The sequence below is a fragment of the Pseudomonas sp. S44 genome, assembly GCF_016624805.1.
Lineage (GTDB): Bacteria > Pseudomonadota > Gammaproteobacteria > Pseudomonadales > Pseudomonadaceae > Aquipseudomonas > Aquipseudomonas machongensis.
Genome location: NZ_JACVTY010000005.1, coordinates 56683 through 111695, shown reverse-complemented (window position 1 = coordinate 111695; position 55013 = coordinate 56683). Strand labels below are relative to the sequence as shown.

Here is a 55013-nt window from a genome sequence, read left to right as displayed (position 1 = left end):
ATGCGCTGGCGCTGATCGACGAAAGCTCGATCAAGCTGCCCTATGAGCAGGTCAATCCCTTCGCCTTCGAACCGGCCATCGCCCCGCATGTGGCCGCTCGCGAAGCCGGCGTGGCACTGAGCGTGCCGACACTGCGTGACGCCATGCAGCAAGTACTGGCGCACGGCGCCGACTTCACCCTGATCGAGGGGGCGGGTGGCTGGCGGGTGCCGTTGTCCGATCATGCCAACCTGTCCGACCTGGCGGTTGCCTTGAAGCTTCCGGTGATCCTGGTGGTGGGGGTGCGCCTGGGTTGCATCAACCATGCGCTGCTCAGTGCCGAGGCCATCGCCCGCGATGGCCTGCAACTGGCGGGCTGGGTGGCCAATATCGTCGATCCACGCACTGCGCGGCTTGAAGAAAACCTGGCAAGCCTCGCCGAGCGCCTGCCGGCGCCATGCCTTGGACGGGTGCCGTGGCTGAAGTCTGCCGGAGCCGAGGCGGTTGCCGGGTATCTGGACCTGGATTTGCTTGACTGACCGCTTGGTGAACATCCGGTTACGAAAAATGCCCTGATTCTATTAGCTGGCACTGGGCTATTAAGGATTTAAACGGGTAATTTTCCTTGCGGGCTGTTTTAATTGAGCCCTCTTCCCTCACCCAGTCTTGTGGAGTCCTGATATGGAAATCACCGGCAGCTCTGCTTTCTACGCAGGCCTCGGCGCCATCCAGAACGGGCAGAACCGCGTCGACCAGGCCGCCAGCCAGATCGCCAGCAACGGCGTCGAGCGTGCAGGCGCCAGCCAGTCCACCAGCTATCAGGCCGAGCGCCTGCGTGGTGTAGACCGCAGCCAGCAGCAAGATCTGGCCACCAGCACCGTGCAGCTTGCCCTGGGCAAGCACGAAGTCGAACTGGGCGTGAAAGTCGCCAAGGCCTCCGACGAAATGCTCGGTCGGTTCATCGACACCTACGCCTGACTGCATAACCGTCGGCCAAGTCCCTGTGGGAGCGGGTTTACCCGCGAATCAACCAAGCCACGCAAGTGTGCCTGGTTTGTTCGCGGGTAAACCCGCTCCCACAGGCGCATGGGGCCGATGAATCAAGCGCTGGCAGAAACGCCATCGTTCGCGACCGAATTGGCACTATCGTCCCTTCTTGACATTGCCCTGAGCTAAACGTAAGTTTCAAACAACTGTTTGACCGAAAGCCGCCAAGAGCTGGTCGGTACCCGCGGTCTCCCCAACGAACTCAGCCCAGAGGTTCATCGCCATGCCTGAATACAAAGCCCCCTTGCGTGATATTCGCTTCGTCCGTGACGAGCTGCTCGGCTATGAAGCGCACTATCAGAGCCTGCCGGGTTGCCAGGATGCTACACCGGACATGGTCGATGCGATCCTCGAGGAAGGTGCCAAGTTCTGTGAGCAGGTGCTGGCCCCGCTGAACCGTGTCGGCGACCTGGAAGGCTGCACCTGGAGCGAGTCGGGCGTGAAGACCCCGACCGGCTTCAAGGAAGCCTACAAGCAGTTCGTCGAAGGCGGCTGGCCGAGCCTGGCCCATGACGTCGAGCACGGCGGCCAAGGCCTGCCAGAGTCGCTGGGCCTGACCCTGAGCGAGATGGTCGGCGAGTCGAACTGGTCCTGGGGCATGTACCCAGGCCTGTCCCACGGCGCGATGAACACCATCTCCGAGCACGGTACCCCCGAGCAACAGGAAACCTACCTGACCAAGCTGGTGTCCGGCGAATGGACCGGCACCATGTGCCTGACCGAGCCGCACTGCGGCACCGACCTGGGCATGCTGCGCACCAAGGCCGAGCCGCAGGCCGATGGCAGCTACAAGGTATCCGGCACCAAGATCTTCATCTCGGCCGGCGAGCACGACATGGCCGACAACATCGTCCACATCGTGCTGGCGCGCCTGCCCGATGCTCCGGCCGGCACCAAGGGCATCTCGCTGTTCATCGTGCCCAAGTTCCTGCCGAACGCCGAAGGCGGTGTAGGCGAGCGCAACGGCGTGAGCTGCGGTTCCCTCGAGCACAAGATGGGCATCCACGGTAACGCCACCTGCGTGATGAACTTCGACGCGGCCACCGGCTACCTGATCGGCCCGGCCAACAAGGGCCTGAACTGCATGTTCACCTTCATGAACACCGCGCGCCTGGGGACAGCACTGCAAGGCCTGGCTCACGCCGAAGTGGCTTTCCAGGGTGGCCTGAAATATGCCCGCGATCGTCTGCAGATGCGCTCCCTGACCGGCCCGAAAGCACCGGACAAGGCCGCTGACCCGATCATCGTCCACCCGGACGTTCGCCGCATGCTGCTGACCATGAAAGCCTTCGCCGAAGGCAATCGCGCAATGGTCTACTTCACTGCCAAGCAGGTGGACATCGTCAAGTACAGCCAGGACGAGGAGGAGCGCAAGAAGGCCGATGCACTGCTGGCTTTCCTGACCCCGATCGCCAAGGCATTCATGACCGAAGTCGGTTTCGAGGCCGCCAACCATGGCGTGCAGATCTACGGTGGCCACGGTTTCATTGCCGAGTGGGGCATGGAGCAGAACGTGCGCGACAGCCGCATCTCGATGCTGTACGAAGGCACCACCGGCATCCAGGCTCTCGACCTGTTGGGCCGCAAGGTGCTGATGACCCAGGGCGAGGCGCTCAAGGGCTTCACCAAGATCGTCCACAAGTTCTGCCAAGGTCAGGAAGGCAACGAAGCCACCAAGGAATTCGTCGAGCCGCTCGCTGCGCTGAACAAGGAGTGGGGCGAGCTGACCATGAAGATCGGCATGGCCGCCATGAAAGACCGTGAGGAAGTCGGTGCCGCGTCCGTGGACTACCTGATGTACTCCGGCTACGCGTGCCTGGCCTACTTCTGGGCCGACATCGCCCGCCTGGCTGCCGAGAAGCTGGCGGCCGGCACCGCTGAAGAGGCGTTCTACACTGCCAAGCTGCAGACCGCGCGCTTCTACTTCCAGCGCATCCTGCCGCGTACTCGCACGCACGTGGCGGCCATCCTGTCGGGTGCCAACAACCTGATGGCGATGAAAGAAGAAGACTTCGGTCTGTCGATCTGACCCCCGACGCTGTACGGAAAAACGCCTGCCATTATCGGCAGGCGTTTTTTTTTTGCCTGCTCTCGTTGCATCCGGTAACGAGAAAACCTCAAGACTCGCCCCCCACCTGCCGTTAAACCCTTCGTTGTATTCATCTATTCATGTGCGCTGCCGATGAAGTAAGGGCACAATGCCATTATTGATCTGCCGGGTCGGAGATTACCCTTGTTTCGTCTATCCGCTGTTCGCGCCAGCCACTTTCTGCCTTCGATCCTGCTGCTGGTGTCGGGGCTTGCGGCGGCGTATGTCAGGGACCTGAGCGTGTTCTTCACGTCCCTGTTCAACGTATTACCTACCCTGGTGCTGCTGCTCGGCGGTGCCTACTGTGCGGTGTACCGCCGCCAGCGTGAACTGTTCCTGATGGTCACGGTGTACATCGCCTACTTCCTGCTCGATACCCAGACCGATTACTACCGCGATCATGGCAAGGTCCGCGAAGACGCTGCAGTGGTGTTCCACCTCGTGTGCCTGCTGCTGCCAGCACTGTTCGGGCTGTTCGGCGCCTGGCAGGAACGCACCCACCTGGCCCAGGACATGCTTGCCCGCTTCGCCGTGCTGTTCGCGGTTGGCAGCGTGACCCTGGCGCTGGAGCAGAGTTACCCACAGACGTTGCTGACGTGGCTGGCAGAGATCCGCTGGCCGTCGCTGCATGGGCAGTGGATGAGCCTGATCCAGTTGGCCTACCCGTTGTTCCTGGGCGTATTCATCCTGCTGGTGGTGCAGTACCTGCGCGAGCCCCGGCCGTTGCACGCCGCGCAGATCACCGGCCTGGTGGGGATCTTCTGGATGCTGCCGCAGACGTTCATCCTGCCCTTCACCCTGAACATCATGTGCAGCCAGGTGATGCTGATGATCGCCGCAGCCGTCTCCCACGAGGCGTACCAGATGGCGTTTCGCGACGAACTGACCGGCCTTCCTGGCCGCCGCGCGCTGAACGAACGCATGCAGCGCCTGGGCCGCAGTTATGTGATCGCCATGACCGACGTGGATCACTTCAAGAAATTCAACGATACCCATGGCCACGATGTCGGCGACCAAGTGTTGCGCCTGGTCGCCAGCCGCCTGTCGAAGGTGACCGGGGGCGGGCGCGCCTATCGCTATGGCGGTGAGGAGTTCGCCCTGGTATTCGCCGGGCAGACCGCCGAAGAATGCCTGCCGCACCTGGAAGCGGTGCGCGAGATGATCGCTAACTATGCCATCCAGCTGCGCGATCAGAACAGCCGCCCACAGGATGATTCCACCGGGCGCCAGCGCCGTGCAGGTTCGGCGGGCAACACGGTGTCGGTGACTATCAGCATCGGCGTCGCCGAGCGCCTACCTGAGCACCGCAACCCGGAAGAAGTGCTCAAATCCGCTGACCAGGCGCTCTACAGCGCCAAGGCTGCGGGTCGTAACTGCGTCATGCAGCAGGGGCAAACTGCACGGCGCGGGGCAGTTCGCATGGCGTGACTATAGTTGACTATATGGTCGCGTGATGACCCTATGTCTCGTAAAAGTTGTTCGGTTACACTGCTTCCAACCCAGTGTGCGGCCCATGGCGGCCGCCCCCGACTCTGCTAGCGAGAGGTTGTCATGGCCGACTATAAAGCGCCCCTGCGCGATATGCGCTTCGTACTCAATGAAGTCTTCAAGGTTGCCGATCTCTGGTCCCAGTTGCCGGGGCTGGCTGAGGTTGTCGACGCCGAAACTGCCCTGGCCGTGCTGGAAGAGGCAGGCAAGGTCACCAGCAAGAGCATTGCGCCCCTGAGCCGCGCCGCTGATGAAGAAGGCTGCCACTGGGACAATGGCGCGGTCCGCACCCCGGCCGGGTTCATCGAGGCTTACCAGACCTACGCCGAAGGCGGCTGGGTCGGTGTCGGCGGGGATCCGCTGTTTGGTGGCATGGGCATGCCCAAGGCCATCTCGGCCCAGGTCGAGGAAATGGTCAACGCTTCGAGCCTGTCGTTCGGGCTGTATCCGATGCTCACCGCAGGTGCCTGCCTGTCGATCAACGCCCACGCCAGCGAAGCGTTGAAGGAAAAGTATCTGCCGAACATGTACGCCGGCGTCTGGGCCGGCTCCATGTGCCTGACCGAGCCCCATGCCGGCACCGACCTGGGCATCATCCGCACCAAGGCCGAGCCGCAGGCCGACGGCAGCTACAAGGTCAGCGGCACCAAGATCTTCATCACCGGTGGCGAGCACGACCTGACCGAAAACATCATCCACCTCGTGCTGGCCAAGCTGCCGGACGCGCCGGCTGGTCCGAAAGGCATCTCGCTGTTCCTGGTGCCCAAGTTCCTGGTCAACGACGATGGCAGCCTGGGTGCGCGCAACCCGGCCACCTGTGGCTCGATCGAACACAAGATGGGCATCCAGGCTTCGGCCACCTGCGTGATGAACTTCGACGAGGCAGTCGGCTATATCGTTGGTGAGCCGAACAAAGGCCTGGCGGCGATGTTCACCATGATGAACTACGAGCGTCTGGGTGTCGGTATCCAAGGCCTGGCATCGGCCGAGCGCTCCTACCAGAATGCCGTCGAATACGCCCGCGACCGCTTGCAGAGCCGTGCACCGACGGGCCCGCAAGCCAAGGACAAGGTCGCCGACCCGATCATCGTCCACCCCGACGTGCGCCGCATGCTGCTCACCATGAAAGCGCTGATCGAAGGCGGTCGGGCGTTTTCCACCTATGTCGCGATGCAACTGGACAGCGCCAAGTTCAGCGAAGACGCCGCTACCCGCAAACGCAGCGAGGAACTGGTGGCCTTGCTGACGCCTGTGGCCAAGGCCTTCCTCACCGACCTCGGCCTGGAGTGCACCGTACATGGCCAGCAGGTGTTCGGTGGACACGGCTACATCCGCGAATGGGGCCAGGAGCAGTTGGTGCGCGATGTGCGCATTACGCAGATCTATGAGGGCACCAACGGCATCCAGGCCCTGGACCTGATGGGGCGCAAAGTGGTGGCCAGCGGCGGCGCGTACTACCGTCTGTTCGCTGACGAGATCCGTCAGTTCCTCGGCGCTGCCGACGACGAGTTCACGCGGCCGCTGGGCGCTGCGCTGGATCAGCTCGACGGCTTGACCGAGTGGGTGCTGGAGCAGGCGAAAGGCAACCCCAACGAAATTGGTGCCGCCTCGGTCGAGTACCTGCATGCGTTCGGTTACGTGGCCTATGGCTACATGTGGGCACTGATGGCTCGTGCTGCGCAGGTTGGCGAGGGCGACGAGGCCTTCTATGGTGCGAAGCTTGGGACGGCGCGCTTCTACTTCGCCCGCCTGCTGCCAAGGCTGGATTCGTTGGTGGCATCGGTGAAGGCGGGCAGCGAGTCGTTGTACCTGCTGGATGCCGCGCAATTCTGATCGAGGGGCCGGGGTTTTCGAGTGCAAACAGGACGTTCTGAAAACCTCGGCCTTGTAAGCTTTTTCCTACATTACGCGGTGACTTTTCTCCTCTTTCCTAAGATTGGATCCACGGTTAATCTTTCTTACATGGACGGAGCGCAGGAAGCGCAAAGGACAGAACAGGGACACGTAGGATTTCCCGCCAGGATGGTGGGACGATAAGGATGTCAGGGAAACAGTCTGGAGAGCCCCGCCTCGGCGGGGTTTTCTTTGTCTGGCGTTTTTATGCGCCGCGCCCATCCAGTGTCTGCACGCCAGCCTGGCGGGCATCGCTCTCCTCCTCAAGCAGGGTGCGCAGCAACTCCACCGATGCCTGCTGGCGCTGGGCATCGCGAAACACCAGGCCCACCTTGAGCGGGACCCGCGGCTCGCTCAGGGGTTTCCACAGCAGTGCCTGATCGTCTTCGGCCGCTTCCTTGGCCCGCCCCGGAAGGATGGTCGCCAGGGCGGTATTGGCCAGGCTGTCGAGAATCCCCCCCATGTTGTTCATCTCTGCCTGCACCTGCGGCCTGCGCCCGAGGTTGGCCAGTTGGGCCTTCCAGATCTGCCGGATCTGAAATTCCTCCCCCAGCATCAGCAGCGGCAGTTCGGCGGCTTGTCTGATCGAGACCTTCTTGAAGTCTTTCAACTGATGCGTATTGGGGATGACAAGCTGCAGTTCATCTTCGTACAACAACAGCCCGTGCAGCCCTGGCTGACGTGGCGGCAGGTAGCTGATGCCGATATCCAGGCTGCCATTGAGTAGCCGCCGCTCGATTTCCAGCCCTGACAGTTCGTAGATCTGCACGACCAGGTGTGGCTGGGCCTTGCGCAGTTTCTCCAGCAGCCGCGGCACCAGGCTCGGGCGTACGGTCTGCAGCACACCGATGGCCAAGGTACGCAAGGACTGGCCCTTGAACCCCTGCATGGCTTCCTGGGCGCGCTGCAGCCCGTCGAGCAGGGGCAATGCATGGTTGTAGAGGGTGTGCGCGGCGAGGGTTGGCAGCAGGCGTTTGTTGCTGCGCTCGAACAGGTTCAGGTCAAGGCTGTGCTCAAGCTGGCGGATCTGTTGCGACAGTGCCGGTTGCGACAGTGACAGACGCTCTGCAGCCCGCCCCACATGGCCTTCTTCATAGACCGCGACGAAATAACGCAGTTGGCGAAAATCCATAAGAAATACTTATCGAAAAAGCTGAAAAAACGAAATGGCCGCGAAGCGCCGGTACGCCTAGTCTATCGCCGTATTCCGGAGGGCTGAAGCGATCCGCCCGGTTCATTGTTGCCCCGGATGAGAAACACTTTTGATAGGCAAGGCAAAATATCCGACCTCAGGCGAAGACCGGGGCGCCTTGCCGTCCCCGTGATTGCCCTGGAGTCATCATGAACCTGTTCAAGCTGCGTCGTTCGGCTGCGGCCGTTGCCGGGCCCGTGCAGAGCCCGACGCATGAGGCGCAGCCCTCGCAGATGTCCCGCGAGTGGCTGATGCCTGGCCGCGAGCGCGCACCTCAGGTGTTCGTGCGGGGCCAGGGTTCGTGGTTGTGGGATGACCAGGGGCATGCGTACCTGGACTTCACCCAGGGCTGCGCGGTCAACAGCCTCGGGCACAGCCCTGAAGTGCTGGCCAGGGCCCTCGGCAGCCAGGCCCAGGCCCTGATCAATCCGGGCGCGGGCTTTCACAGCTCGGCGCTGCTGGCGTTGGCCGGGCGCTTGTGCCAAAGCACCGGCAGCGACCAGGCGTACCTGCTCAATAGTGGCGCCGAGGCTTGCGAGGGCGCAATCAAGCTTGCGCGCAAATGGGGCCAGCTGCATCGCGGCGGCGCCTATCACATCATCACGGCCAGCCAGGCCTGCCATGGCCGCAGCCTTGGCGCGCTGTCGGCGTCCGACCCGCTGCCGTGCAACCGCTGTGAACCGGGATTGCCAGGCTTCAGCAAGGTGCCGTTCAACGACCTGGCCGCGCTGCATGCCGAGGTCGACTCGCGCACCGTGGCGATCATGCTCGAGCCGATCCAGGGCGAAGCCGGCGTGATTCCGGCAACACGTGAATACCTGCAGGGGGTCGAAAAGCTCTGCCGCGAGCTGGGCATCCTGTTGATTCTCGACGAAGTACAGACCGGTATCGGCCGTTGTGGCGCGCTGCTGGCCGAACAGATCTATGGCGTGCGTGCTGACATCCTCACCTTGGGCAAGGGCCTGGGCGGTGGGGTGCCGCTGGCGGCCCTGCTGGCCCGCGGTACGGCCTGCTGCGCCGCGCCGGGCGAGCTGGAGGGCAGCCACCACGGCAACGCCCTGATGAGCGCGGCGGGCCTGGCGGTGCTGGATACCGTGCTGGCGCCGGGTTTTCTCGAGAAGGTGCAGGACAGCGGCCGGCACCTGCGCGAGGGTCTTAGCCGTCTGGCGGGGCGCTACGGGCAGGGCGAGGTGCGGGGCCAGGGGTTGTTATGGGCGTTGCAGTTGCGTGAAGCGCTGGCCCAGGAACTGGTCGAGGCAGCTCTGCACGAAGGCCTGCTGCTCAATGCCCCGCAAGCGGATGTGGTGCGCTTCTCGCCGGCGCTGACCGTTAGCCGGGGCAATATCGACGAAATGCTGCAGCGGTTATCCCGTGCCTTCGCCCGCTTGCATTCCCACCAACAGGTTCGCCGCGAAGCGACGGCCTGACCACCGAATTTCAACGAACCGTCTCGCGTTCCTGCGCATCGCCCTTGGCCAGCTGTATTTGGCCCGGGGCGTTTTTTTTCAGGCGTGATATCAGTGTGGAACCTCCAGCGAAGCGCACTAGTCTGTGTTGAGAACCATCCCAGGAGAGCTTCACATGGACTTCATTCGTATCATCATCGCTATTCTTCTGCCGCCTTTGGGCGTGTTCCTGCAAGTTGGCTTCGGCGGCGCGTTCTGGTTGAACATCCTGCTGACCCTGTTGGGCTACATTCCGGGGATCGTGCACGCGGTGTACATCATCGCCAAGCGCTAGCGCATGACGGGGCCGGGCGCGGCCCCCTCAACCCGCCAGCACCCGGCAATAAAACCGCCATTCCTCTTCCAGCGCATGGGCAAGGTTCTGTGCCTTGCGAAAACCATGACGCTCCTCAGGGTAGAAGTGCCCAACCGCTTCGATGCCATTGGCTTTCAGCGCCTCCAGCATGCTGCGGGTCTGTTCCGGCACTACCACCGCATCCAGCTCACCCTGGAAGAAGATCACCGGCGCCTTGATCCGCTCAGCATGCAGTAGCGGTGTGCGTTCCCGGTAGCGCTCGGCATCTTGCTGCGGGTCGCCGATCAGCCAGTCCAGGTAATCGCCTTCGAACTTGTGAGTCGCCTTGCCCAGCGCGATGGGGTCGCTGACGCCATAGAGGCTGGCGCCCGCGCGGAATACGTCGTGGAAGGCCAGGGCGCACAGGGTGGTGTAGCCGCCGGCACTGCCGCCGCGAATGAACGCCTTGTCCGGGTCTATCAAGCCTTGCCCGGCGAGGAAGGCAACGGCGGCGCAGGCGTCCTGCACGTCGATTTCGCCCCAGCGCAGGTGCAATGCCTGGCGATAGGCGCGGCCATAGCCGCTGCTGCCGCGATAGTTGAGGTCGGCGACGGCGAAACCACGCTGGGTCCAGTACTGGATGCGTGCGTCGAGTACCGGGTAGCAGGCCGAGGTCGGGCCTCCGTGGATGAACACCACCAGCGGGGGTGTGTGCTGGCTGTCCATGGCTGGGTAGAAGAATCCATGGGCCAGGGCGTCGCCACTCGGGTAGCGGATGGGCTGTGGATAACTGATGCGCTCGGCTGGCAGTACCTCGCCGCCACCTGCCAGGATCCGGCTGCGCTGGCCGTCGCGTGCGATGGCGAGGATTGCCGGTGGGCGCGTGGGTGAGGCAGCGATGGCATAGAGGTGCTGTGCGTCCATCGCCAGGCTGCGAAACCGCGTGTAGTCCTCGGCGAACACTTGCAGGTCTTGGTCTTCGCTGCGAATCGCCAGCTTGCCGAAGCCGTTGTCGAACCAGGTCGCGAGATAGCCTTGCGGGCCCAGGGGCAGCCAGGTGCAGGCGCCCAGTTGCCATGGCGCAGCAGCGTGGTCGGCAGCTTCGGCAGGGATAGCCTGCCAGCCCCCGTCGAACTCGCCCCAGGGCTGCCAGAAGCCGTTGCGGTCGGATAGGCAATACAGCCTGCCGTCAGTGTCGAAGCGAGGCTGTTGCAGGGACTCGTCCTGGCCGGCCACGCAGTGCGTCGGCCCCCAGTGTCCGTTGGTTTGCCGCGCACAGCTCATCAGGCGGGTAAGGGTCCAGGGCTGCGCCGGGCGATCCCATTCGATCCACGCCAGGCGCTGACCGTCGGGGCTCAGAACAGGGGAGGCGTAGAAGTCGGCACCTTCGGCCAGTACCTGGCGCATGCCTGCGGCCAGCGTCACCAAGCGGTGCTCGACGCATTCGCCATGCCGCTCCTCGACCGCCAGCACCTGGCCGTCATGCCATTGCAGGTCGCCATAGCGGCATTCTGAGGCTGCGGTCAGTGCTTGGGGGGGCGAGCCGTCCAGCGCCTGGCTGTAGACCTGCTGGTCCTTCTCGTTGACGAAGACCACCGCCTGCGGGGCCAGGCAGAAACTGCCGCCGCCGTATTCATAGACCCGGCTGCGCGCGCTGAAACCGTCCGGTGTCAGGCAGTGGGCCTGCTGCTGGTGCCAGTGCCAGATGCGGCAGGCGCCATCGGCGGGGCGGAATTCGTTCCAGAACAGCCCCTGCTCGCCGACCTTGAGTTCGGCGAAGTCGGTGCCGGCGGCCACCGCCTGGGCGGCGCTGAACTCAGCCGCGGGCGATGACACGGGAGTTGCGCTCATTGCGGAAGGTCATCTGTTCGATGTTCATCTGAGCGGTCTGCGCCTCCTCGCGGGCCTTGAGAATGATGCCGTGATCCGGCGACTTGGCGCACACCGGATCGGCCTTGCTGGCATCGCCAGTGAGCATGAAGGCCTGACAGCGGCAACCGCCAAAGTCCTTTTCCTTTTCGTCGCACGAACGGCAGGGTTCGGGCATCCAGTCGTAACCGCGAAAGCGGTTGAAGCCGAACGAGTCGTACCAGATATGCCGCAGGTCGTGGTCGCGCACGTTGGGAAACTGCACCGGCAACTGACGCGCGCCATGACAGGGCAGGGCGGTGCCGTCGGGGGTGATGGTCAGGAACAGGCTGCCCCAGCCGTTCATGCAGGCCTTGGGGCGTTCTTCATAGTAGTCGGGGGTGACGAAGATCAGTTTGCACGGGTTGCCGTCGGCTTTCAGCCGTTCACGGTACTGGTTGGTGATGCGCTCGGCGCGTTCGAGCTGCTCTTTGGTCGGCAGCAAGCCCAGGCGATTGAGGTGCGCCCAGCCGTAGAACTGACAGGTGGCAAGTTCGACGAAGTCGGCTTCGAGGGCGATGCACAGCTCGATGATGCGGTCGATCCGGTCGATGTTGTGCCGGTGGGTGACGAAGTTCAGCACCATCGGATAACCGTGGGCTTTCACCGCACGCGCCATTTCCAGCTTCTGCGCGAAGGCTTTCTTCGAGCCGGCCAGCAGGTTGTTCACCTGTTCGTCGCTGGCCTGGAAGCTGATCTGGATATGGTCCAGACCGGCCTGCTTGAACGCGGCGATCTTCTGCTCGGTGAGGCCGATGCCGGAGGTGATCAGGTTGGTGTAGTAGCCCAGGCGCCGGGCCTCACCGATCAGCTCGGCGAGGTCCTGGCGCACCAGTGGCTCGCCGCCGGAAAAACCGATCTGCGCCGCACCCATTTCACGGGCCTGTGCCATCACCTCGAACCACTGTTCGGTACTCAGCTCCTTGCCCTGGGCGGCGAAGTCCAACGGGTTGGAGCAGTACGGGCACTGCAGCGGGCAGCGGTAGGTCAGCTCGGCCAGCAGCCACAACGGCAGGCCGACCGGCACCTCAGGCGAGGGTGATCCAGTGTTCGGCACGGGCCACCTCCATGAACTGCTCGATGTCCTCGGCCACTTCCGGGATACCGGGGAATTGCTGTTCGAGCTCAGCGATGATCGCCGCGACATCGCGCTGGCCATCGACCAGCCCACCTATCAGGCCAGCACTGTCGTTGAGCTTGATCATGCCTTCGGGGTACAGCAGCACGTGGCCCTTTTGCGCGGGTTCGTACTGGAAGCGGTAGCCGGTGCGCCAGTTCGGCACCAGTGTGCGGTCGAGACTCATAGTGCGATCCCCTTGTGCCAGACCCGTTCGCTTGTGACGCTGTGATAGGGCGGGCGGTTCAGTTCATAGGCCATGCTCATGGCGTCGAGCATGCTCCAGAGGATATCCAGCTTGAACTGCAGGATTTCCAGCATACGCTCCTGCCCTTCGCGCGTGGTGTAGTGCTGCAGGGTGATCGCCAGGCCGTGCTCTACATCGCGTCGGGCCTGGCCCAGGCGGGTGCGGAAGTACTCGTAGCCGGCCGGATCGATCCAGGGATAGTGCTGCGGCCAGCTGTCCAGGCGCGACTGGTGGATCTGCGGGGCGAACAGCTCGGTCAGCGAGCTGCTGGCCGCTTCTTGCCAGGAGGCGCGGCGGGCGAAGTTGACATAGGCGTCGACGGCGAAGCGCACGCCGGGCAGCACCAGCTCCTGCGAACGCAGTTGCTCCGGGTCCAGGCCCACCGCCTGGCCGAGGCGCAGCCAGGCCTCGATGCCGCCGTCCTCGCCGGGGGCGCCGTCGTGGTCGAGCAGGCGCTGGATCCACTCGCGGCGTACTTCGCGGTCCGGGCAATTGGCCAGGATCGCGGCATCCTTCATGGGGATGTTCACCTGGTAGTAGAAGCGGTTGGCCACCCAGCCCTGGATCTGCTCGCGCGTGGCGCGGCCCTGGTACATCGCCACGTGGTAGGGGTGATGGATGTGGTAGTAGGCGCCCTTGGCGCGCAGGGCCTGCTCGAACTCGGCAGGGGACATCGGCAGTGCGTCGCTCATCAGGCCTCCTTACAACTCGATGCTCATGCCATCGTAGGCGACTTCCACGCCCCGGCGCTGGACTTCGGCGCGCTCCGGGGAGTCTTCGTCGAGGATCGGGTTGGTGTTGTTGATGTGGATAAGCACCTTGCGCTGGCGTGGGAAGGCATCGAGCACCTCCAGCATGCCACCGGGGCCGTTCTGGGCCAGGTGGCCCATTTCGCGGCCGGTGCGGGTGCCGACGCCGCGGCGCTGCATTTCATCGTCTTCCCACAGGGTGCCGTCGACCAGCAGGCAGTCGGCGCCGTGCATCATCTGCAGCAGCTTGTCGTCGACCTGACCCAGCCCCGGCGCGTAGAACAGCTTGCCGCCAGTGCGCAGGTCCTCGACCAGCAGGCCAAGGTTGTCGCCTGGGTGCGGGTCGAAACGGTGCGGCGAGTAGGGTGGCGCCGCGCTGCGCAATGGGAAGGGCGTGAATTGCAGATCAGGGCAGGCGGGGATGACGAAGCTGCCTTGCAGCTCGATGCGATTCCACTGCAGGCCACCGTTCCAGTGGCTGAGCATGGTGAACAGCGGGAAGCCGGTGCTCAGGTCCTGGTGGACCATGTCGGTGCACCAGACCTGGTGCGGGCAGCCTTCGCGCAGGCTGAGCAGGCCAGTGGTGTGGTCGATCTGGCTGTCGAGCAGGACGATCGCGTCGATACCGGTGTCGCGCAGGGCACGTGCCGGCTGCATCGGTGCAAAGGCCTGGAGCTGGGCGCGGATGTCGGGCGAAGCGTTGCACAGGATCCAGTGCTCACCGTCGTCGGACAGGGCAATGGACGACTGGGTGCGTGCCGTTGCGCGCAGGCTGCCATCGCGAAAGCCCTTGCAGTTGACGCAGTTGCAGTTCCACTGGGGGAAACCGCCACCGGCGGCGGAACCGAGAATCTGGATGTACATGGCTACTGTCTTGCCCCTGGTCCATGAAACGAAAACGCCCCGGCGGGCCGAGGCGTTGCACTGCAGCGCTGCTTAGCGGCTGGCGAAGTACATTGTGACTTCGAAGCCGATGCGCAGGTCGGTGTAAGCGGGTTTGGTCCAGGTGGTCATGGTCGAACTCCTTCCGGATGGTGTGGGTGGATGTCAGCTATCTACTTTGGTGCCGCCTGAGTCAGGAGGTTCCATTGGCTGAGATTGCGCTATCTTACAAGAAAAATTTGTACCGAAAGGTTAATTCTTCGAAAAGCGCCCTTGCAGTACAGGTAACAATCCTCGCCTCAGACAGAGGGAATTTGCTCAAAGCGCGCATCCGGTGCTTCGCTGGTGGCCAGGCATAGCCAGCCGTGCTCGGCGTCCAGAAGGCGTTTCACCAGATCGTCCAGTATTGGCTGGTCTGTCCTGAGAATAGACCTGCGCAGATGGGAAAGGTCTGTCGGCTCTGTAGCCAGATATGTCTGCCAGGCCCATTCGGCGACTTCCGCATTGGCCATCGCCGGCTCCTCGAACTGCGCGGCCAGGGCCCGTACGGCGGCGGGGTCGAACGTGACGCCGTCGGCCAACAGGCTGAGCAGGTGTTCGAGAATCTGGCCGGGCGTTGCCTGTGGCGATTGCACACCGAACAGCAGGCCGCCTTGGCCTTCTATCTGACGAAAGGCGCTGAACACGGCATAGCCCAGTTGCAGTTCGACCCGCAGGCGCTGGTAAACCGGCCCTTGCAGCGCTTGCGCCAGTACCCGACCTGCGCCTTCATCGTGTGCGGGAACCGGGCAGAACAGCAGCAGCGCATGCTCGCTGCCGCCCGTGGGGTGATGCAGCCAGCGTCGGGCCGGCAACGACCGGGAGGCCGGCGGTGGCGCCTCCGGCAACCCCGGTGCATGTGCCAATACCGCGCCGAGGGCCGCTTGCGCTGCGCCATCGAAGCCGATGGCGAGGCCGTGTCGAGGCGCGCTGGCCCAGATCTGCCCAAGCATTGTCAGGTCCAGCAGGCAGGCTGGCTGTGGCTGTATGGTTGCCTCGCGCAGGTGATCTGGCAGTGCCTTGAGCAGTGCCCTGATCGGGATGTGCGCTGGCTCGGCGGGCGCAGGTGTGTTCAGCAAGTGGGGTGCAGGGTGGCGCAGGTGTTCCAAGGCCAGTTCGAGGGTGCGGATTACCGCGCCAGACGTGCCCGCACAGCGCAGTTGCCAGTGTTCGCCAATGAGAGAGAAGTCCAGCTGCAGCGAGGCGCGGCGGGCGCGTTCGAGCAGTGGTTGCAGCGCTTGTGACAGCACTGCGTGAAAGCGCTCGCGCAGGGGCGAGGCGATACGCCAGCGTAGATACAGCGTTGCGAGGCCTCGCTCGACCGGCAGGATGTCGCTGACGGTCAGATCATCCGGCAGCGCTGCGTATCCAACCGGGAGGTCGGCGATCAGCAGGGGCTCATCGTGCGGTTGCTGCCATTGGCCTTGCTCACCGCTCGGCAGATCATCGAGCAATGCCTTGAAGGCTTTCAGTGCCTGGGCATCCAGCGCTTCGAACGGCCGCTGGGCACTGTCCCGACGGGCGAGTTCAAGTGCGCTGGCTGCTTGCTTGCGACTGAGTTGAAGGCGCTCGAACTCGTTGTTGAGCGCTGCGGCGTCCAGGCGCCGCAACGCGCCGAACCAGCCGTGCAGCAGTGCGCGAACCTCGGCTGGCGGGGCGTCCGGCTGCAGTTGCAGGCGGATGTGCCAAAGCAACTGGCCGGCAAAGGCATACAGCGAATCGCTGTGAACCTCCTGGAGCCAGCCGCGTTGGCGCAGGGCATCGAGCCAGCCGCCTGGGCGGCTGTCGCTCAGGCAGGCCTGCAGCAGGTCCAGGGCCTGCTCGGCACCTGGCGGAAGGTGCTCGTGGGCGAACAGCAAATCAAGGCCGCCTCTGGAGGCTTCGAGCTCGATCAAGGGAATATCGAGCAAGGGTGCGGGAGGCGTTTGCGCTTGCATTTCGCCCGCCCTGAACAGGCTGCCAAACTGCCGGCCCAGAGCTTCGAGCTGCATCAGCGATTGCGGCCCGCACAGGCTCAGATGGATCTGCCCACCGCGATAGAAGCGAGCATGGAAGTCGCCCAGCGCGCGCTGGAAAGCCGGGTCCTGCAACGCCAGGCTGTACCGGTTGCCTGCGTGGAACCCGCTCAAGGGATGATGTGGCGATACGCATTGCAACAGCCTGAACTGGCGTTGCGCCTCGGCATTGCGCGACCAGGCGATGAACTCCGCATGGATCACTTCACGCTCGCGGTGCTGGCGTGCCAGGCTCAGGTCCGGTTCGGCGAGCATCTGGCACAGGCGCTCCAGCGCTGAGCCCAGGGCCGAGACGGGCACTTCGAAGAAAAAATCGGTGGTGCGTTCGCGGGTACTGGCATTGACCTGGCCGCCGAACGCCTGGACATGCCGCATCAGGCCGTCTTCCAGCGGGAAGCGCGCGGTGCCGAGGAACAGCAGGTGCTCGAGAAAGTGCGCTAGGCCCGGCCACCTCGCCGGAGCGTCATGACTGCCGGCATGTACCCTCAAGGCGGCGGCGGCGCGCTTGAGGCGCGGGGCGTGGCGCAGGGTCAGGCGCAGGCCGTTGGGCAGGGTGAGTGTGTTGATAGCGTCGGTCATGGAGCGATGCTAGCGCATTTACGGCGGCCGGGCCGGTGCCATCTGCCACGGTGCCGATTTCGTCGGTGAACCCGAGCCTTTGCCGTCGGCTTCAATCCTGACCGCGGTGAAGATCCCGCCGCAGGTCCGCAAGATACGGAAACGCCTCACGCCCCTTCACCACCCGTTCGTGCTCAAGGTCGGCCAGCAATTGGCATTCCTCGCGTCCGGCCATGGCCAGCAGGCTGCCGTCCGGGCCGATGATGCTGCTCTGCCCGCAATACTGGATATCAGCCTCAGCCCCGCAGTAGTTGGCGTATACCAGATAGCACTGGTTCTCCTGCGCCCGCGAGCGCACGGTCACCTGGCAGACGAAGTCGTAGGGCGTCATGTTCGCGGTCGGCACCAGGATCAGCTCGGCACCCTCAAGCGCCAGGCGCCGGGCGTTCTCGGGAAATTCGATGTCGTAGCAGATCAGCAGCCCCAGCTTCCAGCCATCGAGCTCGACCACCGGAAAGTGGTTGGCGCCCGGGCTGAACATCGAGCGGTCCAGCTCGCCGTACAGGTGGGTCTTGCGGTAGTTGCACAGGCTGCGGCCGTGGGCGTCGATCAGTTGCACGCTGTTGTGAATCGAGCCGTCCTCCGCCCGCTCCGGGTAGCCATAGACGATGGCGATGCGCTGCGCCTGGGCAATCTCCACCACCGCCATGGCCGACGGTCCGTCTTCGGGTTCGGCCAGGCGCTGCACCGCTTCGGCGCCGATGTTGTAGCCGCTGAGGTACATCTCCGGGCACACCAGCAGTTGCGCGCCCCGCGCTGCGGCCAGTTGTGCCTGGTGCTGCAGGCGTTCTAGATTGCCGGGCACGTCCAGTGGCCTGGGCGCTCCCTGGAACAGGGCGATGCGCATGAGCGCCTCCTCGTCTCAGTCAGGCAGGGCGATAGGGCCGATCTCGTGGAACACGTCGCCCGGCCCGGGATTGTCAGCATGGGTCTTGCCGCCGAAGTGGTTCATGATACCCCACACCGCATTCAGCGACGTCTGCACCGCGCCTTCGACCCAGGCCGGGGTCCAGGACACGTCGTCGCCAGCGATGAAGATGCCGCGCTGCTCGGGGGGCAGGTCCTGTTGCATGAAGTGCGCGTACATGCGCTGGTTGTAGCGGTAGTGACCTGGCAGCGCGCCTTTGAAGGCGCCGAGGAAGTAGGGGTCGGCCTCCCAGGAGATGGTGATCGGGTCGCCGATGATGTGCCCGGCGATGTCGGTTTTCGGGTAGATCTTCTTCAGCGCATCCAGGGCAAGCTGCACGCGTTTCTCGGTCGGATGCGGCAGCATCTTCAGCGCATCGCTCATCCATGCGTACGACAGGCAGATCACTCCCGGCTTGTCGTCGCCGTTGTCGAACAGGTAGGTGCCGCGGGTCAGGCGATCGGTGAGCGTCATGCTCAGCAGGTCGCGGCCGGTCTGCGGATCCTTGTCCTTCCAGAACGGGCGATCGACCATGACGAAGGTCTTCGACGACTGCATGTAGCGGGTGCGGTCCAGGGCCATCCACATCTTCTGCGAGAACAGCGACTCTTCGCAGTCGATCTGGGTGGTCAGCAGCCAGCTCTGGCAGGTGGTGAGCACGGCGGCGTAGTGGCGGGTGTCGCCATAGTTGTCGGTAACCGCCAGGCGGCCATCGCTGGCACGGGCGATGCGCTTGACCCCGGCCCGCGGCGCGCCGCCGTGCAGCGAGCGAAGACTGGTGCCGGCCGGCCAGTGCGCAGTGCTGTCCGGCACATGCCGCCAGATGCCCTGCGGCACTTGCTCCACACCTCCGACCACCAGGTGCTGGTGATCGTCGCAGTTGGTCATGACCACGCGGAAGATTTCCAGCATCGAGTTGGGGAAGTCCGAATCCCAGCCGCCGGTGCCGAAACCGACCTGGCCGAACACTTCCCGGTGTTGGAAGCTCAGCTTGGCGAAGGCTTTGGAGGTGGCGACGAAATCGTAGAAGGTGCGGTCGTCCCACAGCGGCACCAGGGTATCCCACAGGGCCTTCAGGCGCGGTACGTCGCGCTCGCGGATGGCCTGCTGAATCTCGCCGAAGCGTGCGCCGTCCTCCAGCGCATCGGCCCAGGCTTCGGCCACCTCGTGGAACAGGGCCGGCAGGTCGGCGGCTTTCTCGGCGTAGTAGGTCTGGCCTTCGAGGTCGATCACCGTGCTGCCCGACGCCGGGGTCAGCGGGTTGGGGAAGGGTTTCGTTTCCAGGCCGAGCTTGTCGACATAGTGGTAGAACGCGGTGGACGATACCGGGAAGCGCATGCCGCCCAGCTCGGCGACGATACCGTCGGTGCCGTTGAAGGCCTGCGAGCGCAGGCGCCCGCCGAGCTTCGAGGCTTCGTAGACGACCGGCTTGAGGCCCAGCTTCATCAGCTCGTAGGCCGCCACCAGCCCGGCGATGCCGGCACCGACGATCGCCACTTCTTCGCCATGCCTTTCAGCGGGAATGCTGCCAAGGCCTGCGGGATGCTCGAGCCAGTCATCGAAGGCGAAGGGAAAATCAGGGCCGAAGATGGTGACCGGCGGCTTGCCGTCGACGGGGTGGCGGTTTTTCTTGTTCATCTGATGACCTTGCCAGAGCGGCTGCGCTGAGGGCGGAGCCTGAGTATAGGAAATGCGTGGCGGTCATTTTATGAAGCGTGGCGTTCGTAATTAAGAGCAATAGTGGCGTCGATATGCAGGCTGATATGTCGATATGACGATCAGGGTTCGCATTATGACAAACGCCTATCCAGGCTGCCCGCGATCCACCTTGCTGCTCAGGATGATCGAGGTGGTGGTCTTTTCCACTCCTTCCAGGCTGCCAATCTGGTCGAGCAACTGGTCCAGCTGTTCCGGTGAGTCACTGAGCAGCCAGGCAACGTAGTCGAACTCGCCACTCACCGCGCACAGCTGCTGTACCTGCCCCATCGCCGACAGGCGGCGCACCACTTCGCGCCCTGATCGTGGTTGCACCGTGATGCCGACATAGGCCTGCAGACCACCCCCGACCAGGCGCTGGCCCAGGCGCACGCCGTAGCCGGTGATCACCTTGTGCTTTTCCAGGCGCGCCAGGCGCGACGTGACGGTGGTGCGGGCGATGCCCAGCTGGCGTGCGAGGGTAGCGACGCTTTCGCGGGCGTTGATCTGCAGCAGGGCAATGAGCTGACGATCGATTTCGTCGAGGGCGATGGCGCGGGAGTCCGGCATGACAAATCTCTGCAATGGGTGCGCTAGCCTAGCCAGACCTGGGCTCGGGCGGCAAGATGAGCCGTTCGCACGATGATGGCAAAATGATTAAATCGATTTCACTTCTGTCCTTGAGCGGGTGCGTATTATGATGCGGCACTTGGTATTTGATAATCATTCTCGCTAAAGAATTGACGCCAGAAATCCCCTCTGCCTAGCTGTAGGTGCCACGTGTCCAGCCTGTTCAAGTTCGACGTCGATGCGGCGTTCTGTGTTTCCTTGCGCGATCGGCAGGACAGCCGCGAGCGCTTCATGCGGGAAGTGGGCAGCAGGATTGGCAATCCACTGGTCTTCCACCTCAGGGACAAGGACATCAACCCGATTCGGGGCCACTACGAGTCCCATCGCGCCTTGGCGCTGATGGCCCTGGAGCACGGCTGGCAGCGCATCCTGATTTTCGAGGACGATGCCAAGCCCTACGACTGGCGTGCCACGTCGATCAACTGGATCAACCGCTTCATCGCCACCCGGCCGTTCGAGAGCCTGCACCTGGGCTATACGATGGGCCGCACCTGGCTGACCTGGTTTCCATTCATCGCCCGTGGGCGGGTCAGTGCACCGCATGCGTACATTCTTTCCCAGGAAGGCTGTCGAGTGCTGGTTGCCGCGCCCTACGACGGTAGAACGCTGGACAGCCTGTTCAAGCGACGGATCAAGCAGCACTGCGCCTACCCGATGCTGTTCCGCCGCATCAGCACTGCCGCCTCCCAGGATGCGCGTGTCGCCCGGCATGAGGATGCGCAGTGGCAGCAGAACTGGGGGCGCCACCTGCGCTCGCCGCTGAAGTATTTCTGGAAAACCTTGTTACGCTGGGGCTTTTGATAACGCAGGGGAAACCGGCATTGACCTTCGAACATCTGCTGGAGTGCTGGCGACTGGAAGTCTCCAACAAAAAGAAGCCGGGACGGTTGGTCAGTTTGCTAAGTAACGTCCTGCGTCGGTCGCGCAGGGATAACAAGCTGCGCTTCCTGTTTTCCTACCGTCTGGCTCAGTACCTGGACGGCAAAGGGGGGCTTGCCCGCCGGCATGCCCGCGGCATGCAGCAGCGACTCAATCTGAAGTATGCGCTGGACATCGACATCGGCGCGCAGATTGCGCCTGGGTTGCGCATCGCCCATCTGCCAGGCGTTGTCATCACTCGGCATGTACGGATCGGGCGCAATTTCTTCATTCGCCAGAACTGCACGATCGGTATCAAGACCTTGGGGCTGGAGCACTACGCGCTGGAGATCGGCGACAACGTCAGCCTGGGCGCCAACAGTTGCATCATCGCCGACCGTCTGCGCATCGGTGACAACGTGGTGATCGGTGCGATGTCACTGGTCACCCGCGACATTCCCGCCGACACGACGTTCTACAACCCAAGGCAGGCGACGCTGCTGCAGCGCTGACGGTTGCCGTGAGGTTCAGCCGACCGAAGCTGCAGGCGAACGATTGCTGCGACTGCCCGACAAAAGCACCATGACTGCCGCCAGCAGCAACACACAGGCATAGGCATTGGTGGTAACGACCAGCCCGACATGCTGGGTGGCGATGCCGGCGGCAACTGCCGGCAGGCTGAAGGCCAGGTAACTCAGCACATAGAACCCGGCCATCAGCCCGCCGCGTTCGTGAGCGAGGGCCAGCGGCACGACCGAGCGCAAGGCGCCGAGAAATCCGCCACCAAAGCCCAGGCCGGCGACTGCGGTGCCGAGGAAGAACAGCCAGGCCAGGCCGCAGTCCACGCCGATCAGGGTCAGCAGCAGGCCGGTGACCAATGCCAGGCTGCCGCGGCGCAGGATCACCTGGGCCTCGCTGTTGCGCAGGGCGAAGATGCCCAGCGCGCCGCAACTGGTGAGGAGAAAGACCAGGGTACCGCCGACCAACGGTGCCTGCAGCCCTGTGACCTGGCGCGCGAGCGTCGGCCCCAGCGACAGGTAGAAGCCCCCCAATGCCCAGAGACTCGCATTCAGCGGTGCGATCCGCCAGAAGGCCCGCCGGGCCTGCGGCGGAATCCGCACCCGTGGCCGCAGCGAGGCCCATGCACCGGGCTGACGGCTGATGCTTTCCGGCAGGCGCGCCAGCACCAACGCGAACAACGCAAAGATCCCCAACAGAACCAGGAACACCCGGTGCAGCGGTTCGCCGGAAAACTGCATCAACGCACTACTGCCCAAAGCGCCAAGGGCCAGGCCCAGCATCGGTGTCACGCTGTTGAGCAGCGGCCCGCGCTCACGGTCGAAATCCAGCAACGCCGCGCCCAGCACGCTGGTAGCAAGCCCTGTGGCGCAGCCCTGCAGCAAGCGGGCGACGATCAACGCCTCGACCGATTCTGCACGCAGGAATACCGCCATGGCCAACACCTCCAGTGCCAAGGCGGCTGCTATCACTGGGCGCCGGCCGATGTGATCGGACAGCGAGCCGCACACCAGCAACGTCAGCAGCAAACCGCCCGCGTAGATGCTGAAGACCACACTCAGCAAGGCCGGCGAGAAGCCCCAGGTTTCGCGGTAGAGGGCGTAGAGAGGTGTCGGCGCGCTGGCCGCAGCCGAGAAGGCGATCAGTATCGCCCCCAATAACCACAGGGAGGCAGCGCGAGACAGACCGTTGCGGCGTTCGCGCATGCTTTTGGGTAAGGTATCGCTCATGGTTGCTCTCGCAAAGGCTAAGAGTTAGCTTTTGCAGACGATGAACCTGTTTCGAGATAAAAGCAAACTCTTTGCGTTAAGGTGCATATGGCGATCAATCAGGGCGTGCGTCCAGGCGGGCGTAGTGCGAGGGTCCAGGCCTCGGTCCACAATGCGGTCAATCAGCTGCTGGAGGAGCGCGAGCGTGGCGAACTGACCGTGCCGCTGATCGCTGCCCGCGCCGGAGTAACGCCTTCGACCATCTATCGACGCTGGGGCGACCTCAACGAACTGCTGGGTGACGTTGCGCTGCAGCGCATCCGTCCGGACAGCGGCCCGACCGACACCGGCAGCCTGGCTGGAGATTTGCTCGCCTGGGGCATCCAGTACATGGAAGAGACGTCATCGGTACCCGGCCGCGCCGCGGTGCTCGACTTGCTGGCGGCTGGTGGCGGCTGCTCCGGACGCTGCCTGGAGATTGCCACGGCACAGTTTGGCGCGATTCTCGAACGCGCAGTGGCACGCGGTGAGCCGGTTCCGAGCAATGATCGCGTGGTCGATAGACTGATGGCCCCGCTGGTGTACCGGATTTTGTTTTCCGGTGAGCCGCTGGAAGCGGCGTATGTAGAGGCGTTGGTGGAGGTGACGCTGGAGGGGATTACCGGCTGAGGGTTGCTTGCCGCCAGATGCAAAAAAGCCGCGCTGATGCGCGGCTTTGTCGTATCTGGTGGGCCCACACGGACTCGAACCGTGGACCAAAGGATTATGAGCCCGAAAAAATCCCCCGTGCCGGCTGATTAAATCTTCGATTCACCTGATTTTATTGAATATTTACCGACATTGGGGAAGGGTATTCGAATTCGGTGTGGACACATTGTGGACACATTCAACTGTACCGAGCTGCACAGATCTTCAATTCTTTGCACGCTGTGCAATGCCCTGGTACGCCAGGCGGCCCGTGCAGCGCCTGCCCTGGGCTGGGATTGCACCAGCCTTGGCCGTTGCACTATTTCGCGAGGCAAAGCGCGTCGGCGGGAGGGGGATAAGTGGTTTTTAGATGCCAATTTTTTATCAACACTGATTTTAGGGGTTTGACGTGCAGTTTGGGATGGCGCAGATAGTGCCAGACGATACTATGATGGCGATTGCCCACCAGTAGGTCTCTCTTCTGTAGCTAGCCCGGTCCCAATGAATAGTAGGAGAAGTAGAATTCATGGATATAGTAGATTTCGATCAGTGCCTGTTTTATTTAGGAATGACCAGTAAGTCTAAGAGTAGTTTAGAAGTGCTGCTGCCTTACGGCGCTGGCTTAGTTGGCGTGGTAGTCGGCTTCGTGATTAATGTGGTCCGAGATAAGTTAAAGGATAAATCCTCTAGAAATAGTAAGATGGTCTGTATTGATGAAGATGTTCATAGGCTCCGACATCTCATGCAGATTTCTATGCTAGAGCTGCTCGAGATTCTTAATGCTATCGATATGAAAAAAAAGCCACCAGGGGCAAATATACCTTCAAGTTTCAAAGCTCCTTTGCTTGAGGATTTCTTTGTTGATGTGGCGATAAAATATGATGTCCAAGTTCGCTACCACCTTAAAGAGCTAATCACGCATACCGCTAAGTTGGATCAAGGTGTTAGTGCTTTATTTGATATGCAGCCAGGCTTTGATATGTCCCTCAAGGTTTTGGGTCTGATGGATGCTCTTGCATATGGGGTGAGAAATTGCGATGGCTTTTACGGTGAGTCTGCACGGGCTGACGTTGTAGCGATATTGAAGTCGCTCAATGTGCATGAAGACAAAATAACTCTCTACCAGCACATGGTTTTGAATGCTGAAAATCATAACTCGCTAGAGCTATGACTCGATGTCGAACAATTTGAGGGGCGATTGATGAAGTATGAAAAGACCTTAAAGAAGCTATGCAGGCTGCCAAAGCTTGACCCATCAATCATTGTTGATTCGTTTGCGAGAAATGAAGGGGTGCCTGTATCGGTTGTAGCGATTTCCATCGAAAAGCCAGCTTTTGAAATTTATTGTGGAAATAATATTTTTTTGCTTTTGGAAAGACCTGTCAGTTTTCATAACAAGCGGTCTGGAAGACTGACAAACACTCAAATGGTTCTGCTGGAATATGCATCTCCAGTCCCGCTGTATCTCGGGCAAGGTCAACTTTCAAGTACTTTGTATGAAGCGCATAGGTCTCCTAAGCCACATCAGGCCGTAGATCAGTGGCTTGAAGATATAGTTGAAATTGAGCTATTGATTACGTACTTTTTACGGTATTTTTCTAATAGTGAAGCCCTAAAAGATTATCGCCTTATAATATTCGAAGCTATAGAGGCCTTTTACATGGGTCTAGATCATATAGCTATTATGTCTCTTTTGCCGGTATTTGAAGGAGGGTTGAGGAACGTCCAGAGTTTAGTTCTCAATGTAGATCGAGCGAATGTTAGTAGTGATATATTCGCAAAGCGTCTGAAACAGATCCTGAAGGAGTGGGGCTCTCGCCGGGTAGCCAAATATTCTTGGCATCCGGGAGTATATGGGTGTGATGATGTTGAGGTTGATTTTTATACTCACATATGCCCTCAAGCCGACGTGATAAATTGTTTTCTTATTTTTTTCAAAAACGTACTATATAAAGACTCTTGCAGCGGTCAGCTTGGGTTTAATAGGCATGTTATATTGCATCTGTTGGATAATGATTTCAATCGCCCTGCGAACTTCTATAGAATTTTTCTAGCGCTTACCCATATAGCATTTATCGAAAGTCTGTCTAATCAAAATGTACCTTTTTTTTGGCCTGGCTATGATACCGAGTCAAGGCGCTTGAGTAAGTATATCGAATACTTGGGTGCGAGCATGGATGGAAGGCGTAATATATTGAGGGGTTTCGGGATTTCCGGATACCCGACAAGAAAGGATGAGAATTAAGGCAGGCGCTGGGTTTTATAAATTAAGATGTTCACGATAACAGCACTTGCCACACAAAGGATGTCGCAACAATCAATCAAAGATGAAAGGAGCAGGGCCGAAAATATCGGGGCCTGCTACTCTTATGCGCTGATCTGGTCTGATTTCGATTTAAGCAGTGATGGGCTTGAGTTGGAGACCGAGAGACTTCGTGGCGGTGCTGGCGGTAGTGAATGCGCCGGCATTGTTCGGCGAGGGGCTCGACGCATGGGTGTGCCCAGCCAGCTCCAAGTTCATCTGCTCGACAATATCTAGGAGGTCGCACAGCACCTGCAGCACGTTCACTCCTCCCGACCCTAGCCACGTTTTCGGCGCCTGCAGGCGCTGACTCACAGCGACTACACTCCGTCGCAGGCCCTGAATCTGCTCCTGGTAGTCACCACCGATCGTCGCATTGAGCTTCTGCCCAACCACCAAGTTGAGATCGCGCCCGGTGGCCTGGTGCAGGTCATCGACAGCGGCCAGGCTTGCGGATCCGCCGGACAGCAGCTTGAGCGCGCCTAGGGCTTCTACCTTCTTCACCCCGCCCACCGTCTCGGTGGAATGGTCATCCACGTTCCTGGTGTGGCTCTGGAACTGCTCGGTGTTGGCGATGGCCTCAACCTGGCGTTCGATCGCCTTGTCCTGGATCTTTCCATCCGTCTGGCGCAGCCAGTTGCCGTCCGCGTCCACTCGCTGCTGGCAGGCCTCGCTGTGCTGCCAGACCTGGTCGCCCTTCGGTACCCGGGGCAGGCTCAGGCCATGCGGCAGGATCTGCTGGATAAACGGCTTGTGCGGCAGGCCGTAAGCGAACGAGACCACAACCGTGGTGCCCTCCTCGGGGAAGCCAAACATGCCAGCTTCCTGGCCGCCCATCGGCGCTGGCAGCGGCAGACTGGTGAACACTGGCAGCGCCGGATCCGGCTCGCCGTCTGGTAACAGTACCTGGACATCCACGCCGAAGCGCGGGCGGAAGTCGTCACACAGCCCGGGCGCCGCCGGCGCGTCCGGTACCGCGATCACGCGACCGAAGCGCGGCAGGTGATAACCCCCGGTGATCTCGGGGAATTGGCGCTCTACAGCGCGGCGGATTGCGTCTTCCATCGAATGGCCATCTGGTTGCCGGCGAGGGCCACGTGGGTGACGCGCTCGCCCTGGTTGATTGTTGCTCCAGGTCGCAGCCCGGGAAGGGCCGCGATCATGGCGCTCTGGTTGCCCTGGTAGCTGTCGAACAGCTCGACGGGCAGCTGCAGCGCAGGACGTACGCCGAAATAGCTATCGACCCAGCTACCCACGAACACCTCGCCGTCGCCTTGCTGCTGCCACATGAAGTCGGGAATGTCGTAGACCTGGGCCAGGCTTTCCATCGCCTGGTAGCCCGCCGCCAGGCTGTAGAAGTAGGGCGCCCGGCTCGAGGCGTAGGGCCGATCGGGGACGCGGAAGCGCAGCCCGGTTTGGCGACTGGCCTCCTCGAGCACGGCGCGTAGATCCACATGGCGCAGGTTCATCGGCATCGGCTTGGCCAGGATCGCCGCCAGCTCGCGGCAGAACAGCACCTGCTGTTTCGAGTTCGCTGCAGTACTCCGTTCGACGTAGCCCAGGAAATGCCGCTGCAGTGGCTTGTCGTTGTAGCCTAGGTCGAAGGCCACCAGGCCTTTCAACGGCTGGTCGGCCTGGACCGTGAACGTCGCCCGGCCCGGGTTTCGCAGCTCGAGGCGTACGTCTGCCTTGACCAGGTCATATCCGACCCCGGCCACGCTCAGAACTTGGTGGAGCTTCATTTGCCTCCCCCAAGCCAGTCATCCACCTTTTTCAGGGTCGCCTCAAAGCCAGTCAGCCCCTGCTTCTGGCCATCGTCCCCACCTCCTCCTCCACCAGCAGCGCCCACGGCGGATCCGGTACCGGATTGAGCGGTGACGGTGCCCTTGGCGCTGCGCTTCTCGACCTTCTCCGGGTTCGACTTTTTCTCCGTCAGCCCGAACTGGATGCGCCACATGGCAAGGATGTCGTCTTCGCGGGCGCTCACACCCTCGGCGAACTGCACTTGGCGCATGCCGAACGCGGCGGCGGTGTCGTTCACGACGCGGTACGTCTTGAGCTGGCCACCGCCCTCTGTGGCCTCGGCCACGCGCATCAGATCGCGCAGCCAGGCGGCGTTCTTGTACGGGATGTTCAGCGTCACGGTGAGCGTCTTGGGCTTGAAGCCCTTGTGCGCCGTCTCTGTGTTGCTGGTTTGCCCGGACAGGTCGTCCGCCTCGATGCGCAGGTTTGCGGTCACTTTCAGGCCTTTGCCCTGGATCGCGGTACCGTCCAGCAGGAGCAGTGTCATAGGCCCACCAGTTCGCGCACGAAGCTCAGGCCCTTCTGTGAGCCCACCATGATGACGCCGGCACAGATGACCCACTCGTGCCCCGGGGCGTCGTGCTCGAGCAGCAGGCGGCGCAGCTCGGCGTTGCTGCCTGGTCCGATCGCCCTGGCCCGTGTAGCGGTGTCCGGCTGGCGATCCTGCAGCGACTGCTGCAGATCCTGCAGCTGCTTGTCACGGTTGCGCTGTTGCTCGGCCTTGCGGCTGGCCAGCGCGCTCAGGTCTGCCATGGGTGAGCTGTCCGCCGCGTAGCTCTCCAGGACGGCCAACTGGCCCGCCATGGACCGCTGGGCGGCCTTGACGACGGTGCAGCGCTCCAGGGGCAGCGGCTGCCAGCGAGGGAGCGGGCCGGCCTGGGGGATCTGCCATTTTTCCGCCTCGAGCTTGGCCAGGTGATCGGCGCGGCGCTCGGCGCGGACCAGCTCCGGGACCGGCATCAGTGCATTGAAGCGGCCCAGACTTGCGGCCAACTGGTCGTAGCGGGTGGCCAGGAACAGTATGCACAGGGCGTGCTGCTCGCCCTGGGGCCGGGCCGCGTCGGTGGCGTCGGTGAGTTTGTTGGCCAGCGCCTGCAGGAGGTTCGGTGCTGACAGAAAGCGTTGGTGCCCGCGCCCCTGGCCTATACCGGATTGGAACGGTGTCACGACCAGGCACGCCGGCGGCTCGCTCAGCTGCTCGGCCATGGCCTGGCGTCCGGCCTCGCTCGGCCCCTTGGCTGCTGCACCGACTGGCCCCGGGTTGGTGGTGGTCACCGCCTCGAGGTCGGCCAGGCGCGTGCCGGTGCTGGCCAGCTCGCGATCGGCCAGCGCCTTGGCGCCGCTCAGCTGGTCCATCCATCTGGTGGATTCGGTGGGCCAGCGCATTGTGACCGGCGACCAGGTCATGCCGGCGCCGTCCAGGTGATGGCGCGCATCGCTTTGAGCTTCTTGTCCTGCAGTGCCTTGGCCAGGTCACGCTTCAACTGATCGGCGTGCTGCAGCGCGGCCTGCTTGAACAGCACCAGGTCCTTGTTCACCTGCAGCAACTGCTCGCGGGTGTGGTCCCGGAAAGCGCGCACGCCATCCGGGCCGGTGCACGGATAGGCGCTGTCCAGACCACTGAACATCAGGCCGGTCAGGTTTACCTGGTCCTCCAGGGCGCTGCTGTAGCGGAAGGCCTCGCCCAGGGCGCTGGAGCTAAAGCCCGCCTCGATGTACTGGCTGCAGCCGCCATTCACCTCTGTCAGCTTCTGCTGGTACAGCTTGGCCAGGATGGCGTTCGTATCGTCTACCCACTCGCCATTCTTCCAGACCTGGTCTGGTGCTGGCTTCTTCATCGTGTAGCCGGACGGGATCGCTCCCATACCGTCCAACGTCAGGGGCTCGCCGGTGGTGATGCTGTACACGACCAGGCCTTTGAAGTAGTCCACCAGCTGCCACTGTTTGCCGTCCCAGTGAGCCGCCTTGTTATCAGGAATGAGCGGTGGGGGAGTCTCTACGCACCCGCCGGGGATAAGGAACACGCCAGGCTCCAGCGGCGACTCTTCCGCTTCGGTAATACCGGTGAACAGGCCCATCGGGGAGGTCTGGTAGACGGTCTTCGTCTTTGTCATGAATGCCTCAATACTTGATGTAGGTGTACAGGGCCATGTTCACAGGCCTGGATTCGTTGCCGCCTGACGGATCGACGGTGACGGTGTGGGCATGAACGCCGTCCCCCAGCATGACCAAAGACGCACTGTGGACGTGATTTCCGCCTGGATCTACAGCTTGGATGGAACGCACTGGCCCACCGCCCGGGGCGACCAAATCTGGATAGATGCCCGCTACGTCGTTGCTACCCATACGAAGGGTATGAGGGTGAGTGCCGGACTCACCGATGGATACCGACGACCCCGGGTGGTAGTGCCAACCGTTTTCGCCCGTGACGGCGTAGTGGTTGTGGCTCTGGTTCTGGCTGTACTGCAAGGTGCTTTGCACCCGCCCTACGTCGAACCCACGGCCATCATCCATGTCGCGAATGAACAAGCCCCGTGTGTCGGGCAAGTTGAAGGTATTCACGCCGTCACCGGCCCCGAACAGGGTGCCGATCTGGGCAAAGAGGCGGGAAAAGGTCGTTCGACTGACTGCCGCGCCATTGGTCCGCAGGCATCCGGGCGGCGCGGTTCTGCTGAACGAAGTGACCAGGCTGCCCACCGGCAAGATCACTTCTGGGTTCAGGTTGCCCGTGTGGTACAGCTCGACGGTGGGGGTCCAGTTGCCGTCATTCTTTGTGGAGCGCGCAAGCATCCGCACATTCGGGCCGCCTTGCTGGAAAGCCAATTGAGCGGAGTACGTGCCGGCTGCGTACGGCATTACGAGGACGCTGCAGTAGTTCACAAGCGAGGTGGGGCCGTCAGTGAAGGCATGGAAACCACCCGGCAAACCGGGGGAGTCGATCGGACTCACCGGGGCGGTGCTGGACCCCAGCCCTACCTCACCCCGCCGAATCGCGTCGGTGATCCCGTATCCGGCCAGCGTAGTGGCCTTGTTAGCCTTGCTGCTGGGATCAAAGGTAGCGGCATGCCATACCTGGTTGCCGTTCCAATACAGCTCGCCGGCGGAAGTCATGGCCAGGGTGCCTGCGGCGACCGTTCCCCAATGAAAACCGATGCGGGGGGCGTACTCGAATGCCCCGCTGGCGTTCTCGACCAACCCCACCTCCCGGATCTCCAGCGCCGGCGTTTGATAGGTCTCGCCAGGCACTGGGGAATAGAAGCGGGGCACCTGCCCCGAATGACCGGTGTGCAGGGCATCGGTGATGCCATAGCCGGCCAGCGTGGTGGGCTTGCCGCTGTTGATCTTGCTCCAGTCGAGTGCAGGGATATCGCTCGGCAGCAGCAGCTCGCTACCGATGACTTGCCCTTTGGCGTTCACGACGGGCTTTGCCCAGGCGCCAGGCGTAACGCCGAGATCGGCCAGGGTCAGTCGAATACCCACGTTAATCGAACCGTCGATTTCGGCCTGGCCGGTTGCATCGCCAAGAAATGCCACCCGGCGTGCCGAGGCCCACCGGTGGGCTTTACCCGCTGGGGTGGTGCCGTCTTCGAGGTCGGCGACGCGCTGGCGGACCTCTGCGACCGATCGCGCAGAGGCAAAATGCTTGACCAGCGGTCCATCGATCACTTCCACGCCGCGCCGATCGACGACACCTGCAGCGCTGAGATCGGCCAGCGGCACGCAGTAGTGCTGAACCCCTACTGCATCTTTCCAGTCGCCGAACGCGTTCGCGCCGCCGAACACCACCGTCCAGCGAGCCACCACGTCGCTCAGCTGCCGTTCAAGGACTACATCCAGCCAGGCGGTAGTCGGCAGCGCTGGCGGGAGGATCGATGCCGCTCTGGCGTCGAGCCGAATACCCTCGACGTACGCCGTGCCAGCTTTGACCTGGTACCCGGTGGCGGGCGTGCCGATCACCTGCAGCGCATCATTGAAGAAACAGGCGCGCCCATATACGTCGCGGTTACTGAGGCGCTCGCGCTCATCGATCCCGGCCAGGCGCACGGTGAAATCATGCTGCCAGGTGCTGGCATCGATGGTGATCCCGGTCAGCTCCTGCGCGCCGCTGTACTCGACCAGGATGTTACGGGTGACGTTGTTGCCGATCTGCACCGGTGGGATGTTGCGGCGCTTCTGCTGCAGGGGCAGATAGGCCACGGCGAACAGCACGCCCTCAGCGGACTCCAGGCCCAGCCAGTTCCAGTCGAAGTCGCCGATATCGCTGCCCAGCATCGAGCTGTAGACGACCTGGTTCGGGTTCACGTACCCGCTGTTCCCTGCCGGGATCTCGTAGGTGTGGACGATCTGCGCCGCCGGCGGCTTCGCTGCAGCGCGGTCGATCGGCTTTGCAGGATCCAGCCCGGGCACGTTGGCGTAGATGAAGCGGGCGATGTGCAGGACTTCCTTTGCCCCCTGCTTCTGGGCAATCAGGCTTTCGCCGGCGAGGGTGATTCTGGCCACGGCGGGCTCCTACAGGCTGGCGACCAGCGTCTGCTGGTCGTCGTTGAAGTCGGCTGCGAGCAAGCGCAGCGTCACAGGGGTGATCGACACGAAGTCATAGCGGCGGCAGGTACGCCCGTACTGCTGCACCAGGACGCGCAGCAGCTCGGGGTTCTCCGACAACTGCGAGTCGGAAAGGCGCAGGAGCACAACGTCCCAGTCCCGATCGGGCATGCGCTCGTCGATCTCGATGTAGCCCACGCCAAGGCGGCGCAGGATGCGTTTCAGGCCGGCTGTGCTGCCGGCGTCCACGGCGTTGATGAAGGCGTACTTCACGCGCAGGCGATACAAGCCCTCGGGCTCGTTGTTGAAGCGGGTGATATCCCGCTGCCAGGCCATCAGATCGAGGATGGTCAGGTGGCAGGTCTCGGCGTCGGCCTGCAGGAGCGGCCACTGGACCCAGCCCTTCACCTTTTCCCACCAGGACTGCGCCGCTGCGGTGAGCTTTGCCAGCTCGGCGCCGCCGAGCCAGAACGGCAGTTTCATGCGAATCATGCGAACGTCACCTGCAGGCTGGCGATGCGGGGGATATCCAGCTGCGACACGATGTCTTCGCCGGCGAAGCGCAGCGACTCGATTTCGGGGAACACCTGGTGAAGCTCCTCACCGAGGCGGCTCAGTGAAAAGCGCGACTGCGGGTAGGTCAGGGTCGGGCGGTAGTCGCTGGCTGTGCTTTCGCGGAACGCGGCGCGGATGAATAGCGCGATGTTGTCCTGCAGGGCCTGCCTCTGCAGGGCGGTGAGGTTTGGCCGGGGCCACACAGTCACGCTGATGGCGTGAGGGGTTTCCGGCATCACGAACACGACCAGGTCGTCACCGTGGCCATGGTTCCCGCCGTCGCGAATGTGGGCGTTGATCTGCTCCAGGAACGATTCCGCCGGCACGCCGGCGTCGAACAGCACAAAGGCGTTCGCGCTGCCAGGACCGCGTGGCGCGCCGTGTTCGAAGTAGATCCCATCAGGGCGCACGCCCGGGAACGCGGCGATCATGGCGCGATACACGGCGTCGGTGTGCCACTGGTTCACCGCGCTGAACTGGTTGCGCACGCGAAGGCGCAGCTGGTCGTCGGGCTCAGGATCCGCACCAGGTGCCGTCATCCAGTCGTCGGCGTTGATGACCTGGGCAATGCCCGGTACCGGCTCGAGCAGGATCGCGTAGTAACCCGGGGCGAGGTTGTAGCCGCTGCCGACCTCGCGGGCGCTGACTTTGACCGACACCTGCAAGCGCCCGTCCGGGAACGTGGCGTCCTCGATCGTCACCAGCTGGTAGACGTGCCCGTTGATCGCAGCGGACTGCACGACCACGCCGGCGGGCATCTGCAGCTCGCCGGCGGTGTTCTCGCGGGTGAACAGCAGCACACCCTGGGCCTTTGTTGCGCCCTTGCGCTCGGTGTTCACCGCCCACGCCAAGGTGTCCAGCCAGGCGCCGCTGGCCGTCTTGACGAAAAAGTTGGGCAGGACGGTGTCGCTCAGGAACGTCAGCAGCCACATGACAGGCTTGGTCACCAGCGCGGTCACGACCCGCCAGAATGGGCTGTAGGCGCTGGTATTGCTCAGCTTGCTGCCCTGGGCGGCCACCTCGGCCTCCCAGGCCTGGCGCAGGCCTGCCTCGGTCGTCGGAATGCCGGCATCGCTCAGCGCCCGGCGGAAATCTACGTCACTCACAGAAACACCTCGATATCGCCGAATTTCAGGGTTTTGGCCGTGACCAGGTACACGCCTGGCCGGTCCTCGAGGATCCGGGCGGTGCCCGGTACCAGGCGTTCGTCGTCTTCCACCAGCAGCTCCAGCTGCAGGATGCAATCGGCCTGGCGTTGGCGGCTGCGCTCGGCCACCAGGGTCACCAGCAGCCCGCTTTCGCGGATCATGTGGGCGATGTCCTGGGCGATGCTGGCCCTGTCCTCGATCAGCAGCGGCTGGCGGGAGGGATCCAGGACCAGGTCGTTGTCCTGAATCAGTAGGTCGATGTACTCGCTCATCAGCCCACCGCCATGCCGATCATGTTTTCCAGCTCAAGCGGGGTCATTGGCTTGCTGCCGTTGTTGATCTCCACTTTTTCAACGTGCATGCGTCGATCCTGGCTCTGTGTGTTGTTCTGGATCTGCTTCATCAGCCCGCCCTGGGGCACCGCATTGGGCCGAACGGGTGTGATGCTTGGCGCAGCCTGGGCCAGACGCTCGCGGCTACGCTCTGCCTGCTCGATCGGCGCAGCCACCTCGACCTGGACCGGCGCCGCCGGCAGGGCTTCCATGCGCTTGAGCAGCGGCGCGATCGGTTCGACTGCAGGTGGCAGCGCTGCGGCCGGAGCAATCGCCGCCGGCGCAAGTGCTGCGCCTGGCAGTGTCTTGGGCTGCTGCTCGAGCACCTTGGCCACCGGCGCCGGCGGCACAGCCGCGGTTGGCAGCGCGGCCATCAGCGGGGCCTCTGGCTGGACGGTCATCAGTGCCCGGGGCTCGGGCAGCGTCAGTGCCGGCGCTGGCATGGGCGTGACACCGACCGGCACAGTCTGGCTGGGTATCTGCGGCACGTTGGGCGGCGTAGGCACGTCGCCGAAAGTGGTCTCGATGTTCACGCCCGGGATCTTGTTCAGCATGTCGATCAGGCCACTGATGGCCTTCTGGAAGATAGCCACGATGCCGTCCCACGCGGACTGCGCCATGGCGCCCCAGCCGCCCATCGAGCCGAACCAGTTGGCCAACTGGTGTAGCTGGTCAGCGACCCACTGGAACGCCTGGGTGTTCACCAGCGCGCTGGTCCACTCGTCCCAGTACACAACAGCGGCCACGACCAGGGCGATCAAGGCGGCAATGCCAGCGATCACCAGCCCCACGGGGTTGGCCATCATGGCGGCGTTGACCAGCCAGATAGCGCCCTGCCACAGCAACATGGCGCCCTTGGCCAGGCCGATGACCGCGATCATGGCGAGCACTCGCGCAACCAGGAGCACGCACTGGATGGAGTGGGCGACGAACATCGCGATGCTGCGCCAGCCGGTCCAGGTGAGCAGGGTCCAGACGACGTTCAGGCCCAGCATGGCCATCTTGCTCAGGCCCACCACGATGCTCAGCGTGCTGATCGCGGCGGTGATGGCCAGCGTGGCCAGCGTGGCGATCCCCATCACCCGGGTGATGTTCGGGAACAGCTGGGTCCAGCGGGTCAGCGTCTTGCCGATATCGACCAGGCGCGTCATCAGCGGCTGCAGTATCGGGATCAGCGCCTGGCCGAAGGCGATGCGCAGCGACTGGACCGCCGCGCCGAGCTGCTGCCAGGGATCGACCATGGCTGCGGCCATCTTCTCGGCCTGCTCCAGGCCCCGCACCTTGCCGAGCTGGTCAATGCCGTTCTTGAGGCGGTTGGTGTCCTGGGCCAGGGCGCCGATCACCTGGGCACCTTCGCCTCCGAAGGCCTCGACCAGCTTGCTGTTCGCGGCAGCGTTGCGCAGATCCCCGAACTTGCCCTGCAGCTTGGCCAGGATGTCGAGCATCGGCAGGACTTTGCCGTTGGTGTCGGTGAACTTGATCCCCAGCTTGTCCGAGGCGTTGCCGATGTTCTCGAAAAACGCCTTGTACCGCCCGCCGGCGTCGCCGCTCTCCATGGTGCTGGACAGGCTGCCCAGGACTGCCATCTGTTCGGCCAGGTCGATGCCCGAGGCGGTAGCGATCGCGCCCGCTTCCTTGAAGCCGTCTTTCATCTGCTCGCCGCTGGTCCTGAACAGCTGGACCGCCAGGGCGGTCTGGCCGCCCAGCTTCTCGACCCACTGGCTTTTACCCATGGCGTCGGCCTGCTGCTTCTGCAGGTTGTACAACGTGCCCACGTACTCGCTCATCACCGCCGTATCGGACTTGGTGGCTTTGGCGAGTACGTTGCTGGTGTTGGTGAAGGTGGCCAGCTGGGAGCCGGCCAGGCCTTTGATGGCGCCTTCGATCTTGTACGCCGAGGCGACGAACGACGCGGCGTTCTCACCGTAGGCAACGGAAAAGTCCAAGGACTTGGCGTTGAGCGCGTCCAGGGCGTCCTGGGCCACCCCCAGCGAGCGAACATCGCCCAGGGCGCGATTCACCTCCAGGGCAGGTGCCAGCGATCCCTCGATACCGGTCAGCGAGCCCCACAGGCCCGCCACGCCGGTACCGATCTGCTTGATGTTGGCTTCGCCCTTCTCCGCCAGGTCACTGAAGCCCTTGGTCACCTTGGCCAGGGGCGCGGTGACCTTGTCAGTCAGCGACAAGATGAAGTCCAGGCGGCTGGATGCGTTGTTCGCGCTCATGGGGTGGTCAGCTTCCGTTGAATGCTCGTGCGATGCCGTTGGCTATGGCGATTTCCATCCGCCGCCAGTGCTCGTCCTCCAGCCATTTGGCTGTGCCCAGGTTCTCGGGCGTCGGGGCGGCACCGGGTAGCCAGCGTTCGCCCAGGGCCAGCAGTTGGCCCAGGCCGTCCTCGGTCAGGCGCTCAGCGTGCTCGAGCGCTTTTTTACGACGACCTCGACCTTCGGCGAGAACTCTTCAACCAGGGCGCCGGCGATTTCCATCGCGGTGGTGGGGTGCGACAGCAGCGGCTTGAGCTTCGCTTTCTGGTCCTGGACCACGGCGTTCATCAGCAGGTTGTGGGACGGGGCAACCTTGTTCGCCTGGGTCAGGCCATTGATGTACTTGGTGACCAGGGCGGTATCCATGACGAAGTCGAAGTCTTCGCCGCCGATTTCCAGAGTGATTTCAGCGCGTTCGGTCATTGCGGTGTTGCTCCTGTAGTGGGTGGGGTCGTGCAAAGGGTGCGGATGTGGCCCTGCAGGCCGAGAATCATTTTCTGGCTGAGGGCGAGCTGATCCCGGAGGGTGAAATAATCCGATCGAGCGTCTGCTGCGAGTTCGGCGGGGCCTGCATCAGCCACGCCGGCGGCGCCGGTACCGGAGCCGGTACGCACTGCGGGGCAGGTGGCTTTGACGAGCAGCCGCTGATCACGATCATCAACAGCAAGGCGCAGATCCTGGTTGTGTTTGAGGGCATCGGTCAGTTCCTGAAAGTGTTGGGCGTCGTTAGCGGCAACGATCGCCAGGCGCTGCCCGGTGAGGTGTGCCGCTTCGCGCAGCCCTGCAGCTTCCGTTTGTGCTGTGTCGCGCTCCGATCGGGCGTGGTCGCGCTGCTCGAGCACATGCGCGAACTCAAGCCAGGCCACGCCGGCGACCAGGACTACGGCCAGCAGAGCGATCAGGCCGCGCACAGGGCGGCCTCCTCGAGGCGCCGGGCGTGCAGTCCGGGTACAAACACCTTGCGGCCCTTGGCGTCGGTGACGTAGGCCCACACGGGGCGCCCATCGGCGCCCCAGGCCAGCGCCCGGCAGCCTTCCTTGATACGCCCGAGGTTGATCAGCACCAGGGCGCGACTTGCGCAGGTCGATGGCGTGCCGACGTTGTGGCCGTGGCTGGACAGCGCATCGAACGTGTTCTGGCTGATGCTCTCATTGGTCAGGCAGTCGGCCAGAGCCAGTTGCCCCTTGCGCGTCACCAGCTGCTCGACCTCGGCGCAGCGCGCCGGCGACCAGTAGTCGCCGACGATCACCGGATACGGGCTGGTGTAGCGAGTGATGCCCTTGCAGACGGTCGGCAGGCCCCGGGCAAGCTTGTCGGCGTAGGCGACGTTCTGCCCTTCGCCTTCCCACTTGCCCAGGAACGCCATTAGCGTGCTGCTGCTCAGCACCAGGGCGACAGCACCGGTCAGGATCTTGTTACGCAGGCTCATGGCTTGATCCTCCAGTCACGCAGCATCTGGCGGTACTTGGGAACCAGCAGGAGGATCTGCAGCACCATGTAAACCGCCGTCAGCATGTAGGCGACCGCCGACCAATCGACGGCGCCGGTCACGCCGGTGGCGGCGACTCCGATCGCGGGCGAGGCCTTGGCCAGCGCGATCGCGGTGTCCTGTGCGGCCTGGTTCGTGCTCATCGCTGGCCCCTTTTCTCGAAAGTGGATTGGCACGGAACGCAGCGGGTCATGCCGCCGAGGGCGCGGCGTGCCTCCGGGATCTCGTCGCCGCAATCGTCGCAATGGGTGAGGCTTGGCCCTGTCGCCGGCCCGTTGCCTCGAGCAGCGGCGATCGCCTGGTCACGCTGACGCTGTTCCAGCGCCTGGGCGCGGTCGAAAGGGCAGACCATCAGCTCAGGCCCTCAGTCTCGCGGGCGGCCAGGTACGGCACGCCGTTGATGCGGATGAAGTCCGGACTGGTGACATCGAATGGCAGCTTGTGCTTCGACTTCTCGCCGCCCTTGGCGTCGATGTTCAGCAGGCTGGAGACCTTGAACTTGCAGCCGAAGGCCTCCACGCGGATCTCGTCGGTGGGGGTCTTCGCATAGAACAGCTGATCGAAGGCCTCCAGCTCGCGGAAGCTGCCGGCCTTGCCGGCGGCCTCGATCACCAGGTTGAAGTTCGTGGTGTCCAGCTCCAGCTCGCCGCTGGCGGCCACGTCGCCCTCGACCCAGCCGTCTGGCACGCCCTTGGTCTGCGCCACGGCGCTGTTGTCGGTGATATCGAGGGTCGCGGTTTCGACGTGAATCATCAGATCGCCCACGGTGATATCGAAGTTCTTGCCACTGATCTTGGCCATGGGGGGTTACTCCTGGGCGTCCTGGGAAAGGTCCAGCGCGATGTTCGCGGTGATGTCCTTGGGGCAGTTGTGTGGGCGGATCTGCAGGAAGACCTCGACCTGTGTGCGGCTCTTCCAAACGATGACCAGGTCACCGTCCTTGGGCGTCTGGATCTCGCCTGGGAAGACCTCGCCGGCGAACTTCACCGCCTTGGCCATCCGGCGCAGCGGCGCCATCAGGGCCATGGTGTTGGTGGCCATGCTGGTGGCGCTGCTGTTCAGGCGACGATCGCCAATGCGACGGATCAGCAAAGGCCGAACCTGGCGCGCAGCCTTGTCAGCGAGGCGCAGGTACTCCAGCACCTGGAAGTCGCTGCCAGCGGTGTCCAGCAGGTTGGCGTCGCCCCAGTACACGCCTTCGTAGTCTGGGTAGGTCTGGGAGACGGAGAAGCGCGACTTGTCCAGCTCGCTGCGGATCGCAGACGGCAGCGGGACGTTTTCCTTGTCCTGGGGAACGGCGCCCAGACCCAGCAGCGGACCGCTGGCCACGCGCATTGGGCTGTCGGCGATGCTCCAGGCCGCGTTGGCCAGGCGCCCGGCCAGCACGCCCAGGTCATTGCCGTGCAGCTGCGGCACGACGACAACCCGGGGCGCAGCGATGCCGGCGGTGATCGCCTTCTGCTCGACCAGGTATTCGGACCAAGTCGCGGTCGGCAGGATGCCGGCGGACGCGGCCAGCACGAACGAACGGCGCCCGTACTTCGCGTTCAGTTGCTCGGCGGCCGTGTGCATGGCCAGCAGTTCGGTGCCGGTGGTCACCGGCTTGGTGATGACCACGGCCTCGACCGAAAAGCCCTGCTGCTGGGCCAGCTCCAGGGCGGTGGCCCAGTCGCCCTCAGCGCCGATCGGCGCAGCCAGGCAGGCCCAGCGGTCGCCGCCGTTCGCCCGGGCTGCGATGACCTGGGTTTTCAGGTCACTGCCTGCAGCGCCTAGGTCGTTGTCCAGGTCGCTGTCGGTGTTGAGCGGCAGCAGCTTGCCGACGTTCTTGCCGGCGGGGCCGATGAAAAGGAAATAGCGCTCAATCTCGGTCACGGCGCCCTGGCCGCGATTGAGATTGTTGGTACTGACTTTGCCGAGTGCCATGGGGTGCCTCGTTAGCGGGGTGAATGGATGATTTGTTCCATGACCTGGGCGACCAGGGCGCTGGACTCCTGGGCGCTCGCCCCCAGGAACTGGCGTTTCGGGAGCTTGATTTCCCAGCTCTCGGCACCGGTGGTTTCGCCTTGCTCCTCGTCCAGGACGCGGATCAGCAGGCCGGCTTGCATGAAGCTGACGTGCTCGAGGATCCAGGCGACGGGAGGGCGGGTGAGCCGTTTCTTGCCTTCCTGGCGCACACGGAAGCCCAGGCGGCGCAGGCGCTTGGCCTGCTTGGGCGTGGACTTGGCGCCGGGCTCGACCTTGTTCCACTTGCGCATCTGGCGCGCTGTGCGGCGCTCTGACACCCCGTTGTGCTGCTGCGCCGCGACCCAGCTGGTGAGACCGTTGCGCCATCCCAGGACGGCCTCGTCCTGGTCCACGCGGGTCACCTGCAGGAGCTTGCCCAGGCCGGCTTCCATGCGTTTCTGCCCGGGTTCCTTGCGCTTGCGCGGCACGAACGGCGTCCCGTCCAGGTTCTGCTGGGCGCGGATCCGCTTGTTGCTCAGGGTGCGCACACGCTTGGAAACGCGGTTGAGCAGGCGCCGGCGCAGCTGCGGCGGCAGCTTGAGCAGAGCCAGCTGTTCCTGGACGCTGAGCATTCCGCGCACGTCCTGGGAGAAAACCCTACTCGCCACGGCGGATCACCTCGCCTTGCTCGGCAAGCCACAGGTCAAACGGAATGAATGACCAGGTGCTGCCGAAGGCCTCGATCTCGCCGTTGTCGTCTTCGGCCAAGTACTGCGGCTCGACAAAGTCCAGGACCAGCTCCACGTCGAACAGATCGTTGTCCAGGTCCAGCGGCTCGATCGCAAACGCCGGCGCCGGCAGTTCATGCCGATGGCGGTCCGGATCGTGGGTTTCCAGCCAACTGCCCACCAGGGCCATCAGGCGCCCGGGGTGGCCGTTGAACCGCTCCAGGTTGATCACAGCGCGATAGCGCATGTCGCCCATGTGCAGGCCGCGCTCGGTCTCTGCCCAGACCAGGTGCAGGTCCACCTGCTCGCTGTACGATTCCAGCTGCTCCTCCGGTACCAGCTCGCGCTCGAGCAGGTAGGCGGTCAGTCCCTTGAGACCGTTCACTGCAGCGATACCGTGATGCGGCTGCGACCCTGCAGGGCGCGGATCGCCTGCTGACTGAAAGCCAGGTACTGGTCGGCCCGCTCGGGTGCTTCCTTGCCGGTGTTCTCGGCGACTTCGCGCCGGGTGACGGTTGCGTAGTCGGTCAGGGCGGTCGCCTTGGCCCGGCAGTACACGGCGCGCTTGTACAGCTTCACCTTGAAAGCGCGCTCCTCGAGGAGCAGCGGGTCAGCGGTGGCCACCTCGGTGATGCCCAGGCTCTTCCAGCTGTTCGCCAGCTTGCGCAGATCCTGGTTCGCCTCGGCCATGGCCAGTTCAAGTTGAGTGACCAGCACGTCGCTCAGGTACTCGCCCGGCAGGCGGTAAGCCTTCTGGTATTCAGCCAGCGAGAGGTCCGGCCAAAAGCCGTTGTTCTCGATGGTCTGTTCCACAACCGTGGCGGGTTTGCCTGAAAAGCTCATTGCTGGTCACTCGAATAGGGCGGGAAACACCGTTGCCACGGGGCGGAGCCACAAGTGGTCGTCTCGTTTCACGGGTTCCCGCTGGGGGGGTAGTCGTTGGGTTGTTATGGGTTCGCCGGTGGTGGCTGCACCCCTAGGGCTGCAGATGCTTCCTTGCGCAGTGCCTTGCGAGCGTTCTCGATCCGGGTGCCTACCCCGACCTTCGGATACAGCTCTACGGCTCGCTCCAGGTGCGTGATCGCCTTAGCCCAGTCCTTCGCTTCGATCGCACGAATGCCGATGAGCTTGTGGTACTTGGCCGGGACCTGCTCAGGCAGCTGCCATTCGCCGTCCACTCGCGGAAGCAAGTCGGACAGGTACGGCTCGGGACTGCGGCCAGCCTGATGCTCGTCGTAGGCCCATTCGCAGATCGCATCAGCAACGAAGGTCTGGATATCCCGGCGGTTGAAGCGCTCGGGCATTTCCTGGCCCTGGGCAATCGCGATGTCTGCAAGCTCCAGCGCGTCCTCGAACTGGACGGTGTCGAACAGCCAGATCACGACCTGCACTAGGACGCGGTTCGGAAAGACCAGGCCGGATTCGACGTAGCGCTGGACGTACTCCTGGTACTTGGGCAGCAGCTCGTTGCGCTTGAGGTCCTGGCGGCTGGCCAGGCCGTTGATCGCGCTCAGGCGCGCCAGGTCCTCGTCCAGGCCGGCGATCATCAGCGCCAGGTGCTTGCGGGCGTTTGCCGGGCTGCTCAGGGCCTCACCAGGTGAGTACGGCAGGGCAGCTGCAGCGGCCACCTGGGCTACTGCAGCGGTGCCCTGGGCGAGCAAGCGGCGCTTGTGCTCCAGGGCGAGGCTCATACCAGCTCCACCGAGTCGGATTCCAGGTAGGCGAACTTGCCCAGCTGCTCGATCACGTAGCCCTCGTTACGCCCGTTGTAGTCTTCGACGCGGGAGCGCTTCGGGTTCTCGAGCAGGTGACGACGCCAGCTGCTGTCCTGGAAGTAGATCGACAGGTTGTCCCAGGAGGTGACCGCGATCCCCTTCGGCGGGAAGAACGGGATCACGAACGACGGCTTACCGCCATAGGTGGCGATGACCTGCGCGCCCTCGATGCGCTCTTTCTCGGTCGGGGTCTGGCCTTGAGCCGCGTACAGCCTGCCCTTGTCATGCGCCATGAGATCCGAACCGATGATGGCCACCAGGTCGCCCTCGTCGCGGAACACCGGATCGATCATCTGGGTCACGTCGTGGACGGCTTCGTCGAGGTTCTGGTAATTGCCACCTTTGCCAATCTTCATCTTTTGCGCCGGGTCAGCAGCTTTCAGCACCTGCTCCGGGATCTGCTCACGGGCGATCTGCAGCCAGCCCTTGTTCATGTCCTGCAGCATGGGGAATTTGTCCATGTCGGTCTGCTGCGCCGCGTGGGTGCCGTGCCAGCCGATGAGGATGCGGTCCAGCGCGATGCGCTTCTGCACCGCTGCCAGGTACTTCTGTGCGAACTCGGGGAACTTCGCCCAAGCGTCGATGGTGGCGAACTTCAGGGCCACATCGGTTTCGGTGTGGAACAGCTCGTACAGGTTGTTCTTGAGGTCGAGCAGGTGGCGCGGCTCGCGGTCGTGCTTGTCGGTGTCGGTCCGGCTGCTGGCCGGGCCGCTCAGGCCCAGCAATACCTTCTCGCCCTTGATCTCGCTGACCGGCACGACGTTGATGCGGGACAGGAAGTCCACGCGCTCGGTGATCTGCTCGTTCAGTTCCTGGGCATGGGTCGGTTCCACGGCAAAGGTGCGGGTGGCGTCATCGATGCTGTACGCCTCGGCCAGGTCGTCCTGGAGCTGCAGATAGACCGCTGCAGCGCGTTGCGACAGGGCGCCCATCAGCGCAGGCCCCCGCCGCGTTTCTTGTCAGCCGGGCCGGTGTTGCGCTTGACCTGGCGACGGTTCGAGGTGCTGTTGAACATCTTGGTCATGGTCTCGGTCAGCTCCTCGACGCGGGCGCTCAGTTCCTTGACCTCGTCCTTGCCCTTGCCGTCCTTGGCGCCTTTGCCGCCCTTGCGGTTGAACTCGCGGTTTTCGTCGGCCTCATCGACCACGTCCTGGACGGCGGCGCCCACGGCTTCGACGGCTTCCTGGTTCTCGCTGGTGTCTACCTCTTCCACCACGGGTTCCAGTACGGCCTGCAGGCCGGCCAGCAGGATCACGAATTGGTCATACAGCGCCTTGAGCGCCTTGGCTGTTGCTTCATCCATCGGTTTGGTCTCGTCGGGTGAGTTGGTGTTGGAAGTGGTGTCGGCGAAGCGCTTGCAAAGGCCGGTCAGGGCGTTGAAAAAGCGGCGCAGCTCGCCCGGCTGCTCGCTCCCTTCGCGAAGGGAGCCCAGCTCTACGGCGGAGCAGTAGTAGGAAGTTTTCGAGTAGCGCTTGCCCTTGCTGGCACGCTTGGAGAAATACAGCTCTTGGGTCCCCAGGCTGGCCGGCGAGTCGGTCACGGCCAGGCCGGTCAGGTAGTACCGACCCGAGTTTGCGAAGTTGGGCGTGATCTCCACGCTGGTGAACAGCTTCTCGCCCTGGTCATTCAGGTGCAGCAGCTTGTCGTTTGGCTTGAGTTGGGCTTCGAGAGCGACCTGGCCGGGCTGCAGCTCGGGATCGTCGTTTTCGGTCACCAGGCGCACGGCAAATACGGTGCCGTGGGACCCAGGCCAGCGCTCGTGCTCGCTCCAGATCACAGCGGTGTAGACCGACAGCCTGTAGGTCTCGGCGCAATCGACCAGCTCCTGGACGGTGATCTCGCGGTTGTCGGCGGTCGGGCCGCTGACAGCTACGCGTTTCCAGTAGGAGACAAGGGATCTGGGCATCGGTTGGAGCGCTCGGTGGTGGTCGATGAGCGCCAAGATAGGGAGCCGATCAACACCGGCCAAACGCTTTCACTGCAGGAAATTCCTATTTCGAGGATCTAGGAATTTCCTGCAGTTTTATGCCGCGTTTTCGGGGTTTTCGCCGCATAGACTGCGGCCCATGAACTACTCGATAGAAGTCAAAGAGGCCGCCAAACGCCTCTACCTACGCCGCGCATCGGTGAAGGAAATCCAGGCTCAGCTGAAGCTGCCCAACGTACGGATCATCTACTACTGGATCCGCCAGGGTGGCTGGGATGACATGCTGACCGATGAGGAACCTGTGACCGCTGTCAGCAGGCGCATCACCCTGATCCTGGAAAAGCAGGACACGCTGAGCAAGTCCGAACTCGACGAGCTGGACCGACTGACTTCGATCCGCGACAAGCTGTTGAAGCAATCGAGCCGCCCGCCGGCGCTGGCAGGCAGTGAAGCCTCGCGAAAGCGCCAGGACCAGGATCAAGAACCGCACCAGGAGCGCCGGGAGCGTGCCGGCAAGAAGCGGGAAAAAAAGGCGAAGAACGACATCAGCCAGCTGACGGAAGTGGACTTCCTGGAGAAGTTCACCTCCAGGATGTTCAACTACCAGCTGGAGCTGTTCGAGGCCAAGAAGAACCCGCTGACGGCGCGGATTCGCCACATCCTCAAGTCTCGCCAGATCGGCCTGACCTACTACTTCGCCGCCGAGGCGTTCATGGATGCGGTGTTGACAGGGGACAACCAGATTTTCCTGTCGGCCAGCCGTGCCCAGTCCGAAGTGTTCCGTAGCTACATCGTGGAATTTGCCAGCAAGTGGTTCGACATCGAGTTGACCGGTAACCCCATCAAGCTCAGCAAAGACGGCAAGCCCTGGGCAGAGCTGCGCTTCCTGTCCACCAATGCCAACACGGCACAGAGTTACCACGGCCACCTATACGTGGATGAAATCTTCTGGATCCCGCGTTTCGACAAGATCCAGACCGTAGCCAGCGGTATGGCCTCCCATGCGAAATGGCGACAGACCTACTTTTCTACGCCCAGCGCTGTTTCCCATGAGGCTTACCCGTTCTGGACGGGCGAGAACTTCCGCAACAGCAAGCGGGCCAAGAAGGCCGGCGCGTGGCCCAGCGACGCCGAGATCCACGCCGGCACGCTCTGTCCGGATGGACAGTGGCGCAAGATCATCACCCTGGAAGACGCAATTGCCGGCGGTTGCAACCTGTTCGACATCGACCGGCTACGGCTGGAGAACGACGAAGAGCGCTTCGAGCAACTGTTCATGTGCAAGTTCATTGACAGCACTCAGTCAGCGTTCGCGCTGGCCGACCTGGAGCGCAGCTATTCCGACCTGGAGTTGTGGGACGACTACAAGCCAGGCGAAGACCGTCCGTTCGGCGATGCCCCTGTATGGCTGGGGTATGACCCAAGCCGAACCCGTGACGACGCGACCTGTGTTGTGGTCGCGCCGCCGCCAGAGCCAGGTGGAAGATTCCGCATCCTGGAAAAGTACAGCTGGCGGGGACAGTCGTTCACCTACCAGGCAGCCCAAGTCAAGCTGCTGACCGAGCGCTTCAACGTCCAGCACATCGGCATCGACACGACCGGTGTCGGGATCGGTGTTTACGACCTGGTGTGCGACTTCTACCCGCGTGCGCAGCGCATCCACTACAGCCTGGAAACGAAGACCACCCTGGTGCTCAAAGCCCAGGACGTGATCCGCGCTGGCCGGATCGCGTGGGACGCCGGCTGGACCGAGATCGCCCAAGCCTTCCTGACCATAAAGCGTGGCACCACTGGCGGTGGCCAGATCACATTCAGCGCCTCGAGGACCGAGGCCACCGGACACGCCGACATCGCCTGGGCTGTGATGCACGCCCTTCACAACGAACCCCTGAACACCAACAAGCGGCGCAAGAGCCGCTATCTCACGAGCGGAAGCTATGCCCAAACGACAGAGAAAACCTCAAGCCCCGCAAGCGCCGGCGCAACAGCCCACTCGCGTATTCACGTTCGGGGAGCCAGAGCAGGTGCTGACGGCCAATATCGGCGAGTACCTGGGCATCTTTCCCACCGACGACGGGCGCCTGTACAAACCGCCGGTGTCCCGTGTGGGCCTGGCCAAGCTGCTGCGCGCCAACGCGCACCACGGCGCCATCCCGAAGTTCAAGCGCAACCTGCTGCTGCGTGAATTCATCCCGTCAGAAGGCTGCAGCGCTCAAACGATGAGCTGTGCAGCCTTGGACTACATGGTGTTTGGGGAGGCGTACTTTCTGGCGCACGAGAACTTCCTGGGGCATGTCCTGGAGCTCGAGCACCTGCCGGCGATCAACATGCGGGTGAAGGTGGATGGCGGCTTCGTGATGCTGCTGCAGAACGGACAGGAGGAGGAGTACGACCAGGACGAGATCGTCCATATCAAGGACTATGACGTTGAGCAAAATATCTACGGCATCCCGGACTACCTGGGCGGCCTGCAGGCGCTGCTGCTCAACGAAGCGGCGACGCTGTTCCGCCGGCGCTACTACAGCAATGGAGCGCACGCGGGCTACATCTTCTACACCAACGACCCCAACCTATCCGAGGAGGATGAGGAAAAACTCCAAGCGCAAATCAGCGCAAGTAAAGGGGTGGGCAACTTCCGGTCGATGTTTGTGAACATACCTGGCGGGGCGGAAAACGCGATCAAGATTATTCCCGTGGGGGACTTCCAGGCGAAGGACGAACTGGAGAAGGTCAAGAACATCACCAGGAACGATATCATCGCAGCCTGGCGGATGAATCCCGCATTGGCCGGAATCATTCCAGAAACCACTGGTGGGTTCGGGGACATTGAGAAGATCGACAGAGTTTATACCAGCAACGAGATCAGGCCGATCTGCCAGTTGTTCGATCAAGTCAATGAAGTGCTGCGAGAGGATAGGCGCATTGGCTGGAGAGCAGCAGATCGCACTGAGTCGTAGCGCCACGTAGAACAGCTATCGGTGCTGCTTTTGTGGCAAAATAGTGCCAGAACTGGAACCGGGGTGAGTATGCGAGTTTATTGCAAGGAGTGCGGTGGCAAAGGCCGGATATCGTCCAGGAATGATATCTCTAACGAATTTGTTAGCCTTTACTGCGATTGTCTAGATTGTGGGCACCGATGGGTATCGCACTTAACCTTCTCGCATACTCTCCGGCCGTCTGAGCAAATGATGGATCGCTTTGTCTTCGACCGTCTCGTTGGTATGAGCAAGTCCAAGAGGGACGAGCTGTTTCAGCAGCTTGGATTCAGTGATGCACGGTAAGTCTTAAACCTTCTCTCGATATCTTCGAAATCCTTTATCACGCTTGACGACAGTTGAATCAGTCCAATGCGTCCTCGTGTAGATAAGTCCGCATCGCTCATTGAAGTCAACAGGGCAAGCATATTGCCATGGCTTTCGATGTCGTCTGCGAGCTGATTGAGGCATGGCGCTGGGTGTGTCATGTATGAACTCCGTTTTTCTTAATGGCACATAGCCAATATTTTGTTTGTCAATTTGTTGGCAGTCAAGAATTTTATATGTATTGAGTTCCTAAATTCGTTGTGAGATTAGTGTCTTGATTGTCGCGACAGAATAAGACTGTGGATAACTTTGCATGAAACCAACAAAATGGGCGCCCTAGGCGCCCATTGTTATTTGTTAAACCAAAGTCAAATCAATTGCGTTCAACTTTATGTTTCAAGGAATTGATTTGTACTACACCAAATTTCAACTCGCCCGATCTGTTTTCAAATCCTACAACGAACATATCAGCGGGCATTGTTATCACGATCATGCCGTTACCAGGGTTGTGATAAAGCTGCTGAGTTGCCTGCACCAGGAGAAAGTCTGTAGGTAGCGCCAACTGGCGACGCGCCTCCTCGATCTCGATGTCTGTCACCGCCACCAGGTTGCCGTCGATCAACATCACGCGGCCTCCTTCGTCTGCAGCTGGTGTTCCAGCTCCTCGAGGCGCCGTTGCAGGATCCCGATCATCCTCGCCTGTTCGTCGCACAGTTGCTCCATGGTGACCGATCGCTTGAGCCTGTAGGTTACTTCGGCGTTTGTGGATCGCTCGTTCAACCTGGCCTGGCCGTCGATCTCAGCAAGCAGCAGGTTGGGCAGATAGACGACAAGTGCGTCCGGTAGCACGGTATCCAGGTTGTCGGCTGCCAGGGATCGTTCCAGGCGGCTGATGATCTCGGAGTTCATGCTCCGTTTGTTGTTGCGAGCCACCTCCCCGATCTGGTCACGCATGCCATCAGGCAGGCGGATGACGAACTTGGGCGCGTTGCGCGAATTGATAACGGGTTTGAGCATGGTGTCCTGTCCTTCAGTTCATAATCGTACGGGGGTGAGTGGCCAGCAGCTGGCGCACCATGGCGGCATCCTGTGCAGACAAGTCGCCTTGCTGGCATGCGGCTGATGCCACGTTTTCAAGCTGTTCGCGGGCTGCGGGTGTCTTCATGACCAGGAACCCGATCAGCGCACCGCCGACCGTGGCGACGGCCTGCAGGTGACGCGGCGATGTGTTAGCCTTCGAACCGCTGCCGCTTGGGGTTGGTACTCGCATGTTCTTCTCCTTGTTTCGGTGGTTGGTGCCAGGGAGGTGCAACTCCTTGGCACCGTCTCTTTCAGCCCTGGCTTACTGCCTTGGCGGTAAATATCGGGCGTACCACGCTCCTGACTTCAAACTCTCCCAGGTCCAACCCATCCACACTTTTCAAGTGAACCGTGCAGCACGGCGGCGGGATGGGTTGTGCGCGCCAGTGGATGCTCGCCACCAGTTCCGCCAGGTCTTCGGGCTTGGCTACCAGCAGGTACGGCCCCGGCATCGGTAGTTCGCCGGCCTGGCCGTCTACGGTGTACGTCACGTTCATTCCAAAGACTCCGGTGCCCATTTCTCAATGAGCTGCTGCCAGATCTGGCTGCCGCCCTGGATGCGTTCGTGCACTTCCAGGTCGGGCGTGTAATCCATCATCAGCACCTTCAAGCAGTCTTCGAACAGAGCCAGGTCCAAGCTGCGCAATGCACTGAGTTCAAAAGGGAATTCCTCGCCGTTGTAGACCCCGAGCAGGAAACGCCCCAGGACGCGGCTCTGGTTGCTGTTGCGCAGGGCGATCGGCACCAGGCGGTAAAGTGCTTGGGTGCCAGCAAGGGCGATCGCTGGCTGTTGCTGCTGGTGGGCCTGGACTGCGGCAAGTGCACTGGCGATGTTCCGAGACTCGTTTTGTCCTACATGCATGGTTGGTTCTCCTTGCGTTGTTGTTGAAAAGAATTTGTGTGGTCCCGCGTTCCGTCCGGAACATCCGGAACATCAATGGTGCCGATTTCTAGAGCCCTTGATTTACGGGGCTTAGCGCTGCTTTCAGTTGTTCCGGTGGTACCAGAACATTCCGGAACAGGTGGTTTCGCGGAAAACGCTGCAGGCCTCGTCGTTACTGGGCTGCAGCAATGTTCCGGTGAAAAGTCCTGGCCGGAACATTGCCGGAACATGACGGAACGGAATCTGTTCTGGTCTGTTCTGATAAGTTCTGGTGCTACCGGAACACGCTGGGCGTCTTCAACTATCTGTATTTATTGATGTTTCTCTTATCTATTTACTAATGTTCTGGATATTCCGGATAAAACAGGGGACTCCGCACAAATCGCCTATCCCCCATGGATCACCCCCTGCCCAGGTTGACCCCATACGTTTTAAGCCCCTCCACGTTTGCTGAAGAACCAAAGGTTCAGGGACCGTTTCTCGATGCGGGAACGGGCTTTGCGGATCTCGATGAACTTGTGTGTGGTGCTGCTGTAAAGGGCGCGGCGCAACTGGACGTCGGGAATGACCTCCTGGCCTGCCATCCTGCAGCGCTGCTGGAAGTGCTCGATGTTGATGGCGATCAGCTCTTTGTCGATGCTGTGATTCAGCGTCTCCCGGATCTCGTCGCGCTCGCCGTCACTGTCGATGGTCGTCACCACGTCCTCGTTGAGGTAGTGGTAGATCTGCCAGAACTTCGCGGCTGTCGGATCTTCCGACTTACACCGTTGTTGCCGGTCAATTGCGCGGGACTCGATATGGGCGGCAAGCTGGTTTAGGTCTTGGCTGCCCCAATCGGGGAAGAACATCTGTGTGGCGTAAGCTGCTGCCAGCACCTGGGCATGGGATTGGTAGATCCGCATTTCACTGATGGCCGGGTTTTCCATCAGCTTGCGCTCATAGCGTGGGAAGGCTTCGAAGTACCGATCCAGCCAGACCTTTTCGTTGGACAAGCAGCGGCGAAGGTAGCCGCCAAGCTGTGTCGCCCGCATTGCCTTGAGGCGATCGGCTTTTGGCTTGAGTGCCAGGCTGTGGCCGTCTTTCGTGAAGTGGAAGTGCACGATCCGCGACAGTGTCGCCTCGTCACCGGTGACGCTTGCGTTCTGAGCGATTGCCAGCGCGCCGCGCCAAAGGTCTACCCGTTTCTCATTGCCGGTCGTCTTTGCACCGGTCACGCGCAACTGAGCGTGATAGTCGAACATCGGTTTCACGTCGTCCCAGGTGAACTGGATCGTTACGGTGCGGCCCTGGGCATCGATATAGGTCCGATCGGACTCAATTAATACCAGCGGCAGATTGCTGACCTCTGCGAATGAGCGGAGCAGACCCACGGCACTCGCACCCGATCCGCTTGGTTTGATGCCCTCGGTGTTCTCCCGCCCCAGCAGACGCCAGAGAAAGCGCAGCAGCATGGATTTGCCAGAGCCAGGTTCGCCGCTCAGTTCCAGGAAGCCGAACGACGCCTGCTGGCTCGCGATCTGTTGCACGAACAGGGAGGCGGTCCACCAGGCCAATGCACTGAGCCCATTCATCCCGGTGACATCCACGAAGTCGCGGAACCAGGATGGATCGAACTCTTCGCCGCGTTCAAACTTGACGGTGGCGAGCGCGGTCTTGATTCCCCGGCCCTTCACTTCGATGAAGCCGTGACTGTTCACCTGCAGCTCACGACCGCCCTGAAACCCGAACTCGGGGAAACAGTACGTGCCGGTGTCTTCGTCGTAGCCAAGGAAGGGGAGGCTGCGCACGGTCCGGACAGGGCGATATTCGTCGTTCAGCCACTTGGCTTTGAGCCAGGCCAGTTCTCGAGCGCCGCCTTCGAAGTTGCCGCCAGGCGTGAAGTCCAGCATGCCCTTCACGAAACCTCGAGGATCTGCGATCGATCCCGAGGACAGGGCGGCCTGGCAATTTCGGGTCTTGTCAGGGAAGGCAAAGCTGAAGTGGTAGCGCTGTTCGCCGGTGATGACATCCTTCTCCAGGTAATCGAGATCCGGCACGCAGTTGGATACCTGTTCCACTCGCGAAGCGCCGTAGAAGATATCGCGGTTGCCTTCCAACTTCTGATCGTCCAGCGCTTTGGTCAGCTCGGCCTGGTTCACTCGCACGGAAAACAACTGGTTGTTGAACTCGACCAGGTAGAAGCCTGCAGGCCTGCGCAGGTACACCAGGTAAGCGAGCTTGCGTGCACTTTCAGCAGTGAACAGACGGCCTCGATAGCACGCATCCTCGATGAATACCTCGTCCAGCTTTCCGTCTCGATAGACATCGTCCCAGTCGAGTTTGCCGGCCAGCGCGACCCAGCCAATTTCCTTCTTCGAGCGCAGTTGCTTGAGGTACTTAGGTATATAGGTGCGACCTGCCTTGTCGTCGTCCAGCGCGATCACCCAGGTAACGAGCTTGCCTTCGTTTGCCTCGACGATGTCCCAGGGGAAGTTCACGCAGCTGATAGCGGCTATCGCCTTGAAGCCGGCCAGGTGGAGCGCTATCGCATGGAAGATCCCTTCGACGATGTAAACCCGGTCGTGCTTCTCGATCGTCTGGCCTGGTGGTACCCAACCGGAGTTTGTGTAGCGCATGCCGGACTTGATACCGGCCTTCTGATCCTCGTTACCGGCAATGGCTCGCGCATCAATGATGCGTTCCCAGTAGCCGTCGCAGAGCGGGAAACGGACGGTGTCTGCCCATACGCCGGACGGCTTCATTTGCCGACGGCCCTGGGTGTACCAGTCCTTCATCTTGCTGATGTCGAAGCCGCGGGCCCGGCTCAGGTAGGCATCGGCCGTGGCGGTGGGGTTGTCCGGCGTTGAGGGGAAGCGTTCGCTGAGATTCTCGAACAGGTGCTGGTAGCGATCGCGTGTCCGTTCCTCATACCCGCAGTTGTTCAGCCTGTTGCACTTGAGCTGATACGGCTTCTCTTTCTTGACGAACACAGAGCGTTTACCACAACTCGGGCACACGCCCTTGTTCAGGTATTCCTTCGTCTCGTCCTTGGCCTGAAAGCCCAGCTCCGGATCGTGCTCGAGGGCGGGGATAACGTCCTCGAGGTAGATGCGGTCGAAATGCTCTGGAGTCATGCGTGCAGTCATTTCGGAGCCCTTAACGCTTGTCAGCTTTGCGAACGCGTTCTGCTTGTTCGGCAGCTTCCATGGCCAGGTGCACCAGGTTGATCATAACCGCCGACTTGGAGCCCTCCACCTTTGGACGAATGATGTAGCGGCCCAGCTCAATCTCACGGCGTACTGCGGAATCCGACTGTCCTGAGCGCTTGGCGTACTCGCCCACGGTGACGTAGGGCGTGTCGATAACTATCTGCATTCTGCTAACCTCTCGCGAATATTGGGGATCAAAGTTCCCGATGTGGAACCATCATGGTTCCAATTCTGGAACCTGTCAAGAGAGGAGCAGCACATGGATATGCCGGCGAAGATGAAGGCGATTCGGTCCAAGGAAGGGCTAACGCAGAGTGAGTTCTGCCAGCTGCTGGGCTTCAGCTTGAGCACCTGGAAGAAATACGAAGCGGGAATTACGGAGTTCGCACTGGCGCCTTTCCTGGTGGTGGCCAACCACGAACGCTTCACGAAATACGCGCTTTGGATGACCACGGGCAGGACTGCTGTCGAGGTCGGCCAGGTGAGCCCGGTGTAGGCCATGGCTATCAAAAAACTGGAGTCAGGAGTGTGGCTTGTCGACTGTCGCCCGGAGGGCCGGGACGGTCCGCGTTTCCGCAAGCGGGTTAAGTCGAAGAACGAAGCCATGCATCTGGAGCGGCGGGTGATGGGGGATGGGTCACGCGGAGAATTTGAGGCACCGGGGAAGAGGGACGATCGGTCGCTCTCCGACATGGTAAAGCTCTGGCACAAGCTTCACGGTCAGAACCTGAAAACGGGCGATGAACGTCTGCAGCTGCTCTTGGCCATGGCCGCACGGATGGGAGATCCAAAGGCCAGCAGTTTCAGTTCATCCCACTTCGCCACCTATCGAGCCGAGCGGGCCGAGGGGAAGCACACCAGGACGAAACCTGGTCGTGGGTTCAGCAAGGCCGAGGGTAAAGGCAAGCCAATCAGCGCGAACATGCTGAACCATGAACTGGCCTACCTTCGCGCTGTGTTCAATGAGCTGGCCAGGTTGGGGGAGTGGTCTGGCGAAAACCCGCTGTCGGCGGTGCGTAAGCTCAAGTTTGACGAGACGGAGATGGCCTACCTTGAGGCCGACGAGATCCTGCCGTTGCTCGAGGCGCTGACAGCGGAAGACTCCGACGCTGGTTTGATCGCAGAGGTTTGCTTATCAACAGGGGCACGGTGGGGCGAGGCTGAAGGCCTGTTGCCGCGCCAGGTGCGCAACGGCTTGATCCAGTTCCTCAAGACAAAGTCGAGCAAGAACAGGTCGGTTCCGATCACCTCCGACCTCGAGAGGCGCCTGCAAGCGGCTCTACCATTTCGCCCTGGGTACAACATCTTTCGGAAGGTGGTTGACCTGCTGCAGCTCGATCTGCCGGATGGGCAGCTAACGCACGTCCTGCGCCACACGTTCGCAAGCCACTACATGCGCAACGGCGGGGATATCTTGACCCTGCAACGGGTGCTAGGCCATGCAACGTTGGCCATGACCCAGAAATATGCCCACTTCAGCCCTGGCCACCTCGCTGATGTGGTCAATCTCAACCCGCTCGCAGCAGCGCGTGGACACATTGTGGACACATCTACAGATTGTGAAGGGTAAGCAAGGCGGAAGACTGTGGGTCGCAGAAACGACAAAGCCGCGTATTACGCGGCTTGTAGATTGGTGGGCCCACACGGACTCGAACCGTGGACCAAAGGATTATGAGTCCTCTGCTCTAACCAACTGAGCTATAGGCCCCAGAGGTCGGCCGGATTATAACGAGGGTTTGCTAAGGGTGCCATCTGAAAGATCCGATAGTGCTATACGAAGAAAGGTGGCGGCGAACTCGTCAGCGGGCAGGGGCAGGCTGACGATGTAGCCCTGGATCTGTTCGCACCCCTCAGCGGCCAGGAAGCGTTGCTGGGCCTGGTTCTCCACGCCTTCGGCGATGATGGTCAACTGCATGCTGCGGCCCAGGGCAATGATGGCGCGGGCGATGGCGGCGTCGTGTGGATCGTCGGGCAGGCCGCGGATGAACGACTGGTCGATCTTGAGGATGTCCAGCGGCAGGCGCTTCAGGTAGCTCAGCGAGGAGTAGCCGGTGCCGAAATCGTCGATCGCCAGTTGCACACCCAGGTGCTTGAGCTGATGCAATATGGCCAGGGCTTCCTCGGCCTGGCTCATGATGAAGTTCTCGGTGATTTCCAGCTGCAGGTCGCCGGCCTTGAGGTGGAAGGTCTTGAGCAGGTGTTCGATACGTCGGGTCAGGCTGGGCTGGCGTAATTGAGCGCCCG

60 protein-coding genes, 1 tRNA gene and 1 pseudogene (2 of these 62 only partly in view) are annotated in these 55013 nt (G+C 62.2%); 17 read left to right on the top strand and 45 right to left on the bottom strand.

Going from position 1 to position 55013, the window contains the following annotated elements:
• The 5 genes from bioD to IAE40_RS06575 form a co-directional block, all read left to right on the top strand.
• A protein-coding gene (bioD, locus tag IAE40_RS06595; RefSeq protein WP_197889796.1) for a dethiobiotin synthase crosses the window boundary here: on the top strand, window positions 1-518 show its 3' portion. 163 nt of this gene lie to the left of the window's left edge; 518 of the gene's 681 nt are visible here — the last part of the coding sequence; the start codon falls outside the window, past its left edge; it ends in the stop codon at window positions 516-518.
• Between the two features lie 142 nt (window positions 519-660).
• Complete coding sequence (locus IAE40_RS06590) at window positions 661-957, top strand: hypothetical protein (protein WP_063542348.1); 297 nt, start codon at window positions 661-663, stop codon at window positions 955-957.
• Between the two features lie 292 nt (window positions 958-1249).
• Window positions 1250-3055 (top strand): phenylacyl-CoA dehydrogenase, encoded by a 1806-nt coding sequence (locus IAE40_RS06585; protein WP_054892191.1) that lies wholly within the window; start codon window positions 1250-1252, stop codon window positions 3053-3055.
• A gap of 204 nt (window positions 3056-3259) precedes the next feature.
• Window positions 3260-4543, top strand: coding sequence for a GGDEF domain-containing protein (locus tag IAE40_RS06580; protein WP_153772409.1), 1284 nt, complete (start codon window positions 3260-3262; stop codon window positions 4541-4543).
• Between the two features lie 123 nt (window positions 4544-4666).
• Complete coding sequence (locus IAE40_RS06575; RefSeq protein ID WP_200602880.1) at window positions 4667-6436, top strand: acyl-CoA dehydrogenase C-terminal domain-containing protein; 1770 nt, start codon at window positions 4667-4669, stop codon at window positions 6434-6436.
• A gap of 265 nt (window positions 6437-6701) precedes the next feature.
• On the opposite strand, the gene IAE40_RS06570 is transcribed toward IAE40_RS06575, so the two are convergent.
• A complete protein-coding gene (locus tag IAE40_RS06570) occupies window positions 6702-7628 on the bottom strand; it encodes a LysR family transcriptional regulator (protein WP_153772408.1) in 927 nt (308 codons plus the stop codon).
• A gap of 209 nt (window positions 7629-7837) precedes the next feature.
• On the opposite strand from IAE40_RS06570, the gene IAE40_RS06565 reads away from it, so the two are divergent.
• Complete coding sequence (locus IAE40_RS06565; RefSeq protein ID WP_200602879.1) at window positions 7838-9115, top strand: aminotransferase class III-fold pyridoxal phosphate-dependent enzyme; 1278 nt, start codon at window positions 7838-7840, stop codon at window positions 9113-9115.
• Between the two features lie 154 nt (window positions 9116-9269).
• Window positions 9270-9428, top strand: coding sequence for a YqaE/Pmp3 family membrane protein (locus IAE40_RS06560; RefSeq protein ID WP_003177654.1), 159 nt, complete (start codon window positions 9270-9272; stop codon window positions 9426-9428).
• Between the two features lie 27 nt (window positions 9429-9455).
• Here the strand turns inward: IAE40_RS06560 and IAE40_RS06555 are convergent, their stop codons facing one another.
• The 10 genes from IAE40_RS06555 to IAE40_RS06510 form a co-directional block, all read right to left on the bottom strand.
• Window positions 9456-11279: an alpha/beta hydrolase family protein gene (locus IAE40_RS06555; RefSeq protein WP_200602878.1), complete on the bottom strand. Its 1824-nt coding sequence runs from the start codon at window positions 11277-11279 to the stop codon at window positions 9456-9458.
• Window positions 11245-12393, bottom strand: coding sequence for a pyrroloquinoline quinone biosynthesis protein PqqE (gene pqqE, locus IAE40_RS06550; RefSeq protein ID WP_054892197.1), 1149 nt, complete (start codon window positions 12391-12393; stop codon window positions 11245-11247). Before pqqE ends, IAE40_RS06555 begins: the two co-directional genes overlap by 35 nt.
• Window positions 12365-12640 carry a pyrroloquinoline quinone biosynthesis peptide chaperone PqqD gene (gene pqqD, locus IAE40_RS06545; RefSeq protein WP_054892198.1) on the bottom strand — a complete coding sequence of 92 codons (276 nt, stop codon included), beginning with the start codon at window positions 12638-12640 and terminating at the stop codon, window positions 12365-12367. Before pqqD ends, pqqE begins: the two co-directional genes overlap by 29 nt.
• Complete coding sequence (pqqC, locus tag IAE40_RS06540) at window positions 12637-13392, bottom strand: pyrroloquinoline-quinone synthase PqqC (protein WP_054892199.1); 756 nt, start codon at window positions 13390-13392, stop codon at window positions 12637-12639. The genes pqqD and pqqC overlap by 4 nt, the downstream gene beginning before the upstream one ends.
• A 9-nt stretch (window positions 13393-13401) precedes the next feature.
• Window positions 13402-14313, bottom strand: a complete 912-nt coding sequence (gene pqqB, locus IAE40_RS06535) for a pyrroloquinoline quinone biosynthesis protein PqqB (RefSeq protein ID WP_197889800.1) — start codon at window positions 14311-14313, stop codon at window positions 13402-13404.
• Between the two features lie 72 nt (window positions 14314-14385).
• Window positions 14386-14463, bottom strand: a complete 78-nt coding sequence (gene pqqA / locus IAE40_RS06530; protein WP_081255326.1) for a pyrroloquinoline quinone precursor peptide PqqA — start codon at window positions 14461-14463, stop codon at window positions 14386-14388.
• A 167-nt stretch (window positions 14464-14630) separates the two neighbouring features.
• Window positions 14631-16964: a pyrroloquinoline quinone biosynthesis protein PqqF gene (gene pqqF, locus IAE40_RS06525; protein WP_200602877.1), complete on the bottom strand. Its 2334-nt coding sequence runs from the start codon at window positions 16962-16964 to the stop codon at window positions 14631-14633.
• A gap of 91 nt (window positions 16965-17055) precedes the next feature.
• On the bottom strand, window positions 17056-17850 hold the full coding sequence (locus IAE40_RS06520; protein WP_200602876.1) for a carbon-nitrogen hydrolase family protein: 795 nt from the start codon (window positions 17848-17850) through the stop codon (window positions 17056-17058).
• 15 nt (window positions 17851-17865) lie between these two features.
• Entirely contained in the window at window positions 17866-19548 is a 1683-nt protein-coding gene (locus IAE40_RS06515) for a flavin monoamine oxidase family protein (protein ID WP_200602875.1), read from the bottom strand.
• Between the two features lie 165 nt (window positions 19549-19713).
• Window positions 19714-20175, bottom strand: coding sequence for an Lrp/AsnC family transcriptional regulator (locus tag IAE40_RS06510; protein ID WP_054892204.1), 462 nt, complete (start codon window positions 20173-20175; stop codon window positions 19714-19716).
• A gap of 210 nt (window positions 20176-20385) precedes the next feature.
• On the opposite strand from IAE40_RS06510, the gene IAE40_RS06505 reads away from it, so the two are divergent.
• Both IAE40_RS06505 and IAE40_RS06500 read left to right on the top strand, forming a co-directional pair.
• Complete coding sequence (locus IAE40_RS06505; protein WP_226938331.1) at window positions 20386-21036, top strand: hypothetical protein; 651 nt, start codon at window positions 20386-20388, stop codon at window positions 21034-21036.
• A gap of 20 nt (window positions 21037-21056) precedes the next feature.
• Window positions 21057-21605, top strand: a complete 549-nt coding sequence (locus tag IAE40_RS06500) for a serine acetyltransferase (RefSeq protein ID WP_197889804.1) — start codon at window positions 21057-21059, stop codon at window positions 21603-21605.
• 15 nt (window positions 21606-21620) lie between these two features.
• On the opposite strand, the gene IAE40_RS06495 is transcribed toward IAE40_RS06500, so the two are convergent.
• Window positions 21621-22841: an MFS transporter gene (locus tag IAE40_RS06495; protein WP_234465080.1), complete on the bottom strand. Its 1221-nt coding sequence runs from the start codon at window positions 22839-22841 to the stop codon at window positions 21621-21623.
• Window positions 22842-22928: 87 nt separating this feature from the next.
• Between IAE40_RS06495 and IAE40_RS06490 the strand changes: the two genes are divergently transcribed.
• From IAE40_RS06490 to IAE40_RS06480, 3 genes are all read left to right on the top strand, one after another.
• The gene (locus IAE40_RS06490) at window positions 22929-23489 is read left to right on the top strand and encodes a TetR/AcrR family transcriptional regulator (RefSeq protein WP_197889805.1); all 561 of its coding nucleotides are present in this window, start codon (window positions 22929-22931) and stop codon (window positions 23487-23489) included.
• Window positions 23490-24033: 544 nt separating this feature from the next.
• Entirely contained in the window at window positions 24034-24678 is a 645-nt protein-coding gene (locus IAE40_RS06485) for a hypothetical protein (RefSeq protein ID WP_200602874.1), read from the top strand.
• A 30-nt stretch (window positions 24679-24708) separates the two neighbouring features.
• Complete coding sequence (locus IAE40_RS06480) at window positions 24709-25752, top strand: hypothetical protein (protein ID WP_200602873.1); 1044 nt, start codon at window positions 24709-24711, stop codon at window positions 25750-25752.
• A 150-nt stretch (window positions 25753-25902) separates the two neighbouring features.
• Here the strand turns inward: IAE40_RS06480 and IAE40_RS06475 are convergent, their stop codons facing one another.
• The 24 genes from IAE40_RS06475 to IAE40_RS06365 all read right to left on the bottom strand — a co-directional run bounded on the left by IAE40_RS06475 (window position 25903) and on the right by IAE40_RS06365 (window position 44295).
• Window positions 25903-26874 carry a hypothetical protein gene (locus tag IAE40_RS06475; RefSeq protein WP_200602872.1) on the bottom strand — a complete coding sequence of 324 codons (972 nt, stop codon included), beginning with the start codon at window positions 26872-26874 and terminating at the stop codon, window positions 25903-25905.
• Window positions 26847-27551 (bottom strand): hypothetical protein, encoded by a 705-nt coding sequence (locus IAE40_RS06470; protein WP_200602871.1) that lies wholly within the window; start codon window positions 27549-27551, stop codon window positions 26847-26849. The genes IAE40_RS06475 and IAE40_RS06470 overlap by 28 nt, the downstream gene beginning before the upstream one ends.
• Window positions 27548-28099: a baseplate complex protein gene (locus IAE40_RS06465; RefSeq protein WP_200602870.1), complete on the bottom strand. Its 552-nt coding sequence runs from the start codon at window positions 28097-28099 to the stop codon at window positions 27548-27550. Before IAE40_RS06465 ends, IAE40_RS06470 begins: the two co-directional genes overlap by 4 nt.
• A complete protein-coding gene (locus tag IAE40_RS06460; RefSeq protein ID WP_200602869.1) occupies window positions 28096-29019 on the bottom strand; it encodes a hypothetical protein in 924 nt (307 codons plus the stop codon). Before IAE40_RS06460 ends, IAE40_RS06465 begins: the two co-directional genes overlap by 4 nt.
• The gene (locus IAE40_RS06455) at window positions 29016-29726 is read right to left on the bottom strand and encodes a DUF4376 domain-containing protein (protein ID WP_200602868.1); all 711 of its coding nucleotides are present in this window, start codon (window positions 29724-29726) and stop codon (window positions 29016-29018) included. Before IAE40_RS06455 ends, IAE40_RS06460 begins: the two co-directional genes overlap by 4 nt.
• Before the next feature lie 7 nt (window positions 29727-29733).
• A complete protein-coding gene (locus tag IAE40_RS25875; RefSeq protein ID WP_200602867.1) occupies window positions 29734-32112 on the bottom strand; it encodes a phage tail-collar fiber domain-containing protein in 2379 nt (792 codons plus the stop codon).
• Window positions 32113-32121: 9 nt separating this feature from the next.
• On the bottom strand, window positions 32122-32646 hold the full coding sequence (locus IAE40_RS06445; RefSeq protein WP_200602866.1) for a phage tail protein: 525 nt from the start codon (window positions 32644-32646) through the stop codon (window positions 32122-32124).
• On the bottom strand, window positions 32643-33815 hold the full coding sequence (locus IAE40_RS06440) for a baseplate J/gp47 family protein (RefSeq protein ID WP_200602865.1): 1173 nt from the start codon (window positions 33813-33815) through the stop codon (window positions 32643-32645). Before IAE40_RS06440 ends, IAE40_RS06445 begins: the two co-directional genes overlap by 4 nt.
• A complete protein-coding gene (locus tag IAE40_RS06435) occupies window positions 33812-34129 on the bottom strand; it encodes a DUF2590 family protein (protein ID WP_063541464.1) in 318 nt (105 codons plus the stop codon). Before IAE40_RS06435 ends, IAE40_RS06440 begins: the two co-directional genes overlap by 4 nt.
• Window positions 34129-36414: a phage tail tape measure protein gene (locus tag IAE40_RS06430; protein WP_200602864.1), complete on the bottom strand. Its 2286-nt coding sequence runs from the start codon at window positions 36412-36414 to the stop codon at window positions 34129-34131. The genes IAE40_RS06435 and IAE40_RS06430 overlap by 1 nt, the downstream gene beginning before the upstream one ends.
• A gap of 7 nt (window positions 36415-36421) precedes the next feature.
• Complete coding sequence (locus tag IAE40_RS26020) at window positions 36422-36568, bottom strand: DUF6890 family protein (RefSeq protein WP_407682495.1); 147 nt, start codon at window positions 36566-36568, stop codon at window positions 36422-36424.
• Window positions 36569-36588: 20 nt separating this feature from the next.
• Window positions 36589-36876, bottom strand: a complete 288-nt coding sequence (locus IAE40_RS06425; RefSeq protein WP_063541468.1) for a putative phage tail assembly chaperone — start codon at window positions 36874-36876, stop codon at window positions 36589-36591.
• Window positions 36873-37364, bottom strand: a complete 492-nt coding sequence (locus tag IAE40_RS06420) for a lysis system i-spanin subunit Rz (protein WP_200602863.1) — start codon at window positions 37362-37364, stop codon at window positions 36873-36875. Before IAE40_RS06420 ends, IAE40_RS06425 begins: the two co-directional genes overlap by 4 nt.
• Entirely contained in the window at window positions 37352-37882 is a 531-nt protein-coding gene (locus IAE40_RS06415; protein ID WP_200602862.1) for a lysozyme, read from the bottom strand. The genes IAE40_RS06420 and IAE40_RS06415 overlap by 13 nt, the downstream gene beginning before the upstream one ends.
• Window positions 37879-38085: a hypothetical protein gene (locus IAE40_RS06410; RefSeq protein ID WP_063541474.1), complete on the bottom strand. Its 207-nt coding sequence runs from the start codon at window positions 38083-38085 to the stop codon at window positions 37879-37881. The genes IAE40_RS06415 and IAE40_RS06410 overlap by 4 nt, the downstream gene beginning before the upstream one ends.
• Window positions 38082-38294, bottom strand: a complete 213-nt coding sequence (locus tag IAE40_RS06405) for a TraR/DksA family transcriptional regulator (RefSeq protein WP_200602861.1) — start codon at window positions 38292-38294, stop codon at window positions 38082-38084. The genes IAE40_RS06410 and IAE40_RS06405 overlap by 4 nt, the downstream gene beginning before the upstream one ends.
• Window positions 38294-38743, bottom strand: a complete 450-nt coding sequence (locus IAE40_RS06400) for a DUF2597 family protein (protein WP_063541478.1) — start codon at window positions 38741-38743, stop codon at window positions 38294-38296. The genes IAE40_RS06405 and IAE40_RS06400 overlap by 1 nt, the downstream gene beginning before the upstream one ends.
• A gap of 6 nt (window positions 38744-38749) precedes the next feature.
• Complete coding sequence (locus IAE40_RS06395) at window positions 38750-39865, bottom strand: DUF2586 domain-containing protein (protein ID WP_200602860.1); 1116 nt, start codon at window positions 39863-39865, stop codon at window positions 38750-38752.
• Between the two features lie 11 nt (window positions 39866-39876).
• Window positions 39877-40518 (bottom strand): phage virion morphogenesis protein, encoded by a 642-nt coding sequence (locus IAE40_RS06390; protein WP_200602859.1) that lies wholly within the window; start codon window positions 40516-40518, stop codon window positions 39877-39879.
• Window positions 40519-40543: 25 nt separating this feature from the next.
• The gene (locus tag IAE40_RS06385; RefSeq protein ID WP_200602858.1) at window positions 40544-40999 is read right to left on the bottom strand and encodes a phage tail protein; all 456 of its coding nucleotides are present in this window, start codon (window positions 40997-40999) and stop codon (window positions 40544-40546) included.
• Window positions 40996-41457 (bottom strand): head completion/stabilization protein, encoded by a 462-nt coding sequence (locus tag IAE40_RS06380; protein ID WP_200602857.1) that lies wholly within the window; start codon window positions 41455-41457, stop codon window positions 40996-40998. The genes IAE40_RS06385 and IAE40_RS06380 overlap by 4 nt, the downstream gene beginning before the upstream one ends.
• Window positions 41458-41561: 104 nt before the next feature.
• Entirely contained in the window at window positions 41562-42305 is a 744-nt protein-coding gene (gene gpM / locus IAE40_RS06375; protein WP_200602856.1) for a phage terminase small subunit, read from the bottom strand.
• A complete protein-coding gene (locus IAE40_RS06370) occupies window positions 42302-43321 on the bottom strand; it encodes a phage major capsid protein, P2 family (protein WP_200602855.1) in 1020 nt (339 codons plus the stop codon). The genes gpM and IAE40_RS06370 overlap by 4 nt, the downstream gene beginning before the upstream one ends.
• Window positions 43321-44295: a GPO family capsid scaffolding protein gene (locus IAE40_RS06365; RefSeq protein WP_200602854.1), complete on the bottom strand. Its 975-nt coding sequence runs from the start codon at window positions 44293-44295 to the stop codon at window positions 43321-43323. Before IAE40_RS06365 ends, IAE40_RS06370 begins: the two co-directional genes overlap by 1 nt.
• Window positions 44296-44455: 160 nt before the next feature.
• Between IAE40_RS06365 and IAE40_RS06360 the strand changes: the two genes are divergently transcribed.
• From IAE40_RS06360 to IAE40_RS06350, 3 genes are all read left to right on the top strand, one after another.
• Window positions 44456-46501: a terminase large subunit domain-containing protein gene (locus tag IAE40_RS06360; protein ID WP_234465084.1), complete on the top strand. Its 2046-nt coding sequence runs from the start codon at window positions 44456-44458 to the stop codon at window positions 46499-46501.
• Window positions 46422-47273: a phage portal protein gene (locus IAE40_RS06355; RefSeq protein ID WP_325167268.1), complete on the top strand. Its 852-nt coding sequence runs from the start codon at window positions 46422-46424 to the stop codon at window positions 47271-47273. The genes IAE40_RS06360 and IAE40_RS06355 overlap by 80 nt, the downstream gene beginning before the upstream one ends.
• A gap of 69 nt (window positions 47274-47342) precedes the next feature.
• A complete protein-coding gene (locus IAE40_RS06350; RefSeq protein ID WP_200602904.1) occupies window positions 47343-47597 on the top strand; it encodes an ogr/Delta-like zinc finger family protein in 255 nt (84 codons plus the stop codon).
• A 394-nt stretch (window positions 47598-47991) separates the two neighbouring features.
• On the opposite strand, the gene IAE40_RS06345 is transcribed toward IAE40_RS06350, so the two are convergent.
• From IAE40_RS06345 to IAE40_RS06315, 7 genes and pseudogenes are all read right to left on the bottom strand, one after another.
• Window positions 47992-48243, bottom strand: coding sequence for a hypothetical protein (locus IAE40_RS06345; protein ID WP_200602852.1), 252 nt, complete (start codon window positions 48241-48243; stop codon window positions 47992-47994).
• A 125-nt stretch (window positions 48244-48368) separates the two neighbouring features.
• Window positions 48369-48635: pseudogene (locus IAE40_RS26015) on the bottom strand (Arc family DNA-binding protein); the annotation flags it as partial.
• 13 nt (window positions 48636-48648) lie between these two features.
• Window positions 48649-48888, bottom strand: coding sequence for a hypothetical protein (locus IAE40_RS06335; RefSeq protein WP_200602850.1), 240 nt, complete (start codon window positions 48886-48888; stop codon window positions 48649-48651).
• A 61-nt stretch (window positions 48889-48949) separates the two neighbouring features.
• Window positions 48950-49195 carry a hypothetical protein gene (locus tag IAE40_RS06330; protein ID WP_200602849.1) on the bottom strand — a complete coding sequence of 82 codons (246 nt, stop codon included), beginning with the start codon at window positions 49193-49195 and terminating at the stop codon, window positions 48950-48952.
• On the bottom strand, window positions 49192-49560 hold the full coding sequence (locus IAE40_RS06325; protein WP_234465079.1) for a DUF7673 family protein: 369 nt from the start codon (window positions 49558-49560) through the stop codon (window positions 49192-49194). Before IAE40_RS06325 ends, IAE40_RS06330 begins: the two co-directional genes overlap by 4 nt.
• Before the next feature lie 452 nt (window positions 49561-50012).
• Window positions 50013-52706 (bottom strand): toprim domain-containing protein, encoded by a 2694-nt coding sequence (locus IAE40_RS06320; RefSeq protein ID WP_200602848.1) that lies wholly within the window; start codon window positions 52704-52706, stop codon window positions 50013-50015.
• Window positions 52707-52716: 10 nt separating this feature from the next.
• Window positions 52717-52935, bottom strand: coding sequence for a hypothetical protein (locus tag IAE40_RS06315; RefSeq protein ID WP_200602847.1), 219 nt, complete (start codon window positions 52933-52935; stop codon window positions 52717-52719).
• A gap of 93 nt (window positions 52936-53028) precedes the next feature.
• Between IAE40_RS06315 and IAE40_RS06310 the strand changes: the two genes are divergently transcribed.
• Together IAE40_RS06310 and IAE40_RS06305 are read left to right on the top strand one after the other, a co-directional pair.
• On the top strand, window positions 53029-53265 hold the full coding sequence (locus IAE40_RS06310; protein ID WP_200602846.1) for a helix-turn-helix domain-containing protein: 237 nt from the start codon (window positions 53029-53031) through the stop codon (window positions 53263-53265).
• A gap of 3 nt (window positions 53266-53268) precedes the next feature.
• Window positions 53269-54339: a phage integrase gene (locus IAE40_RS06305; protein WP_200602845.1), complete on the top strand. Its 1071-nt coding sequence runs from the start codon at window positions 53269-53271 to the stop codon at window positions 54337-54339.
• Window positions 54340-54400: 61 nt separating this feature from the next.
• Here IAE40_RS06305 and IAE40_RS06300 read toward each other — a convergent pair.
• Window positions 54401-54477, bottom strand: a tRNA-Ile gene (locus IAE40_RS06300).
• Between the two features lie 15 nt (window positions 54478-54492).
• Window positions 54493-55013: the 3' end of a bifunctional diguanylate cyclase/phosphodiesterase gene (locus IAE40_RS06295; protein WP_153772393.1), read on the bottom strand. The gene runs 3223 nt beyond the window's last position; 521 of the gene's 3744 nt are visible here — the last part of the coding sequence; the start codon falls outside the window, past its right edge; the stop codon is at window positions 54493-54495.

Excerpts from the sequence above, each read along its gene's own strand:
- IAE40_RS06335 (WP_200602850.1), bottom strand. The coding sequence starts at position 48,888 with ATGCGAGTACCAACCCCAAGCGGCAGCGGTTCGAAGGCTAACACATCG.
- pqqD (WP_054892198.1), bottom strand. The coding sequence starts at position 12,640 with ATGAGTCTCGACCGCACACTGGTGCCGAACTGGCGCACCGGCTACCGC.
- IAE40_RS06415 (WP_200602862.1), bottom strand. The coding sequence starts at position 37,882 with ATGAGCCTGCGTAACAAGATCCTGACCGGTGCTGTCGCCCTGGTGCTG.
- IAE40_RS06485 (WP_200602874.1), top strand. The coding sequence starts at position 24,034 with ATGGATATAGTAGATTTCGATCAGTGCCTGTTTTATTTAGGAATGACC.
- IAE40_RS06520 (WP_200602876.1), bottom strand. The coding sequence starts at position 17,850 with ATGCGCATCGCCCTGTTCCAGGGAGCGCCCAGGCCACTGGACGTGCCC.
- IAE40_RS06515 (WP_200602875.1), bottom strand. The coding sequence starts at position 19,548 with ATGAACAAGAAAAACCGCCACCCCGTCGACGGCAAGCCGCCGGTCACC.
- IAE40_RS06465 (WP_200602870.1), bottom strand. The coding sequence starts at position 28,099 with ATGACACTGCTCCTGCTGGACGGTACCGCGATCCAGGGCAAAGGCCTG.
- IAE40_RS06350 (WP_200602904.1), top strand. The coding sequence starts at position 47,343 with ATGCGAGTTTATTGCAAGGAGTGCGGTGGCAAAGGCCGGATATCGTCC.
- IAE40_RS06490 (WP_197889805.1), top strand. The coding sequence starts at position 22,929 with ATGGCGATCAATCAGGGCGTGCGTCCAGGCGGGCGTAGTGCGAGGGTC.
- IAE40_RS06470 (WP_200602871.1), bottom strand. The coding sequence starts at position 27,551 with ATGAAGCTCCACCAAGTTCTGAGCGTGGCCGGGGTCGGATATGACCTG.
- IAE40_RS06555 (WP_200602878.1), bottom strand. The coding sequence starts at position 11,279 with ATGAGCGCAACTCCCGTGTCATCGCCCGCGGCTGAGTTCAGCGCCGCC.
- IAE40_RS06570 (WP_153772408.1), bottom strand. The coding sequence starts at position 7,628 with ATGGATTTTCGCCAACTGCGTTATTTCGTCGCGGTCTATGAAGAAGGC.
- IAE40_RS06360 (WP_234465084.1), top strand. The coding sequence starts at position 44,456 with ATGAACTACTCGATAGAAGTCAAAGAGGCCGCCAAACGCCTCTACCTA.
- pqqC (WP_054892199.1), bottom strand. The coding sequence starts at position 13,392 with ATGAGCGACGCACTGCCGATGTCCCCTGCCGAGTTCGAGCAGGCCCTG.
- IAE40_RS06435 (WP_063541464.1), bottom strand. The coding sequence starts at position 34,129 with ATGAGCGAGTACATCGACCTACTGATTCAGGACAACGACCTGGTCCTG.
- pqqB (WP_197889800.1), bottom strand. The coding sequence starts at position 14,313 with ATGTACATCCAGATTCTCGGTTCCGCCGCCGGTGGCGGTTTCCCCCAG.
- IAE40_RS06320 (WP_200602848.1), bottom strand. The coding sequence starts at position 52,706 with ATGACTGCACGCATGACTCCAGAGCATTTCGACCGCATCTACCTCGAG.
- IAE40_RS06565 (WP_200602879.1), top strand. The coding sequence starts at position 7,838 with ATGAACCTGTTCAAGCTGCGTCGTTCGGCTGCGGCCGTTGCCGGGCCC.
- IAE40_RS06405 (WP_200602861.1), bottom strand. The coding sequence starts at position 38,294 with ATGGTCTGCCCTTTCGACCGCGCCCAGGCGCTGGAACAGCGTCAGCGT.
- IAE40_RS06590 (WP_063542348.1), top strand. The coding sequence starts at position 661 with ATGGAAATCACCGGCAGCTCTGCTTTCTACGCAGGCCTCGGCGCCATC.
- IAE40_RS06425 (WP_063541468.1), bottom strand. The coding sequence starts at position 36,876 with ATGACCGAACGCGCTGAAATCACTCTGGAAATCGGCGGCGAAGACTTC.
- IAE40_RS06310 (WP_200602846.1), top strand. The coding sequence starts at position 53,029 with ATGGATATGCCGGCGAAGATGAAGGCGATTCGGTCCAAGGAAGGGCTA.
- IAE40_RS06495 (WP_234465080.1), bottom strand. The coding sequence starts at position 22,841 with ATGAGCGATACCTTACCCAAAAGCATGCGCGAACGCCGCAACGGTCTG.
- IAE40_RS06305 (WP_200602845.1), top strand. The coding sequence starts at position 53,269 with ATGGCTATCAAAAAACTGGAGTCAGGAGTGTGGCTTGTCGACTGTCGC.
- IAE40_RS06445 (WP_200602866.1), bottom strand. The coding sequence starts at position 32,646 with ATGATTCGCATGAAACTGCCGTTCTGGCTCGGCGGCGCCGAGCTGGCA.
- IAE40_RS06345 (WP_200602852.1), bottom strand. The coding sequence starts at position 48,243 with ATGTTGATCGACGGCAACCTGGTGGCGGTGACAGACATCGAGATCGAG.
- IAE40_RS06390 (WP_200602859.1), bottom strand. The coding sequence starts at position 40,518 with ATGCTCAGCGTCCAGGAACAGCTGGCTCTGCTCAAGCTGCCGCCGCAG.
- IAE40_RS06380 (WP_200602857.1), bottom strand. The coding sequence starts at position 41,457 with ATGAGCTTTTCAGGCAAACCCGCCACGGTTGTGGAACAGACCATCGAG.
- IAE40_RS06585 (WP_054892191.1), top strand. The coding sequence starts at position 1,250 with ATGCCTGAATACAAAGCCCCCTTGCGTGATATTCGCTTCGTCCGTGAC.
- IAE40_RS06480 (WP_200602873.1), top strand. The coding sequence starts at position 24,709 with ATGAAGTATGAAAAGACCTTAAAGAAGCTATGCAGGCTGCCAAAGCTT.
- IAE40_RS06370 (WP_200602855.1), bottom strand. The coding sequence starts at position 43,321 with ATGGGCGCCCTGTCGCAACGCGCTGCAGCGGTCTATCTGCAGCTCCAG.
- IAE40_RS06400 (WP_063541478.1), bottom strand. The coding sequence starts at position 38,743 with ATGGCCAAGATCAGTGGCAAGAACTTCGATATCACCGTGGGCGATCTG.
- IAE40_RS06455 (WP_200602868.1), bottom strand. The coding sequence starts at position 29,726 with ATGACAAAGACGAAGACCGTCTACCAGACCTCCCCGATGGGCCTGTTC.
- IAE40_RS06365 (WP_200602854.1), bottom strand. The coding sequence starts at position 44,295 with ATGCCCAGATCCCTTGTCTCCTACTGGAAACGCGTAGCTGTCAGCGGC.
- IAE40_RS06330 (WP_200602849.1), bottom strand. The coding sequence starts at position 49,195 with ATGAACGTGACGTACACCGTAGACGGCCAGGCCGGCGAACTACCGATG.
- IAE40_RS06475 (WP_200602872.1), bottom strand. The coding sequence starts at position 26,874 with ATGGAAGACGCAATCCGCCGCGCTGTAGAGCGCCAATTCCCCGAGATC.
- IAE40_RS06575 (WP_200602880.1), top strand. The coding sequence starts at position 4,667 with ATGGCCGACTATAAAGCGCCCCTGCGCGATATGCGCTTCGTACTCAAT.
- IAE40_RS06430 (WP_200602864.1), bottom strand. The coding sequence starts at position 36,414 with ATGAGCGCGAACAACGCATCCAGCCGCCTGGACTTCATCTTGTCGCTG.
- pqqF (WP_200602877.1), bottom strand. The coding sequence starts at position 16,964 with ATGACCGACGCTATCAACACACTCACCCTGCCCAACGGCCTGCGCCTG.
- IAE40_RS06315 (WP_200602847.1), bottom strand. The coding sequence starts at position 52,935 with ATGCAGATAGTTATCGACACGCCCTACGTCACCGTGGGCGAGTACGCC.
- pqqA (WP_081255326.1), bottom strand. The coding sequence starts at position 14,463 with ATGACCACCTGGACCAAACCCGCTTACACCGACCTGCGCATCGGCTTC.
- IAE40_RS06325 (WP_234465079.1), bottom strand. The coding sequence starts at position 49,560 with ATGCATGTAGGACAAAACGAGTCTCGGAACATCGCCAGTGCACTTGCC.
- gpM (WP_200602856.1), bottom strand. The coding sequence starts at position 42,305 with ATGAGCCTCGCCCTGGAGCACAAGCGCCGCTTGCTCGCCCAGGGCACC.
- IAE40_RS06560 (WP_003177654.1), top strand. The coding sequence starts at position 9,270 with ATGGACTTCATTCGTATCATCATCGCTATTCTTCTGCCGCCTTTGGGC.
- IAE40_RS06410 (WP_063541474.1), bottom strand. The coding sequence starts at position 38,085 with ATGAGCACGAACCAGGCCGCACAGGACACCGCGATCGCGCTGGCCAAG.
- IAE40_RS06395 (WP_200602860.1), bottom strand. The coding sequence starts at position 39,865 with ATGGCACTCGGCAAAGTCAGTACCAACAATCTCAATCGCGGCCAGGGC.
- IAE40_RS06510 (WP_054892204.1), bottom strand. The coding sequence starts at position 20,175 with ATGCCGGACTCCCGCGCCATCGCCCTCGACGAAATCGATCGTCAGCTC.
- IAE40_RS06460 (WP_200602869.1), bottom strand. The coding sequence starts at position 29,019 with ATGACCTGGTCGCCGGTCACAATGCGCTGGCCCACCGAATCCACCAGA.